A 57671-nucleotide genomic window follows, 5' to 3' on the forward strand; every position below is an offset into this window, starting at 1 on the left:
GACCAGACCGTTGCACAGACCCACGATGGCGCAGATGGCAATGACCAGAATGAACACCACAGGGGTGGGCAGAGTGGGCATGTTGGGGTAGAACTTACCGGCAGCGCCCTCGGTCTGCGCAAAGATGCAGGCCAGGCAGGCAGCAAAACCAGCCAGACGACCTGCGGACAGGTCGTTGCCGGTGGTGATCAGACAGCCGGAGATGCCCAGCGCGATGATGTAGCGGATGGACACATTCTTGAACAGGTTGATCAGGTTTGCAGGTGCAAAAAAGTTCGGATGGATGATGCCGACGAACAGAGAGACGAGCAGCATCAGAACGATAATGGCGTTGTTGCCCAGCCATTTCTTTACGGATTTACCCGTTAATTTCTTGGTAGCTTCCACAATAGACAGCCTCCTTGTTTACTGATTGGCCGCTGCCGTTTCGGGCGCGGTCTCAAACTGGGTAGCCAGCTCCATGATGTTCTCCTGGGTCGCGTCCTTGCCGTCGATGAAGCCGGTGACGCGGCCATCGCACATGACCATGACGCGGTTGGACATGCCAATGATCTCGCTCATTTCAGAGGAGATCATAATGATGCTCTTGCCCTGCTTGGCCAGATCGGCAATGATGCAGTAGATCTCGTACTTTGCACCAACGTCGATGCCGCGGGTGGGCTCGTCCAGGATCAGGACATCGGGGTTATTTGCCAGCCAGCGGGCGATCAGCACCTTCTGCTGGTTGCCGCCGGACAGGCTCTTGATCTGGGTCTTGGGGCTGGGCACCTTGATGGCCATCTTTTCCTTATTGGTCGCCACCAGATCCAAAATCTTCTTGTCATCCAGCATGATGGGGCCCTTGCGCAGAGCGTCCAGCGATGCAATGGAGATGTTGTCGGCCACGCTCAGCACACCCATAATGCCGGTTGCGCGGCGATCCTCGGTCAGCAGAGCCACGCTCTTCCGGATGGCATCGCGGGGCTGCTTGATGTTGACCTCTTCGCCCTTGATCCACACCCTGCCGGAGGTGTGTGCACGCAGACCAAAGATGCCTTCCATCAGTTCGGTGCGCTGTGCGCCCACCAGACCAGCCACGCCCAGGATCTCGCCCTTTTTCAGCTCAAAGCTGCAATGGCGGAAGGAGCGCGGATGGATGGAGGTGAAGTCCTCCACCTTCATCATCACTTCCTCGGAGGGGTGGTTCTCCAGCGGCGGGAACAGATTGGACAGCTCACGGCCGACCATCTTGGCGATGATCTGTTCCTTGGTCATGTTGGCAACGTCCCACTTGCCGATGTAATGGCCGTCACGCATGATGGTCACTTCGTCAGCAATGACCTTGATCTCATCCATCTTGTGGCTGATGTAAACCAATGCAACGCCCTGCTCCTTCAGCTCGCGCATGATGCGGAACAGCGATTCCACTTCGTTGGCGGTCAGGGAGGAGGTGGGCTCGTCCAGGATCAGCACCTTGCAGTTTGCGGAAACAGCCTTTGCAATTTCCACCATCTGCATCTGGGCAATGCTCAGGCTGCCCAGCTTTGCGTGGGAATTGATCTGCAGCTTCAGCTTCTTCAGCAGTGCATCGGTATCGGCATACATTTTGCTGTGGTCCACAATGGTGATGGGGCCAATCTTTTTGGTGGGGTAGCGGCCCAGCCAGATATTCTCAGCCACGGTACGGGCCGGGATGGGCTGCAGCTCCTGATGCACCATGGCAATGCCGCGGCCCAGTGCTTCCAACGGGTTCGCAATAACGACCTTTTCTCCCTCGTATTCGATCTCGCCCTCGTCCATCTTGTAAATGCCGAACATGCACTTCATCAGGGTGGACTTACCGGCACCGTTTTCGCCCATCAGGGCCATAACTTTACCGGGGCGGAGCTCCAACTGCGCGTGGTCCAGCGCTTTTACGCCGGGGAAGGTCTTGACCACGCCTTTCATTACCAGACGGTATTCTGACATTCCGCAGAGCCTCCTTATCTTGCAATTTGCAGGCCGCGCGGTGCGTCCTTTCTTTCCAAAAGAAGGCGCGTGCGCCCGAGAGAAATCTCGCACGCACGCGCTTTTAAGCTTTTACCAAGCCATAGGACTCACTGCGTACCTTGCAAACGTGAGTTTTGTGCTACAGGAATTAGAGGTACTGTGCTGCGTTCTCGGTAGTGACCTTGACGTAGTCGACCCAGTAGTACTCCTCAACGTCCTTGCCCTCAACAAACAGCTGAGTAGCCTCGGCAGCCTTGGTAGCCTGGCCCACGTCGTCGTTCAGAACGGTACCGGTCATCTTGCCGTCAACAACGTTCTGGACAGCCTCTTTCAGTGCGTCAACACCGACCAGGTAGATGTCCTTGCCAACGGTACGGCCAGCCTGCTCGATGGACTGCAGAGCGCCCAGAGCCATTGCGTCGTTGTTGCAGAACACAACTTCGATCTTCTCGCCGTACTGTGCCAGAGCGTTTGCAACGTCCTGCTGTGCGGTGGTCTGATCCCAGTTGTCCAGGTACTCGTACAGGCACTCCACTTCCTTGTCGGCATCGGTCAGAGCCTTGATGGAGTACTCGGTGCGGTACTGAGCATCGATGTTCTCGGGGTCGCCCTTGCACATGATGTAAGTGATCTTGCCGTCGCCGTTGATATCGCCCTGGGTCTCGGTCTCCAGGATCAGCTCGCCCTGGTAAGTACCGGACTGACGTGCGTCAGCGCCAACGTAGCAGCACTTGCCTGCGTAGGAGTCCAGAACAGCCTTCTCGGGCTCACGGTTGATGAAGACGATGGGAGTGCCGGAGGGAGAAATGGTATCCACGATGGTCTGTGCAGAGGTGGTCTGAACAGGGTTGATGATCAGAACGTCAACGCCCTGCTGCAGGAAGGTGTTGATCTGCTCGGTCTGGGTGTTCTGGTCGTTCTTGCCGTCAACGATGGTCACGGCGTAGCCCTTATCCTTCAGGTACTCTTCCAGGTCGGTGCGGTACAGGGTCATAAAGTTATCAGCAAACTGATAGATGCAGACACCGACGTTTGCGCTGCCGGTTGCAGCCTCAGAAGCAGCTGCAGAAGCAGCTGCAGAGGAAGCGGCGGTAGAGGAAGCAGCAGTGGAGCTGGAGGAGCCGCCGCAGGCGGTCAGAACGCCGGCAGCACCCACAACAGCAGAAGCCTTCATAAAGTCACGACGGGAAATCATTTTCATAATCTTGTTCTCCTTCATTCGCATATCACAGCATCTCATGGAATATACTTACATGTATGTTCCATGGTTTCTGTTTGTATTATAACCGTCTGGAAAATCATTCGCAATGGGACAAGTTCACAAGATTCCGGTCATTTCTTTGTGCACTCTTCACAGTTGATATTGTTGTGTACAACATTCTTTTTGCTATCAAGCACAAAATCAGTCAAAAATGCAACATACATCCAAATTCCATGCCAAAAATCCATAAATCCTTTCAAAACGGTTACAACATCGTTCTGTTCATGCAACAAATTTCTCTGTACAGAAAATGCCCGTTTTTTCCCGGGAGTTTTGCACAAAACGTACATTTCCGGGAAAAACCGGGCATTTTTTTCATTTTTCACTTTTCTTTGTGTTCGCGGCGGTAGCGGGTGGGGGTGACTCCCAGCGTCTTTTTGAAGATCTTTGTAAAATAATTCACATCCAGAATGCCCACTTCCTCGGCCACGGCGGCAATGGTGTGGTTGTTCTGCACCAGCAGCTGGGCCGCGCGGTTGACGCGCTGGGTGTTGATATAATCGATCAAGGTGCTGCCGGTCTCCTGCTTGAACAATGCCGACAGGTACGATGGGCTGATGAAGCACATGGCGGCCAGACTTTTCAGCGTCAGCGGCTCAGCCACGTTCAGGTTGACGTAGTTCATCACCTTCTGCACCGCGGGCGAATACTCCTTCAGCGAGTAGCGGCGGACATAGGCACAGTAATCCCGCGTCATCTGCCACATCATCTCGTTGGGCACCTCGTTGGCTTCCTCAATGATGCGGCTGTACTTGCTGGAAATGGCATCGATATAATAGGGATGCACCTTGCTGGGCTCAATGGCCTTGCGCAGCAGGGTGTTCAGCACGATCATCTTGTTCTTCTGCTGGTAGAGTGTCCCCTCGAACCGGCCGCCATAGGTAAAGCGGGAGTGCTGGTGCATGGCCTCGATGGCGGCTTCCTCATCGCCCCGGGCCACCGCGTCCAGAATGCGGTTCTCCGATTCATACCGCTGCTCCAGCATGGTGACCGGGATCTCCTTCTGGAACTCCGGCTCGTGGAAATAGCGGGTATCCGGGTGGAACTGGAATGGCAGGAATTCCTTCAGCTCCTGCACCGGGACAGTGCACCCGAACATCGTATCCACCACAACCCGCAAAGCTCCATAGAAATCACTGGCCTCCAGGATCTTCACGCCGTTGTAGTACTCCTGCACAGCGGCCTCTCCGGCTTCCCCCAGATAGCGCCTGACCCATTTGCGGGCGCTCGGGGTGCGGGGGCCCACCGTCCAGGGTCCAATGAGAAAGACCGTGTTTTTTTCATCGGGGATGCGGAACAGGGCAAAGTGCAGCTCAAAGGTGCCCTCCACCAGCAGCAGGGTATTCTCAGGGGTGCTGTCCAGCAGCAGCTGGCCGAACTCCTGCCAGTCGAACTGGGGGTCCAGCGATCGCCGCAGGCCGTAGTCAAACTCTTCCAACCCCTCAAAGGGCGGGGTGACCCGCCGGGTCGGGATATTCTGCACCGCTGCCAGCTTTGTAAGGATCTGCAAAGGATCCACCCGCATCGTACACCGCTCCTTTTTCCTGTTGTTCCGCTCGTGCCGTTGTATCATTCCTGATATATTAGTATACATCAATTTTGAAGCAGAAACAAGCCGCCCACAGGAATTTCCCGTGGGCGGCTTGATCCGTTTCCTTACTTATTATGACGCTGTGCCAGTGCGGCCACGTTCTCTTCCACCTTCTGTTTGGTCAGGGGGTAGATGAAGAACAGGCTCAGGGCCACGGCCACAAAGCCGATGGCGGGGGCAATACAGGAGATGTTGAAGATGCCCATGGTGACCTCCGGGTCAAAGGCAGTGGCAGCGCTGTAACCGATCATGGTCAGCAGGCCGCCGGTCAGGCCGGAAGAGAACGCCTGACCCAGCTTGCGGGCAAAGGAGTAGACCGCATAGATGGTGCCGTCCTCACGGATGCCGTTGCGGACCTCGGAATCATCGATGACATCGGTGATCATTGCCCAGATGATGGTGTTGAAGAAGCCCAGGCAGATGAAGGCGGCACAGTAGAAGCCGACATAGACCCAGACATTGGCGGGCTTGAGAACAAAGCAGATGACCTCCAGCACCGTGGCCACGATGCAGGATACAGTGGCCAGCTCTTTTTTACCGAACCGGTTGGCCAGCTTGGAGGCAAAGGGTGCGCAGACGAGCAGGATCAGCACGCTGCTCAGCAGAGAAGCGGTAGACTGAGCGGCGGCGCTGCCGTAGAAGTTGGGGAACACATAGCCTGCCATGCCCTGCATGGTCAGCATGGCCAGCAGCAGGAAGAGGGCGGCAGCAATGATGCCCAGCAGGGCACGATTGGTGAACACGCTCTTGAGCATCTTGCCAATGTCCATCTTGCTGTTGTTGGCGGGCACATCCACACGCTCACGCACCAGGTTGAAGCAGAGCAGGTAGCAGAGGATGGCGCAGACAGAGAAAACGCCTGCAATGATGGTCATGCGGCTGCCGGAGAGGACCGTCTGGCCATTGACGGTGACGTAAGCCACCATGGGGGTGCCAACGCCGATCACAAGGCTGGCCAGGGTGCTGCCGATGGTACGCCAGGTGGACAGCTCTGCGCGATCCTTGGGGTCAGCAGAGATGGCGGAGGCCATGGAGCCGTAAGGGATGTTGACGGAGGTGTAGAAGATGGAGCCCCACAGGATATAGGTCACAAAGAGCCATGCCACCTTGAAGCCGTAGGACATCCCGGCCAGACCGGACTGGAAGATGAGGAAGGATGCGATGGCCACAGGGCCGCACATCCGCTTGAGCCAGGGGCGGAACTTGCCGTCCCTGGTGGGATTGGAGCGGTCCACGATCTGGCCCATGGTCACATCGGTAAAGGCATCCACAAAGCGGGCGATCATCATGATCATGCCCACAACACCGGCGCTCACGCCCATCACGTCGGTATAGAACTTCATCAGGAAGCTGGACGACAGGATAAAAGTAAAATCGTTGGCGAAATCGCCGAACATATAGCCGACCTTGTCCCGCATCCCAAACGGGGTGGTCTTTTGCATTTCATTTGCCATTGTATTCTCCTTCGGTGGTCAATTCAAACGGTACAGCGTTTCTTCTGCTGTATCCAAGTTTGTACTCCAATATTATGACAAACTTTTATCAAAAAATGTTAGAATATTTTTTAGGTGAATTCGTACAATTTTAAGGTATTGTTTTTGTACATTTTCACAGTTCGTTCACATTCTGTTTTTTCCGCTTTTTCCCAGCATTCACTTTTTGTGGCACTCTTTACGGAAGTTTTTAAACCAAGCCGGAGATAATAGGTATTCTGCCCAGAGCAGCGCCTGTTTTCCTGAAAAAAGTCTGGATTTATTCAAAAATCTTTCTATCCCTTTTATAAAATTTCTGTCATACTGGGTACAAAGACAATAAACGCCCCTGTGGCACGCAAAATGCCGCCGGGCTGATGAATGTGAGGTCATCCTGATGAACCGCTCCCTGCTGTATCCCCGCGCTACCACCACCCGCCGTCTCATCGGCCTGGACGGGATGTGGCGTTTCAGCTTCGACCCCGAGAGCAAGGGTGTGGAGGCCGGATGGGCGCTGGACCTGCCCTCCTCTCTTTCCATGCCGGTGCCCGCCTCCTTCTGCGACCTGTTCACCGACAAGGCCTCCCGCGAATACTGCGGTGATTTCTGGTACGAGACCAGCTTTTTTGTCCCTGCGGAATGGAGCGGCTGGGACATCGTTCTCCGGTTTGGCTCGGTCACCCACCGGGCCCGGGTCTTCGTCAATGGCGTGGAGGTGGCCCAGCACGAGGGCGGCTTCCTGCCCTTTGATGCCACCGTGACCAACATCGTGCGGTACAATCAGTTCAACAAGCTCAGTGTTCTGGCGAACAACGAGCTCAGCGAGACGATGCTGCCCGCAGGCACCACACGCACCCTTGCGGATGGCAGAAAGATCGCCGCCCCCTACTTTGATTTTTACAACTACGCCGGCATCCACCGGCCCGTCTGGCTGATGGCCCTGCCCAAGGAGCGGGTGCTGGACTATTCCACACGATACCGCCTGACCGAGACCGGGGCCGAGATCGACTATACCGTGTCCACCAACGGCCCCCACCCCGTGACTGTGGAGCTTTACGACGGCACCACCCGGGTGGCCGAAAGCTCCGGCACCACCGGCACGCTGGTGGTCAAAAACGCCAAGCTGTGGAACGTCCACGCCGCCTATCTCTACGATCTGGTCATCCGCATCCACGAGGGCAGCGCGGTGGTGGACGAGTATCTGGACCGGATCGGCATCCGCACCTTTGAGATCCGGCACGGGCGTTTCCTGCTCAACGGCAGCCCGGTCTATCTGCGGGGCTTCGGCCGGCACGAGGATGCCGACATCCGGGGCCGTGGGCTCGACCTGCCCACCGTCAAGCGGGATTTCGAGCTGATGAAGTGGATCGGCGCAAACTGCTTCCGCACCAGCCACTACCCCTACGCTGAGGAGGTCTACCAGATGGCCGATGAGGAGGGCTTCCTCATCATTGACGAAGTCCCCGCCGTGGGCTTTATGCAGAGCACGGCCAACTTCCTGGCCGCCAATCAGGGCAACGGCAGGCAGCAGGGCTTTTTTGAGAAGGAGACCACGCCTGCGCTGCTCAAGAACCACAAGGCAGCCCTGACCGATATGATCGACCGGGACAAAAACCACCCCTCGGTCATCGCATGGAGCCTGCTCAACGAGCCTCAGTGCACCAGCGCGGGCACCGAGGAATACTTCAAGCCCCTGTTCGAGCTGGCCCGCCGCCTCGACCCCCAGAAGCGCCCCCGTACTTATACGGTCCTGATGACCAGCCTGCCCGACACCAGCAAGGGCCAGCGCTTTGCCGATTTCGTCAGCCTGAACCGCTACTACGGCTGGTATGTACTGGGCGGGGCCGGGCTGGCAGATGCCGAAGCCGCCTTCCGCCATGAAATGGACGGCTGGGCAAAAGTCCTGCATGGCCGCCCGCTCATCTTCACTGAGTACGGCACCGACAACCTGAGCGGTGCACACAAGCTCCCCAGTGTGATGTGGAGCGCCGAGTACCAGAATGAATATCTGGAGATGACCCACGCCGTGTTCGACCACTACGATTTCGTGCAGGGTGAGCTGGTGTGGAATTTTGCCGATTTCCAGACCACCGAGGGCATCCTGCGGGTGGACGGCAACAAAAAAGGCATCTTCACCCGCCAGCGTCAGCCCAAGGATGCGGCGTACCTCTTCCGGGAGCGGTGGACAACTCTGCCGGTCGATTTCAAGAAGCGAAAAAAATGATCCCAGAAAACAGCAGCGCCCTGCCGGTTTACCCCGGCAGGGCGCTGCTTGTTTGATATGCTTTTACTTGATGCAGCTCGAGCACGGGCTGTACCCTGCCGCAATGGCCTCCTCGTAGCTGGAGAAGAGGATCTGGTTCTTCTCCGCAGGGAGGTTGGCACAGCTGGGCAGGTGGAACTTTTTGCTGTTCACGTTGCCGATATACCCCTGCTGCGCGGTGGACGCTGCCGCCGGGTCGGTGGGGTTAAGCTCGGCATCGGTGGCCGTTTTCTCGGTGCGGATGGTATAGTTCTGTCCATCGGAACCGATCACGATGGCCCCCAGCAGGTCGGTGCGGTAAACATCCACGCCCGCATCCCGCAGGATGCTCAGGGTCTCCTCGTGGGGGTGGCCGTACTTGTTGTTCACACCACAGGAGATGATGCCCATCTCGGGCAGGACGGCGTTCAGGAAGATGTAGCTCGTACTGGTGCCGGAACCGTGGTGGCCCACCTGCAGAACATCTGCCTTCAGGTTGGCACCGCTGTTCACAAGGTCGCGCTCCGCATCCGATTCCATATCGCCGGTGAGCAGAAAGCTGGTGGAGCCGTAATCCACCCGCAGAACGATGGAGGTATCGTTGGTATTATCATACTGCGCCACAGGGCCCAGCATGGTCACAGTGGCACTGCCCAGCGGCCAGACTGTGCCCGCAGCGGGCACTTCCACCTGCAGGCCCTGCTGCTGGGTGTACTTGACGAAGTCCTGAAAGCACTTGGTGGAGGCTTCCGTCACGGGGCTGTACACATGGTCTGCCGGGAAATAGGCCAGCGCAGCGGACAGGCCGCCCACATGATCCTCGTGGGCGTGGGAGCAGAACACATACTGCAGCTCCTCCACACCGAGATTCTGCAGGTAGGAGACGACATAGCTGCCATCGTCCACGTTGCCGCCGTCGTAGAGCATATACTGGCCGTCACATTCCACCAGCACGCTCAGGGCCTGCCCCACATCCAGGAAGTGCATCTCAAAATTGGCGGTCTGGCCGTCTCCGGCAGGCTGGGCAGTGCTGACCGCAGGGGTGCTGCTGCCCGGCACCACCGCCGAGGCATCACAGGCGGCAAGGCCAAGGGCCAGCGCCGCCGCAAGAGCCAGAGCGGCAATGCGCCGCCAGAGGCTTACTTTTTCTTTTTTGAAGTTTTCCACACTGTATTCTCTTTCTGTTGATCGTTCTTCGGCTTACGGGGTGCCGTACCGTTGGGCGCAAAGCGTGCGCCGGGGCTGGGCTGGCGGCCGCCTGCGGTGCGGGCCGGGGCGGTTCCGCGGCTCTGATTCCTGCCTCCCCTGCCCTTGTTGGGGCGGACAGTATAGGTGCCGTCGTTGTGGATGGTCACCTCGGCAGGCTCGGCCCGGCGGGCAGAGCGCTGGACCGCGCGGCGGCCCTCGGCGGGCACCAGCAGCGGGATCAGGTCCTCCCTGTGGGTCATTTTCAGCGCCTTGATGACCTTTTCGGCATTGCGGGGCTCGTAATACTGGAGCAGGGCGCGCTGGAGCGCTTTTCCCTCCGCAGTCTTTTCCACGAACACAGGCTTGAGGGTGTAGGGGTCAAGGCCGGTGTAGAACATACAGGTGCTCACCGTGCCGGGGGTGGGATAGAAATCCTGCACCTGCTCGGGGCGCATGTGGTTTTTGTAGAGATACTCGGCCAGATAGACGGCATCGCTCAGGGTGCTGCCCGGATGGCTGGACATCAGGTAGGGCACGAGGTACTGCTTTTTGCCCGCCTTCCTGCTCAGCTCATAGAACTTATCCTTGAACTTGTTGAAGGTCTGGATGGGCGGCTTGCCCATGTAGGCCAGTGTATTGGGGGCGCAGTGCTCCGGGGCCACCTTCAGCTGGCCGGAAACGTGGTATTCCACCAGCTCCTTGAAGAAGGTGTCGTCCGGGTCAGCCATCAGGTAATCGAACCGGATGCCGCTGCGGATGAACACCTTTTTCACGCCGGGCAGTTCCCGGACACGGCGCAGGATCTTGAGGTAATCGCTGTGGTCCACGATCATGTGGGAGCAGGTGGTGGGGGCCAGGCAGTGCTTGCCGCCATTGCACATGCCCCGCAGCATCTGTTCCCGGCAGGACGGGAACCGGAAGTTGGCGGTGGGGCCGCCGATATCGTGGATGTAGCCCTTGAAATCAGGCTCGTGGGTCATCCGCTCGGCCTCGGCCACAATGCTGTCGGCACTGCGGCTGGTAACCCGGCGGCCCTGATGCAGCTGGATGGCGCAGAAGTTGCAGCCGCCGAAGCAGCCGCGGTTCTGGATGATGGAGAACTGCACCTCCCGGATGGCAGGCACGCCGCCCATGCTCTCATAGATGGGGTGGTAGCGGCGGGTGTAGGGCAGCGCATACACCTTGTCCAGCTCCCAGCGCACCAGCGGCTTTGCCGGGATGTTCTGCACAAGATACTTTTCACTCTGCTTCTGGACAATGATCTGGCCGCTGACCACATCCTGATTGTCCATCTGGATGCGGCAGGCTTTGGCGTAGGCCACCTTATCGGAGGCCACTTTCCGGAAACCGGCGCACTCCACATACTTTTCAGGCAGGTGGTCGAAGTCGGTCAGGTAGCAGGTGCCGTCCACATCGGTGATGGACTCCACCGGCTCCCCTGCCGCCAGCCGCCGGGCGATCTCCACGGTCTGGTGCTCGCCCATGCCAAAGCTGATGAGATCGGCTCCGGAGTCCTCCGCAATGCTGGGCAGAACGGTGTCCAGCCAGTAATCGTAGTGGGCAAACCGGCGCAGAGAAGCCTCCAGACCGCCCAGGATCACAGGCAGGTCGGGGTAGGCCTCCTTGGCCAGCCTGGTGTAAACGGTGGCGCTGCGGTCAGGCCGCGCGCCGCCGATGCCGCCGGGAGAGTATTCGTCCTCGGCACGCGGAATTTTTGCCACGGAGTAGTGGCTCACCATGCTGTCCACGTTGCCGCCGCCGATGAAAAAGCCGTACTTCGGCCTGCCGAACCGCTTGAAGTCCTCGCAGTCGGAATAACGGGGCTGGGCCAGCACGCCGACCTTATAGCCCTCGGCCTCCAGCAGGCGGCTGATGATGGCGGTGCCAAAGCTGGGGTGGTCAACGTAGGCATCGCCGCCCACCACCACAAAGTCCAGCTGATCCCAGCCCCGGGCTTCCATGTCCGCCCGGCTGATAGGAAGAAATTCGGTGTAGATTGGGGAAGAGTTGTCCATAGTGTTCCTCACTGGTTAAACCTCTCTGCCTGCTCCCCTGACAGGGAGCCAAGAGAAGTGTTGCTTGTGTTCTTATTCCTCCGGCTGATTCATCTGCATTTCCAGCCACTGCTGGCGGCTGATGAGAACAGCGCGGGGCTTGGCACCCTCATAGGGGCCGATGATGCCCTTCTGCTCCATCTCATCCATGATGCGGGCGGCGCGGGCATAACCCAGCTTACAGCGGCGCTGCAGCAGGCTGGTGGATGCCTGCCCGGCATCGATGACCACCTCAACGGCCTGCTTGAGCATCGGGTCGCTGCCGGTCTCCTCATCCGCATCTGCAGAGGATGCGCCCTTCTTGCCATCCTGAATGGCGTGCTTTTCCATGGCTTCGATCATGGCCTCGTCGTACTGGACGGTGGCGCTCTGCTTGATGAAGTCCAGCACGCGGCTGATCTCTTCATCCCGCACAAAGGTGCCCTGGATACGCACCGGCTTAGGCGCGCCCACAGGCATAAAGAGCATATCGCCCTGGCCCAGCAGCTTCTCGGCACCGGCACCATCCAGAATGGTGCGGCTGTCCACCTGGCTGGACACGGCAAAGGCAATGCGGCTGGGGATGTTGGCCTTGATCAGGCCAGTGATGACATCCACGCTGGGGCGCTGGGTGGCAACGATGAGGTGCATTCCGGCGGCGCGGGCCTTCTGGGCAATGCGGCAGATGGAATCCTCCACGTCCTTGCCCACGACCATCATCAGATCGGCCAGCTCGTCGATGATGATGGCGATATAGGGCATCTTTTCCAGCATGGGGTCGGTGGCCGCCAGCTTGTTGAAGGATTTGATGTCACGGACATTGTTTTCCGCAAACAGGTGGTAGCGGCGCTCCATCTCCTGCACCGCGCTGCTCAGAGCACCCGCTGCCTTTTTCGGCTCGGTGATGACAGGCATCAGCAGGTGGGGGATGCCATTGTATTCAGCCAGCTCCACCACCTTGGGGTCGATGAGCATGAGCTTCACGTCCTCAGGGCTGGAGCGGAACAGGATGCTGATGATGATGCTGTTCACACAGACAGATTTACCGCTGCCGGTGCTGCCCGCGATGAGCAGATGGGGCATCTTGCACAGGTCGGCCACCTGGGCCACACCGGCGATATCCTTGCCCAGCGCCACACCCAAGGGCGAAGTCATCCGCAGGAAGGCCTGGCTTTCAAAGACACTGCGGATAAAAACGGGGGTCTTTTTGTGGTTGGGCACCTCGATGCCCACGGCAGGCTTGCCGGGGATGGGTGCTTCCATGCGGACATCGGCCACAGCAAGGTTCAGGGCAATATCATCGGCCAGCGAGGTGATGCGGCTGATCTTCACGCCCGCCATGGGCTGGACCTCGTACCGGGTAACGGAGGGTCCCCGCGAGATATCCAGCACCCGGGTGCGCACGCCGAAGCTTTCCAGCGTGTCCACCAGCTTCTGAGCGTTGGCCTTCAGCTCGTCCTGGGCACCGGGGTCACCCTCCTCGGCAGACTTTTCAAACAGCTCGATGCTGGGGTACTGATACTGGAAGGTCTCCACCACCTCCGGCTCCTCGGCCGGGGCGGTGGCGGCAGCCTGCTCGCCTGCGGCGGGTTTTTCCATGGCGGCCGCCACCAGCGTGTTCAGGTCCTTTTCCTCTACCGGTTCGCTGGTAATGCTGATCCAGCCGTCCTCGTCCGGCTCACTGCGCATGGCCACCGCGTTTTCCGCGCTGACCCGCACCGGCACCACCGGTTCATCCGTGGTGGGCAGGGTGGGGGTCTGGAACACCGGCATCTCAGGCTGCACGGGCTCTGCCGGTGCAGCCGCAGGGGCTTCCGGGGCCGCAGGCGGCACGGTGGGGTTCACCACCGGGGCCGGAGCAGGCGATCCGGCGGGCACGAAGAAATCCTCGGCGGCAGTCTCCACGGCATCCGGCACCACCGGTTTGACGATGGCCCGGGGCGGGGCCTTTTGGAGCGGGTCCTGCCCAAAGGTGCCGCCCGGCCCGATGATGATGGGCTCAATGGGCTCACTTCCGCCCTCGGAAACAGAGGTATCCGGCCCAAGGTCGATATCAAACGCCGCACGAGGATGGTTGGAGGTCACCTTGACCGGCTCAAAGGCTGGGGCAGGCCGGGCGGGAGCCGGTTCCGGCTCCACCGGCGCAGGCGGCTCGTAGCCCAGAGAATCATCCACGGGGTCGGGTTCCGCTTCGCCTTCCATCTCCTTGGTCACCTTGTGGCCCCAGCTGAACACGCCGGACAGCCACCCGGGCACCGGAATGCCGCCGGGCACGTCTTCCTCATCAAAATTATCATCGTAATCGTCCGCAGGCTCCTCGGCGCGGTCATCCTCTTCCGCCTGCCGGGCTGCAAGGCGCTCAGCACGGCGGGCGGCGTTCTGTTCATAGACCGCCACGCCTTTTTCATGCACACCGCCGCCCACATTGCAGAGCCACTGCCAGCACTCGGCAGGGGTGATATCAAAAATATACAGGCTGGCGCACAGGGCCAGCACCGCCATGACCAGATTGGCCGCAGGCCGCCCGCAGAGCAGGAGCAGGTTGCCGCCCAGCAGGGTACCCAGCACGCCGCCGCCCAGCCAGGCGTTCGCGCCGTTCTGGTAGCAGGCAGCGATCATCTGGGCAGCGGTCAGATCGGCGGGGATATCCGAAAACACGATGACCGTGCCGCTGGCAAAGATCAGCCCCAGCAGCAGCTTGAACACCTGCATCAGCAGGTCCTGCCCCCGGGTGTAGAGGATGGCCAGATAGCACACCGCCGCGCCCAGCACAAAGCTGCCGCAGCCGAACAGCCCGAATAGGATCTGGTGGGCGCTCTTCCAGACGGAGTCCCCCTCCACGAACGCCAGCACGATGAGCAGCAGCCCCACAAACAGGGTGCCCAGCCCCGCCGGCATCCGCTCCTCGGCCCGGCTTTTTCTGCGTGCAGACGCGCGCTTTGCAGTTGTTTTTCGCTTTCGTTTTGCCATTTTCTGTTCTGACCCCTGTCCTTTGTTCCCATAGTATTCGATTCTTTCATTATACCACGGGTTGGGTCAAGTGGCAATTACAGAATGCAGACCGGTTTGAACCTTGAATGCCGCGTGCGGCATCCATTCCGCACAGATAAGGCAGCAAACAAAAATGCAGTACCTTCCATGCGAAAAAGCTGCACGCTGTTTTTATCTGCTATGAACTCTGCCAGAAATCTCGTCAGGCTGTTGCGGATATAGAAAATGCAATGAAGATCATCATAGCAGAACAGGCATCCTGCCCGATACCGCCAAGCGGTATCGCAGGATGCCTGTTCTGCTTTCTGTTTCCCGGAATTCCCGCGTATTGAACAGCGCTTTTTAATGCTGGATCTGTCCGCCTGCCCGGGTCGCTTTTTTCATCCGTAAATCTGTGAAGGGTGCCAATGCTTCGATCAGTGCGTGATCGTGATTCTGCACCAGACGGCTTTGGGGGCCGAAAAGCATGGTCTGTTCCACATCCTCCGTACTGGCAGCCCAGCCCGGCGCACCGGTACGGGCAAACTGCATCACAGCGCCAAAAATTTCCGCTTCCAGCTGCTTTGCTCCCTCAAAGGCACACACTGGCACAAGCTCTGTGTTGTGGAACACAAATGGGATATCCGCACAGTGCCACGGGGTACTTTTCCCCATCAGAGGGAAGTCCTGATCAAACAGATAACTATACACCTTTCCGCCCGCCTTGGCACGCTCCCGGACATATTTGATCGTGGGGGCGCGGAAGCTGGTATCTGCCAGCAGCAGGTCTTCCTCCGGGCGGTGCGGGTAGGCAGTGCGGAACTGCTCCCGCAGGGTCTCTGCGGCAGACAGGCCCACTGCTTCCTCCGGGCCGACTCCTTTCAGTCCATCAAAGAAACCGTAGAACTCCGAATAAACCGTACCAATCAGCACCGGAACGTCTGCAGTCTCGGGCCGAAACCCACTGCCGTTTTGGAGCGGATCTCCAAGATAGAAGCGGTTCGGGTGGGGACTTTGGCCCACGTTCGCGCCTTTTGCTTTCAGAGCCGGGCTGACGTTCCGGTAAGCCTGCGCCAGCTGGTGGTAGGGCACAGTTTCCAGCTGCTGTGCTGTCTGCACGCCAAGCTCCTGCATCAGCGCCTGCACACAGTCCCTGCCGCTGCCGACACTGTCGTTCAGCAAGCCTTCCAGCACACCACTCATTATCATCGCCCTGTGGTACAGGCCATCTGCTGCCGGGGTCTGCAGCAGCGTTGTCACTTTGGCACCGCCGCCGGACTGGCCGAATACCGTTACGCAGCCGGGATCGCCGCCAAACGCTGCAATATTGTCCCGCACCCACTGCAGTGCCAGGATGATATCATCCCCACCCGCATTGCCGGAGTTTGCGTACTCCTCCCCAAAATCGGAGAGATCCAAGTAGCCCAGGATGTTCAGCCGGTGGTTCAGTGACACCACCACGCAGTCCCCTTCCCGCGCCATGTTTCCGCCCTCGTAGGCCACCTGCTCAATGGACGAGCCGGCAAAAAATCCGCCGCCATGGAGCCAGACCATCACCGGCCGCTTTTGGGCATCGCAGGCCGGGGTCCAGATGTTCAGGTTCAGGCAGTCCTCATCCTGCACCCAGTAGCGGTGGGGCACACGCAGTTCGCCGCTGGGCTTGTCGATGCTCAGCAGCGGGCAGACGCAGCCGTAACTGGAAGCGTCCAGCGGCTCTGCCCAAGGCTGGGGCGGCTGGGGTGCATGGAAGCGCACCGCCCGCCCATACGGGATGCCTTTGAAGCTGCTGATCTCCCGGAAGCGATATCCCCGCACCGGACCGTAATTTGTCTGAACCACCGGAAAATCCGGCGCACAGCAAAATGCCTTTTCCATAAATGACCTCCTTCTTTCAAAAAGACAGACCCCCGGTACTGCAAACATGGCACCCGGAGGTCTGTTTTTGTTATCCTAAATCTTCGCCGTTGGTGGCAATGACCTTCTGATACCAGTAGAAGCTGTCCTTCTTTTCGCGGCTCAGATCACCCGTGCCGTCGTCAAACTTGTTGACGTAGATGAAGCCGTAGCGCTTTGCCATCTCACCGGTGGAGGCACTCACCAGATCGATGCAGCCCCAGGGGGTGTAACCCATCAGGTCTACGCCGTCCTTTACAGCCTCAGCCATCTGCTCGATGTGTGCACGCAGGTAGTCGATACGGTAGCTGTCGTGGATCTTTCCGTCGGCATCCTTCTTGTCGTAAGCGCCCAGGCCATTTTCCACCACCATCAGGGGAATGCGGTAGCGGTCGTAGATCTCGTTGAGGGTGTAGCGCAGACCAACGGGATCGATCTGCCAGCCCCAGTCGGAGGCTTTCAGGTAAGGATTTTTCTTACCAGCAATGATGTTGCCGCCCACATCATCGGCATCCTTGTGGGTGGTGATGCAGTTGGACATATAGTAGCTGAAGGTGTAGAAATCGACAGTACCGGCCTTCAGGATGGCAGCATCCTCCGGCTCCTGCCGGATGGTGATGTTATTCTCGGCAAAATAACGTTTCATGTAGGAAGGATACTCGCCGCGGACATGCATATCAGAGCAGAACCAGTTGCTGATCTGCATGGCCTTCTGGTTGGCGATCTCGTCGGCCGGGTCGCAGGTCAGTGCGTAGCTGGTGATAAAGCAAATCATGCAGCCCATCTTGAACTGAGGGTAGTGGTCGTGGGCATACCGGACAGCCTCTGCACTGGCCACAAACTGGTGATGCAGCGCCTGAAAGCGCTCCTGCTTGTTGTCCGGCACCTTGTCGGTAGGGCCTTCAAATCCCCGGATGGTGCCTGTTTCCAGGATCGCGCCCATGGGCATGGTGCCGCAGTTGATCTCATTGAAGGTCAGCCAGTACTTGACCTTATCCTTGTACCGCTCAAAAATGGCCTTGCAGTAGTTCATATAGAACTCGATGAGTTCCCGGCTGACCCAGCCGTTGTACTTTTCCACCAGCGCATAGGGCAGCTCGTAGTGGCTGATGGTGACCAACGGCTCGATGCCGTGCTTCTTGCAGCAGTCAAAGACCTTGTCATAGAATTCAAGGCCCTTCTCGTTTGGCTCGGTCTCCATGCCGGTGGGGAAAATGCGGGTCCAGTTGATGGAGGTGCGGAAGGTCTTGAAGCCCATCTCGGCGAAGAGAGCAATGTCCTCCTCGTAGTGGTGGTAGAAGTCGATGGCCTCATGGCTGGGATACAGCCGGTCGGAGCGGACAGCAGTTGTCACCCATTTCGGACTGGTGTGAGAGCCATTGGTGCACAGGTCAGGGACACTGGGGCCTTTGCCATCCACGTCCCATGCGCCCTCGAACTGGTTGGCTGCACAGGCACCGCCCCACAGGAAATCATCACGGAAAACGCTCATGGTCTTTCTCCTCTCTGTTTCTTACTGGTTTATTTCAGGCGGGGTTCTGTTCAAAGAACAGCTTCAGGGCACCGATCATGTTGGCATCGTTGCCATAGCGGCAGCGCACCAGCTCCGGCTTGACCGCCGGCATGACTGTGCAGCGCTCAAACAGCCAATCCAACTCGGCCTGAATCGCAGGCAGCAGAGCCTCCGCTGCGCTGATACCGCCGCCGATGTCACCGAGCTGGCAGACCGGCTGCACATTCCGGTTGTGAACACCATGATGGCCAAGGGCATCATCCCCATGGACGACAAATACAGCCTGTGGACCATCGGCATCCCCCAGAAAGACTATGTGAACCAGCTGTTCGACCGGGCCGACCTGGTCATTGCCATCGGCTACGACATCGTGGAATGTGCCCCCGCCAAGTGGGGCGCACGGCCGGATATGACCATCCTGCACATCGACAATGCCCCGGCAGATGTCAACAAGCGGTATCAGCCCGCTGTGGAAGTGGTGGGCGATATCTCAGAGAGCATCTACGAGATCCTGCGCTGCGCCCACCGGGACAGCGAACCGGAATTCGCACTCCGGCTGCGCGAGACCATGGTGGCCGAGCACGCCGCCATGGCAGACGATGACAGCTGCCCCATGAAGCCTGCCCGCATCCTTGCCGATGTGCGCAAGGTCATGGGCCGGGAAGATATCCTTGTGAGCGATGTGGGTGCCCACAAAATGTGGATTGCACGCCACTACGACTGCTACACCCCCAACACCTGTCTGATCTCCAACGGCTTTGCCAGCATGGGCTTTTCCATTCCGGGTGCCTTTGCGGCCAAGCTGCTGAACCCGGACAAAAAAGTGCTGGCCGTCTGCGGTGACGGCGGTTTTATGATGAACAGTCAGGAGCTGGAGACCGCCGTGCGCGAGAAGGTGCCCTTCGTCACCCTGATCTGGGAGGACTCCAGCTACGGCCTCATCAAATGGAAGGAGCAGGAGCAGTTCGGCGGCGAGCACTGCTACGTAGACTTCACGAACCCCGACTTCAAGCTGTTGGCCGAGGCCATGCACTGCAAGGGCTACCGGGTGGAAAAGGCAGCCGATCTCATCCCCACCCTCGAGGAAGCCTTCCGGCAGACGGTACCCAGCGTCATTGTGGTGCCGGTGGATTACAGCGAAAACATGAAGCTTTCCGCCCATCTGAAAGAGGTGTATCAGCAGAGCGGTGATTGCGTATTCATCTTGAAATTCCCATGAGCCGCCCAAACGTGATACCGACTTTCCGTCAACGCCGCTGCGCAAACGCAAATTTACCTATCGTCGGCAGAACAGGCTCATCATACAGTTGAAGTCAAAAGGGGCTGTTGCACAAGGGTAGAAACCAGTGCAGCATCCTCTTTGGTCTTTATAAATTATCCATTCTGCTTTTGGATGGAGAACGAGAACGTCATGCCCTTCTCCACCGCAAAGCAGGCATCCGCATGGGGCTTTGCGCCCCAGCTGTTGTCGCCGCCCACGCCGCGCTGGAAGGCAGCGCAGCGCACGATGGTCTTATTGTCATCGCGGGGCAGTTCGTAGAGATGGCGGGCATTTTCCAGCTCATGGGGCGTGTAGGGCAGGGCCGAGAAGGTCATTCCGTTCCCTGCAAAGCAGATGCCCGGGATGCTGCCGGTGACAGTTGCACTGTACACGCCGGTGCGGCTGCCGCAATCCTGCGGGTAGACTGGGCTGTTCTGGGCAAAGTCCTGCCGGACGTTGTAGTTCCAAGCGCCCATTTTGCCGCCTGCAGTGCGGTCGGCGGTGGTCTCCCGGGGGCCAAGACCCTGATAGGAGACCTCGGTCAGCTCCCGGCGCAGCGGGAAGAGCAACCCGAACTCCGGTACTTCTGCCCTTTCGCCCTGCCATGTCATCGTAATGTCGCAGCGGCCTGCGCCGTCGATGGCAAAATCAATGGGCAGCGTCTGCCCATCCGGCAGGGTGTAGTTTGCGCGGACGGTGACGAAGCCACCCTTTGTTTCAGCAGTCAGATTATCGCAGCGGGCATACAGTCCGGCGGTTTTCCAGAAAGCAAATGCAAAAGGTTCTGCGCAGCCCTCGTCGTTGTTGGTGGGGGCCCGCCAGAAGTTGGGGCGCACGGTATCGTCCAGCAGCTGCACGCCGTTATAGCGGATGGACACAAGCCCCTTGCCGCGGCCGAAAATATACTCGAAGCCTTTGCCCTTTACGCCGATGTTGCAGTCCATTTCCACCAATTCCGGCGCGGCAGCGGTGAGCCGTGCTTCGGCGTATTTGTACCATATCTGCCCAAAAGCAGCTTCATAGCCCGCCGGGATGCCGGGCAGCGCAGCCCGCTGCACAGCGGCAACAGTCATGCAGGAAAGCCCTGCTTCCGGCAGAGCGAACGGGAACGCGATGTGCACCGTCTCACCCGGCTTGCAGTCTGCCCGCAGCACCGCACGGCGTTCCGGTTTGCCGTTGACCGAGGACGCAAACACAAGATCGTAGGCGTTCAGGTCGGTAAAGAGGTTCCGGTTTTCCACCACGGCTTCGGTATCGGTGAGGGTAATTTTCAGGGGCGCGTAGGCCGCCTTGACTGCGTCCATTTTGGGGGTGTTGCGGCGGTCGGGCAGTACCAGACCGTCCACGCAGAATTCCCGGTCGGTGGGACGGTCGCCAAAGTCGCCGCCGTAGGCAAAGCCGGGCTTGCCATCCGGGTCAGTCACCGCGATGCCGTGGTCCATGTACTCCCAGATAAACCCGCCCTGATACAGCGGCTCTTCGTAGGCATACTCGGTATAATCGGTGATGCCGCCGCAGCTGTTGCCCATGGCGTGGCTGTACTCACACATGATAAAGGGCTTTTCCGGGTGCTCTGCCAGAAACTTTTTGATGTCTGCCACCGGGGTATACATCTGGCTTTCCATATCAGAGGTGGCGGGGTATTCCCGGTTCCAGAAAATGCCCTCGTAGTGCACAAGGCGGCTGGGGTCGGTGTGGCGGAAGTATTCGCTCATCTCCCACAGGGTCTTGCCGCCGTAGCTTTCGTTGCCGCAAGACCAGATCAGGATAGCAGGGTGATTTTTGTCCCGCTCCAGCATGGCTTCGGCGCGGGCAAGCACATTCTCCCGCCACTCCGGGCGGGCACCGGGCAGGGTCCACTCGTCCGAGCCGTCTGCCCCCAGTTTCTGCCATGTACCATGCGTTTCAAGGTTCGTTTCCCCGATGACATACAGGCCGTATTCATCGCAGAGCTGCAGAAAATACGGGTCGTCCGGGTAGTGGCTGGTGCGCACGGCGTTCACGTTGTGGGCTTTCAGGTTCTTTACGTCCCACAGCATCTCTTCCCGGCTAACGGTGCGGCCGGTGCGGCAACTCCATTCGTGGCGGTTGACGCCCTTGAACACGATACGCTGACCGTTCAAAAGCATCTGGCGGTCTTTCAGTTCAAACTTACGCAGACCGACTTTCAGGCCGGTACGCTCCACGAGAGTACCCTCATCCAGCAGGGCAATTTCCGCCTCGTACAGGTTCGGCTGCTCGGCGCTCCACAGAGCGGGATGCTCCACCGTAAAGGTGAAGGAGACATCCTGCACGTCCTCTTCCACGTCCGGGTCAGCCTCGCCCTTGCCGAACACCACGCCGCTGTCGTACTCGGCAGGCTCGCCCACCTCAGCAGACTGCTGCTGCCCGTCAAACACCACCGAGATGGTGCCCGCGCCGCTGACCCTGCAATCAAAGGTGACAGTAGCGCTGGAAAAGTCCGGGGCAAACTCCTGCTTCACAAAGGCATCTTCCAGATGCAGTTCAGGCTTCGTAAACAGCTCCACCGAGCGGAATAAGCCGCTCATGCGCCAGAAATCCTGATCTTCCAGCCAGCTGCCGGAGGAAAAGCGGTACACCTGCACGGTCAGGGTATTTTCGCCGGGATGGACAGCGGCGGTCATATCAAATTCCGCCGGGGTAAAGGTATCCTCGGTGTAGCCGATGTAAACGCCGTTGCACCAGACGGCGGCGGCACTGTCGGCACCGTTCAGGCGCAGGTAGCAGCTTGCCCAGTTTTCCGGCAGGGTAAAATTGCGCTGATACTCCCCGATGGGGTTATAGTCCTGCGGAATCTCGCCGGGGTGCAGCTTTTCGTGGCCGTCCCACGGGTACTGGGTGTTGACATAATGGGGCGTGCCATAGGGATGGCCGGGCTTTTGCAGGCTCTGCATCTGGATGAAGCCGGGCACAGTCAGGGTATCCCAATCCGTAAAGGGTGCAGTCAGGTTCTCCGCATAGCGGAAAGCCCATTTGCCGTCCAAGCTGACAGTCAAGGGCATTTCCGGGCTTGTCTGGTCCGCAAAATGGGCATGGAAAGGCAGGCGGTTCTGCTGAAAAATTTCTGGGTCGGCCAGAAGGGCCGGGGTAATGGGATCGTTCAAAGGCATAAATGTCACCTCGCAGCATTTTCTGCTCTCATTATAGCACAGGATATCATAATCCCGCGTGAAAACGCGGGGTTTGCAGAACGGCCCCATAGGGGCCATAATACCAGCCGCGCCTAAAGGCGCACAATGAGCGACGTCAACCGCACACTGACGTCGCTTTTACTTTCTCATACTATCTGTAGGCACTTCTGGCGAATCGTCGTCATCGAAGTCAGCTACATTCTTGAATGGATCTTCGTATTCCTTGAAGCTCAACTGGTCGCACATCTGATCGTTGAACTCTTGTTCCTGAATGTATTTGCGGATCTTGGTTTCATTTCCACCTACTGTATTTACGTAATATCCTTTCGCCCAGAACACTCTCCTTCCGTATTTGTATTTTAGGTTTGCAATTCCAGCTCGTATGTGATAAACTTTTCTCGTCCATATGGATGAACCTCCTTTTGCTTTAGTATGCGGTTGGCGTTACCCGCTTCTAATTATAGCAAAAGGAGGTTCTTTTTCTACCGTTTCAACGCTACGGCTCTATTCTTCCACAAGCATAGCTTGTGGTTTTCTATATGAAGAAAACAGCCTAAAATCTTACGATTCTAAGCTACTTTTCAATGCCGGTGGTGGGGGTCGAACCCACACGTGTTATTAGCACAAGGGATTTTGAGTTTTTATCCGCATCTTCCATCTGGTGTCATCCAGTGATATCTAGTGATATCTGGTTCCCACTGTGCAAAGGCAAAATTCACGCCTCAACGAATAATAATTTGAAATATCCACGATTTTTCGATGCGTTTTTCCTCTACTCTGTTTTTTCGGTTTGGACCGCCCAAATGGAAATTGGAGGGATGTTCAGGAGGGATGCAGGGCAAAACGCTCCTCTGCTTAGGCACAAAACGAAAGGAAAGTCAAGGATAATGAATCAAAATCAAGCAAAAGAGTATTATGAAAAATTATTTGTGAACTATCCTGATGTGCTGTCTGTCGAAGAAGCAACAACTTTACTCGGTTTCAAAAGCCAGACTGCCATCATCAGAAGAATCCATCAACATAGAATTCGCTGCCTGAAAGTCGGACGATCTTTCATGATTCCGAAAGAATATCTCATCGACTATCTTTTGGATAGCTAAATTATACAGCCATTATATTACATAGCGCACCACTTTTCAATAAGAAAAGAGTGCGCTTTTTATTTTCAAACGAAAGGCGGTCGATTTTTTGAACACAAGCTGGAGCAAAACGTTGAAAAAGCCACATGACCCTTGACTACTTTTACGGACAAGCCGGAGAGCCGTTCTCCTTCTACCGCATTCCAAAGGCTCTTTTTCAGGAGCCACGGTTCCAGAGCCTGTCAACCGATGCCAAGACCCTGTACGGTATCCTGCTGGACCGCATGAGCCTGTCCGTGAAAAACGGCTGGCTGGACGAGCAGAACCGGGTGTTCATTATCTTCACGATAGAGGATGTCAAGAGGGCGTTGTGTTGCGCAGACAACAAAGCGACCAAGCTGCTCCGGGAACTCGAAAAGTTTGGTCTGATTGAACGAAAACGCAGAGGTCTGGGAAAGCCAAGTTTGGTGTATGTGAAGAACTTTTCAGCAGAATCGTCAAAATCAATATTCCAGAATCGTGATTTTCACGATTCTGGAGGCTTCAAAAACGCAAGTCAAGACCCTTCAAAATCACGATGTAATAAGACTAAAGAGAATGATACTGAAATGAGTGAGACTGATTCATTCTATTCTGAAGAAGCGGATGGGATGAGCAAACGCACCCAACTGGAAGAATATTTTTCTCAGTCTTTGGAGATAGACCTTCTGCTCCGGCTCTGCCCGGACGATGAGGACACCATCTACCAAATCGTAGATTTGCTGGTGGACACCTGCGCCACCAACCGCAAGCTGCTGCGCATTGCCGGGGACGATAAGCCCGCCGAGGTGGTACGCAGTCGCTTTATGAAGCTGAACGCTGACCATATCCGCTTTGTGCTGAAGTGCCTTGCAGAAAACAGCAGCCCGATCCGAAACATGAAACAATACCTGCTCGCTTCTCTGTATAACGCACCCACCACGATGCAGCTTTCCTACCAGAACCAAACCAACCACGACTTAGCGATGCGGAGGTGATGAGAATTTCAAAGAAAGCAGCCACGATTGCCATCGTCAACCAGAAAGGCGGCACCGGCAAGACCACCACCTGTGAAAATTTGGGCGTTGGACTTGCAGCCGAAGGCAAAAAAGTTCTGCTGGTAGATGCTGACCCACAGGGCAGCTTGACCATCAGCATGGGCTGGCAGCAGCCCGATGAACTGCCCACTACCCTTTCCACCCTGATGGCAAAAGCCATGAATGACCAGAGCATTCCGCCCGGTGAAGGCATCCTGCACCATGCAGAGGGCGTTGACCTGATTCCAGCAAACATCGAACTTGCAGGGCTGGAAGTTTCCCTTGTCAACTGCATGAACCGGGAAAAGATGCTCAAACAGGTGTTGGAGGGTGCAAAGCACGACTACGATTTCATTCTGCTGGATTGCACCCCTTCCCTTGGGATGCTGACCGTCAATGCACTGGCAGCAGCAGACACCACCTTGATTCCCGTGCAGGCGCAGTATCTGTCTGCAAAGGGTCTGGAACAGCTTTTGCAGACTGTGCAGAAAGTCCGGCGGCAGATCAACCCCAAGCTGAAAATCGAGGGCATCCTGCTGACCATGACCGACAGCCGCACCAACTATGGACAGCAGATCGACAATCTGATCCGGGGTGCTTACGGCAGCAAGATCAAAGTGTTCGACCAGACCATTCCCCGGTCTGTCCGCGCTGCGGAGATCAGTGCCGTGGGTAAGAGCATTTTCCAGCACGATCCCAGAGGCAAGGTGGCAGAAGCCTATAAATCTCTGACAAGGGAGGTGATGGCGAATGCCGAAAAACAGCTTAAACGTGTCGCTGAAAGGGGCAGATGACATTTTCTCCACGGAAGAATCCCGACAGGAGCAACAACGGGAACAGGTTCAGCAGATTCCCATCGGAGAGCTGTTCCCTTTCAAGAATCATCCCTTTAAGGTTTTGGATGATGAGTCCATGCAGCGCACAGTGGAAAGTGTAGAACAGTACGGTGTACTATCTCCTCTGATCGCCCGCCCACGCCCGGAAGGTGGCTATGAGATCATCTCTGGGCACCGCCGTCAGCACGCTGCACAGCTTGCCGGACTGGATGCGCTGCCGGTCATTGTCCGCAACATGGATGATGATGCCGCCGTTTTGCTCATGGTGGACAGCAATCTCCAACGTGAAAACATCTTGCCCAGTGAAAGAGCTTTCGCCTACAAAATGAAGCTGGAAGCGATAAAAAATCAAGGTGCTAGGTCGGATTTATCTTCTGGACAAATTGTCCAGAAGTCGAAGCTGTCCATTGAACGAGTTGCGGAAGATGCTGGCGAGGGATATAAAACCGTCCAACGGTTTATCCGCCTGACCAACCTCGTCCCCGAACTGCTGGACATGGTGGATGAAAAGAAAATTGCCTTCAATCCCGCTGTGGAGTTGTCCTATTTGGACGAAGCCCAACAGCGGGATTTTTTAGAAGCCATGAACGACACCCAGAATGCTCCATCCCTTTCCCAAGCACAGCGGCTCAAAAAGCTGGCGCAGGAAGGTCACTTCTCGTATGACGTTGCCTTTGCGGTCATGGGAGAAGAGAAAAAGGACGAGCTGGACAAAGTGGTCATCAAAAACGACACCCTGCGGAAATATTTTCCTCGCAGCTATACACCCAAACAGATGGAGGACACCATCATCAAGCTGCTGGATCAGTGGCAACGCAAACAGCAGCGGCAGAACGAACGCTGACTTATACCGTAACGAAAGACCCGATGAGGTCTTTTTCTTTTGCAATCAAAAGGAGAAAAGCCTATGAAAAACAACGCTACCCGTACCATCCGCTCCGAAGAGATCACCATTGATGTGCGTATCTGCGCTGCGCTGGCGACAAATCGGGGCGGTGAGGTCTACCTCGCAGCCATTGCCCCGGATATGGAGCTGACCGTCATCACGCTGGACGAGGCTCCCGACATCCTGCCCTGCTTTGAGGAGGACGATGCCTGCCTGAACCTTCCCAACACTTCGCTGCTGCTCTGCTACAACCCGGCGCAGGTGCTGAAGATGGGCGGCAAGCACTACCTGACCGGCCCGGTGATTCTGGTCCGCACCAACATGGACGGCGAGGTCATCTCGCTGACCATTGATGAGGTCTACCTGTTCCAGAAGTATCTGGCAAGCCACAGCATCACCCTGATGGCAGATGACCAGAAGCTGCCCTGCATCTGCATCGACTGAGGTGTGTCATGCTGAACTTTTTTATCGGATTCGCATTTTTCGAAGCGGGTGCTATTTTCGGATTCTTCGTGGCGGCTCTGATGCAGGCGGCACGGAGCGGTGAGATCGGACTGAACGGAAAGGAGGATTCGCATGGCTGAAAACACCCTGTCGGTGCTGAAAATTGCACCGGGACAGTATCCGCAGCAGGTCGAGATTGACAACAACCTGAAAGCCTTGCAGCAGGCGGTGGGCGGTTCCATCGGCGCAAGCTACCCTTTTGAAGATCCAGTTGCCATCGTTTACAACGATGACGGCAAGCTCATGGGACTGCCCTTGAACCGTGCCCTTCGGGATGAAAACGGAGAAATGTATGATGCCGTTGCCGGGACTTTTCTCGTGGTGGGGCTGGGTGAGGAGGATTTTGCTTCCCTGACCCCGGAGATGGCGCGGAAGTACGAGCAGCTTTTCCATCAGCCGGAAGCCTTTCTGAAACTGGGCAACCGTCTGCTGGTGCTGCCGGTGCCTGATGAACCTCCGGCAGAAAAGCCCCGCACCAAGCCTCCGGCAGAGCATGACCGCTAAAAGCATCCTACTGCACGGGAGGTGATGGCAGTGCAGGAAGAAATCGAACAGAAGTCATTCAACATTATGATCTCCACCACAAAGCTGTCTGCCCGGACCGTCCTGCGGGCAGTAAAGGCGGCGTTTCGGCTGTACCAGTCCAAGGCATCTCAAGGCAAACAAAGTGTCCGCACCCTGTTGCGGCAAAACCATGGTGTGTCCAGCGTGGAGATTAGCAAGACCGGCATCCGCGGGCTGGAACGTTATGCTAAAAAGTACGGCATCGACTACGCCATCCGCAAGGACACCTCCGAGGTGCCGCCCCGGTATCTGGTCTTTTTCAAAGCCCCGGACGCAGAAGCCTTCCATTCGGCTTTCAAGGAATATTCGGCATCCCTGCTCAACAAGGACAAACGCCCCTCTGTGCTGGCAAAACTGCATGAGCTGGTGCAGGCAGTGGCAGAACTCCCCGGCAAAGTCCGGCACAAGGAACAGGAGCGTGGACTGTGACCACGAAAAAGCTGACAAAGCTGCTGGCGCTGTATCTGCCCTATATTTTGCTGGGACTGGCGACAACGAACTTCGGCGAAGCGTGGCGGCTTGCGGAGGGCAAAGAACTGGGCGATAAGATCATGTCCATGATGGGCACTATCCCGCTGGCATTTGCGAACCCGCTGCCCAGCTTGCATCCGCTGGATCTGCTGGTGGGCTTGTGCTGCGGCGCAGGGCTGCGGCTGGCGGTCTATCTGCGTGGTAAAAACGCCAAGAAGTACCGCCACGGCATGGAGTATGGCTCTGCCCGGTGGGGCACCCCCAAGGACATTGAGCCGTTCATGGCTCCGAAGTTTGAGGACAATATCATTCTGACCAAAACAGAGCGCCTGATGATGTCCAACCGTCCGCCTGACCCCAAGAATGCCCGGAACAAAAATGTGCTGGTGGTGGGCGGCTCCGGCAGCGGCAAGACCCGGTTTTGGCTGAAACCGAACCTGCTTCAATGCCACAGTTCCTATGTAGTCACCGATCCCAAAAGTACGATCTTGCTAGAATGTGGAAACGTAATGTTGAAGAACGGCTACAAGGTCAAGATCCTGAACACCATAAACTTCAAAAAGTCGATGCACTACAACCCCTTTGCCTATGTCCACAGCGAGAAGGACATTCTGAAACTGGTCACGACCCTGATGACCAACACCAAGGGAGAAGGTAGCGGCGGGGACCCTTTCTGGGAAAAAAGTGAACGTCTTTTGCTGACTGCGCTTATCGCCTATCTGCATTATGAAGCCCCGGTGGAGGAGCAAAACTTCGCAACCTTGCTGGAAATGCTGAACACCATGCAGGTGCTGGAGGACGATGAGGAATACCAAAATCCGGTGGATCTGCTGTTTGAGGAACTGGCAAAAAAGAAGCCCAACAGCTTTGCCGGGCGGCAGTACAAACTTTACAAACTGGCTGCCGGAAAGACCGCAAAATCCATCCTCATTTCCTGCGGTGCCAGATTAGCCCCCTTCGACATCCAAGAACTGCGTGATCTCACCATGTACGATGAGCTGCAACTGGACACGCTGGGCGATAAGAAGACGGCGTTGTTCCTCATCATGTCGGACACGGATTCAACCTTTAACTTCCTCATCAGCATGGTTTACACCCAGCTTTTCAATTTACTGTGCGATAAAGCAGATGATGTGTACGGCGGCAAGCTGCCCATCCATGTGCGGTGCCTTATCGACGAGTGCGCCAACATCGGGCAGATTCCCAATCTGGAAAAGCTGGTGGCGACCATTCGCAGCCGTGAAATCTCTGCCTGCCTTGTTTTACAGGCAAGAAGCCAGTTGAAAGCCATCTACAAGGACAATGCGGACACCATCGTGGGCAACATGGATTCTCAAATTTTTCTGGGCGGCTCCGAACCTACCACCCTGAAAGACCTGTCCGAAATGCTGGGCAAAGAAACGATTGATGCCTTCAACACCTCGGACACCCGTGGCAACAGCCCCAGTTACGGCACTACGTTCCAGAAGATGGGGCATGAATTATTGAGCCGGGACGAGCTGGCGGTGCTGGACGGCGGCAAGTGCATTTTGCAGTTGCGTGGTGTGCGCCCTTTTCTCTCGGACAAATACGACCTGACCCAGCACCCCAACTACAAGCTGACCTCGGACTACGACCCCAAAAACACCTTTGATATTGAAAAATATCTGAACCGAAAAGAAAAAATCAATCCCAATGATGAATTTGTTGTGATTGACGCTGATTCGCTCCCGTCTGCCTGACCCGGTAGGCGGTTTTATTTTACTCGGACCAGAGAGGTACACCAGCAAATCCACTTCTGCCGCAGTTCGTGGCTCAAAAATGTACGATTTCAGGTGTGTACGGACGGTCTACAATTTTTTCAAAATAAAGGAGAAACGACTATGGAATTCTTTAACTCTGCTATCGAAGTCCTCCAGACTCTGGTTGTCGCTCTGGGTGCCGGTCTCGGCGTTTGGGGTGCCATCAACCTGCTGGAAGGTTACGGTAACGACAACCCCGGCTCCAAGTCTCAGGGCATGAAGCAGCTCATGGCTGGTGGCGGTGTCGCTCTGGTGGGCATTACCCTCATTCCTCTGCTGTCTGGTCTGTTCGGCTAAGAGCCGCAGGCGGGTTTTCCCGCCTGTACATAATCAATCTGCCAATTTATATGCCCAGTAGCGACCATTTCGTACTTTGACGAGCTTTCCTTCTTTTGTCAAGGTGTTCAGAACTCGACTTGCAGTGGCAGGAGAAACATCGAGAAGATTCTGTACATCGACGTTCTGGATAATATGATTCATGCGGAGAAAAGCTGCAATTTTCGCCCAACGCACTTCTTCCTTACTCTGTGCTACAGGCTGTTCGTTGATTGCTTCGGTCAAAGCCTCTTTGATGATTCCCAGCATGAACTCGATAAAAACAGTTCCTTCACCTTGTGTATTAGACTGATTGATTGCTGCGTAATACTCGGCCTGATGGTCGTGAATGATGGATTCGATTGGAAGCCATGCAAACAAGGGGTTCCACTTTGACAGCAGAAGTGTGTGCCAGAGCCGCCCAATACGACCGTTGCCATCCGCAAATGGATGGATCACCTCAAATTCATAATGGAAAACGCAGCTCTTGATTAGAAGAGGAAATGGACTGTTTTCTGTCCACTGAATCAGTTCCTCCATCAAAGAGGGAACGTACTGCGGCAATGTTCCAAAATGCAGGACATTGCCCTTGTTGTCCACAACGCCAACCGGTCCGGAGCGAAACTCTCCCGCTTCACGCACAAGTCCCTGCATCATCGTCCGGTGTGCAAGCAGGAGGTCATCCATCGAATATGGATTCAATTCTGCGAGATGGTCGTAGATTTCGTAGGCATTTTTTACTTCTGCAATGTCTTTTGGAGGGGCAAGCACACGTTTTCCAGACAGAACAGCCGTCACCTGCTCCAAAGAGAGTGTGTTCTGCTCGATAGCCAGAGAAGAATAAATCGTTCGGATGCGATTCTGGCGGCGCAGAATCGGACTTGTGGAAAGATTCTGGGTGGAACTGATTTTGCCTACCAGTTCGCTGATTTCCATAACCTCTGAAAGAGCTGCTTCTGTGATTTCAAATGGCGGTTTCTTGTTTCGCACGGTGTATACCTCCCATATCATTTCTTTTATCATATCATTTCATCTATCATTCATCAATCAAAATTTTGAAAAAATGATAGATGAAATGAGACCATTGTTCCATACGGCGGCTTGAGCAGCAGCGGAAAGCCCTCTGCGGTTTGCAGTTTTATTGAATGTCCGTGCCCCAAGCCGTGTTTTTATCCACCCATCAATGAAAGGCGGTGCTTTATGCAGTTTTTGACCCACATTATTTTTCTCCTGAATCTTCTCAAGACTCTTATCAACCACTTCAGCTAAGGACGGTGACTGAATGGAAACCGTTCTCAAAGCCATTGCCGACTGGATCAAAGGCATCCTGACGGCAGGCATTATGTCAAACCTTTCTGGTCTGTTCGACGATGTGAACACGCAGGTGGGCAATATCGCCCAGCAGGTGGGCACCAAGCCCTCCAGTTTTGAGCCGCGCGTTTTCGCAATGATTGAGGCGTTGTCCCGGAACGTAGTGTTACCCATCGCAGGCATCATTCTGACCTTCATCGCCTGTTATGAGTTGATCGAAATGATCACCCAGCACAACAACATGGCGCAGTTTGAGCCTGCACTCATCATGCGCTGGATCTTCAAAACAGCGGTGTCCGTCTGGTTCATCTCCAATACCTTCGATATTGTGATGGCAGTGTTCGACATCACCCAGAAGGTGGTGTCCGATTCCAGCGGCATCATTGCCGGAAATACCCGTGTCAACGACATTGGCTTGTCGATGTTGGAAGCCAGCCTGATGCAGATGGATGTAGGACCCCTGTTCGGGCTTTTCCTGCAAAGTTTCTTCATCGGCATCACCATGCGGATCTTGAGCATCATCATTTTTGTGATCGTGTACGGGCGCATGATTGAGATCTACTGCATGGTGAGCCTTGCACCCATCCCCATGGCGACTTTCGGCAACCACGAGCAGAGCCACATGGGGCAGAACTATCTGAAATGCCTGTTTGCGCTGGGTTTTCAGGGCTTCTTGATTTTGATTTGTGTTGCCATTTACGCAGTGCTGATCCAGTCGGTAGCGATTTCCGGGGATGCAATCAATTCCATCTGGAGCATTGTCGGCTACACCGTTCTGCTCTGTTTCAGCCTGTTCAAGACTAGCTCAGTCACGAAAAGTGTACTGGGCGCACATTAAAAAGGAGGTGTGAATTTTGGCTGCGTATATCTCTGTGCCCCGTGATTTGACCAAGGTCAAATCCAAAGTGGCGTTCAACCTGACCAAACGGCAACTGCTTTGTTTTGGCACAGCGGCTCTCATTGGAGTGCCGCTGTTTTTTGTTCTCCGGGATTCCGGCGGAAACACTGCCGCCACCCTCGGCATGATGGCGGTGATGCTGCCGGCGTTCTTCCTTGGAATGTACGAGAAAAACGGTCAGCCCATGGAAAAGCTGCTGTCGTACTATGTGCAGTCCCGGTTTCTCCGCCCGAAGATTCGCCCCTACAAGACCAACAACTACTATGCACTGCTTATGAAGGGAGGCGTGACCCATGATCCCGTTTTGGAAAAAGACCGATAAGGGCGGCAAGAAAAAGCCGCAGAAACCCGCCGTGCCCCGGACCGCCCAGCAGTCCATTCCCATGCAACGGATGTTTGAGGATGGCACTTGCCGGGTGAAGCCCAACTATTACACCCGCACCATCCAGTATCAGGACATCAATTACCAGCTCGCTCAGCAGGAGGATAAGACGGCGATTTTTGAGGAATGGTGCAGTTTTCTGAACTTCTTCGACAGCTCCATCAAATTTGAGCTGTCCTTCGTGAACATGGCAACCGACAGCACTGAGTTTGAGAAAAGCATCCGCATCCCGTACCAGCGAGATGGTTTCGATGATGTTCGTGCGGAGTATTCCCAGATGCTGCGCCAGCAGCTTGCCAAGGGCAATAATGGTCTGACCAAGACCAAATTCATCACCTTTGGTGTGGAGGGCGAAAGCATGGCACAGGTCAAGCCCCGGCTTGACCACATCCAGAATGACCTGCTGAACAACTTCCACCGGCTGGGGGTGCAGGCAAAGCCCTTGAACGGTGCCCAGCGGCTGAAGCTCATGCACGATATGTTCAACATGGACGGCGCATCCAAATTTCACTTTGACTGGAAAGACCTTGTGAAAAGCGGCCTTTCGGTAAAGGATGCCATTGCGCCTACCGCCTTTGCCTTCAAGAACAGCCGCACCTTCCAGATGGGCGGCATCTTTTGCGCTGCCAGCTTTCTGAGCATCACGGCATCCGACATCAGCGACCAGCTTTTGAAGGATTTTCTGGACATGGATTCCTCGCAGATCGTTACCATGCACATCCAGAGTGTCGATCAGAATCGTGCCATTAAGACCGTCAAGCGCACCATCACCGAACTCGATAGATCGAAGATCGAGGAGCAGAAAAAGGCAATCCGCGCCGGGTATGATATTGACATCATTCCGTCGGATTTGGCAACCTATGGCAGAGATGCCAAAGCCCTGCTGAAGGAATTGCAGAGCCAGAACGAGCGGATGTTCCTTGTCACATTTCTGGTGCTGAACACCGGGCGCACGGAACAGGAACTGGAAAACAACGTTTTTCAGGCATCCAGCATTGCACAGAAGCACAACTGCAACCTGTGTCGCCTTGACTTCCAGCAGGAACAGGGGCTGATGTCCTCGCTTCCGCTGGCAGACTGCCAGATCGAGATTCAGCGCGGTCTGACCACCAGCAGCACGGCAATTTTTATTCCGTTTACCACTCAGGAACTTTACCAGTCTGGCAAAGAAAGCCTGTATTACGGCCTGAACGCCCTGTCCAACAACCTTATCATGGTGGACCGGAAGAAGCTGAAGAACCCCAATGGCCTGATTTTGGGTACTCCCGGCTCCGGCAAAAGTTTCTCGGCAAAACGTGAGATCACCAACGCTTTTCTGGTGACGGATGATGATATTATCATCTGCGACCCGGAAGCAGAATACGCTCCGCTGGTGGAGCGTCTGCATGGACAGGTTATCCACATCGGCCCCGCCAGCACTCAGTATATCAACCCCATGGACATCAACAGCAATTACAGCGAGGAGGACAATCCGCTGGCTCTGAAAGCGGACTTTATTCTTTCGCTGTGTGAACTGGTGGTAGGCGGAAAAGAGGGTTTGCAACCTGTGGAAAAGACGGTCATTGACCGCTGTGTTCATGTGGTCTACCGCAAGTATTTCGAGAATCCCACCCCGGAAAACATGCCCCTGCTGGAAGATCTGTACAACGCTCTGCTGACGCAGGACGAACCGGAAGCCCGCCATGTGGCGGCGGCATTGGAGATTTACGTCAAGGGTTCTTTGAACATCTTCAACCACCACACCAACGTGGACATCCACAACCGCATCGTCTGCTTCGACATCAAGCAGCTGGGCAAGCAGCTGAAAAAGCTGGGAATGCTCATCGTGCAGGATGCCGTGTGGGGGCGCGTTACCGCCAACCGCAGTGCCGGAAAATCCACCCGGTACTATGCAGACGAGTTCCACCTTTTGCTGAAAGAGGAACAGACTGCGGCATACAGCGTTGAAATTTGGAAGCGTTTTCGTAAGTGGGGCGGCATCCCGACAGCCCTAACGCAGAACGTCAAAGATCTGCTGGCAAGTCCCGAAGTATCGAACATTTTCGAGAACTCGGACTTTGTGTATATGCTCAATCAGGCCAACGGAGACCGGCAGATTTTGGCGAAGCAGCTGAACATTTCGCCCCATCAGCTTTCCTATGTGACCCATTCCGGCGAGGGCGAAGGACTGCTGTTTTTCGGTAACGTGATCCTGCCCTTTGTCGATCATTTCCCGAAAGACCTTGAACTCTACCGTATCCTCACGACTAAACTCAACGAGATCTCGGAGGGCACACAGAAATGAGTAATCCGAAGCTGAACATCAAAGAGGAATCGTCCGCAAAAAAGACCCGTTCTCCCCCGAAAAAAGCCAAGGTAGAGCAGACGGTGCCCAAAAAGAAAAAGCTGAAAACGGATGTAGACAAGGCGGCAGAGAAAGCCCAGCATCTGCGATTTGGCAAGGCCGAACTGACCCCGGACGAGTTGAGCCGGTTGAGCAAGGCGCAGAAGCGGGAGATGTACGCTGCCCATGCCGCCCGGTCTGCGGTGCATCACGAAGTTGACCAGTACGAGGATGAAAACGTCGGTGTGCAGGCGTTGAGCGAGGGCGAAAAAGCGGCAGGAAATGTCCGTGATATTTCCAAAAGCCGCTATGCCCGGAAACTCAAGAAGAAAGCCAAGATGCAGGGCAAGAAAGGCTCCAAAACCGCTAAATTTTCCGCATCGGAGCCGACTGCGGCACAAGATGCAGGCGCATCCGGCACCGGCGAGGGAGGCTCCAACTGGCTTTCACGCTGGAAACAGCGGCAAGAAATTCACAAAAGCTATTATACCGCCGCCCGGTCGGGCACGGCGGCGCAGACCGCAGGCGGCAAGGCGGCATCCAACGGTGCATCTGCTGCCCGGTCCGGCGTGGAACAAGCCGTAGAAAAAGGTAAAACCGCCGTCAGCACTGCCGTAAAGGGGCTGATGAATGCCGCCAAGGGCAACGCACACGTTCTGGTGATCGTGGGCGTTTTTCTTTTGCTCATCCTCATGGTGATGTCCGGCTTTTCCTCCTGCGGCATCCTCTTTTCCGGCGGTACACAGGTATCCGGGCAGACCATGTACTCTGCCGAGGACAGGGACATCCGGGGCGCAGAACAGGACTACAAGAAGCTGGAAAAGGAACTGGACAAAAAGATCAAGCGCACTCCTACCGACCACCCCGGCTACAACGAGTACCAGTACCATCTCGACCCCATCGAGCATGACCCATGGCAGCTGACTTCGTTCCTGACCACCTTGTATGACGATTACACCCGGTCGGAGGTGCAGGGCAAGTTGAAGGAGACCTTCAAAAAGCAGTATAAGCTGACCACATGGGTAGAGGTGCAGACCCGGTATATGACTGTGTGGGTCATGACTCCCGCAGGAATCCCAGTCCCCACGCAGGTGCCCTACGAGTACCGCATCTTCCACACCAAGCTGGTGAACCGTGGCTTGGAAGTGGTTATTCGGGAAGAACTGAATAACGACCAATGGAAACGTTACGAGATTTTCCAAGATACCTTGGGCGGTAGACCTTATCTTTTTAATGGAGGCTTGCCGCCCGGTGGCTCGGATGGCTCCGGCACACCGGGCATCGACTATCAGATTCCGGCAGAAGCCCTGACGGATGAGGAGTTCGCCGCCATCTACAAGGAAGCCCAAAAGTATGTGGGTACGCCCTATGTGTGGGGCGGCTCTACCCCGGAAACCGGGTTCGATTGCAGCGGCTACGTCTGCTGGGTGTACAACCAGAACGGCTACGATGTGGGCAGAACGACCGCCAACGGTTTGTGGAACAAGAGTCAGCACATCAGCGAGGCCGAAGCAAAGCCCGGTGATCTGGTCTTTTTCAAAGGAACCTACGACACCCCCGGCATGAGCCATACCGGAATCTATCTGGGCAACGGCATGATGGTTAGTGCCGGAGACCCTATCAAGTACGCAAACATTCACTCGTCCTACTGGGAGAAGCATCTCGCCGGGTTCGGACGGCTTTCAAAATGATTGGAGGAATTACTATGAGCGAAAAATCGGATAAGCTGCGGGCGATGCTGGAAAAAGAGAAGGAACGCCGCATCAAGCTGAACAACCGCATCGAGATTCTGGAACGGCGCATTCAGGAGGAGGATTCCGCCGAGGTCAACGAGATGGTGCGGACTGCAAAGGTCACGCCGGAACAGCTCGCCGCCCTGCTGCGGCAGTCGGCCGCCACTACCCCGAACCCGGCTGCGCTGTCCGCTGTGGGTGCAACTTTTGGGAAGGAGGTCGGTGCAGATGAAGATTAAGAAACTGGGCGCGTTGCTGGTATCGGCGGCACTGTGCGCTGGCATGGCGGCTCCCGCCTTTGCCTTTGAGGGCGAAGCCGCCCCGGTGGAGCAGCCTGCTCTGCCGGAAGTGGTGGAGGAAGATGTTGTCACCGTCACGGACGAAACCTCTGGTGCCCTGACCCCGGAGGGCAATCTGACGCTGGTAGACGACTACCACACCGACTATTCCGACGGCAGCGGTCAGCAGTTTATTACGCTGGTCAGCAAGTCGGGCAATACGTTCTACTTGGTCATCGACCGCAACGCCAAAGGACAGCAGACCGTCCACTTTATGAACCTTGTGGACGAAGCTGATCTTCTGGCTTTGATGGAGGAAGAAGATGCGGATGCCTATACCGCTGAAAAGGAAGCAACGGCGCAGGCAGAACAGGATAAGCTGAAAGCCGAGGAAGAAGCCAAGAAAGCCGCAGAAGAAGCGGCGGCATCCGGCGAAGAACAGCCCAAGGAAAACAAGGTCACAAAGATCGCATCCGGCTTTCTGGGTGTGGTGGTGCTGATTGCGCTGGCGGCAGGCGGCATTTTCTACGCTTTCGCAAAGCAGAAGCAGAAAAAGCAGGCCGAAAAAGAAGCCCTTGACCCCGATGCAAACTACACTGAGGACAAGGGCGACTTTGAGATTCCGACCGATATGCCGGATGAGGGCGAAGCCCCGGACGAGCAGGACACCGAACCTATCTGATTTTAAGGCGGCGTTTTGCCGCCGTACATATTGCAATCCGAAACAGATTGGAGGGATTCTTATCGCAAAATTGATCGTGGCAGAAAAACCGTCGGTTGCCATGTCCTACGCCAAAGTCCTCGGTGCAACCAACCGGCAGGACGGCTACCTTGAGGGCAACGGCTATCTCGTCAGCTGGTGCGTTGGTCATCTGGTGGAACTGGCACCGCCCAATGTTTATGATGCCAAATACGTCAAGTGGAGCATTGCAGACTTGCCCATCCTACCGCAGAAGTGGCAGTATCTGGTGTCTGCCAGCACCAAAAAGCAGTTTGGCATCCTGCAAAAGCTCATGCACCGCCCGGATGTTGACAGCGTGATCTGTGCTACGGATGCAGGACGCGAGGGAGAACTGATCTTCCGTTTGGTGTACCAGCAAGCAGGCTGCAAAAAGCCCTTTTCTCGCCTGTGGCTGTCCAGCATGGAGGAAAACGCCATCCGGGAAGGTTTCGCCCATCTCAAACCGTCAACTGAATACGATGCCTTGTATGAGGCGGCTTTATGCCGGGAACGCGCCGACTGGATGGTCGGCATTAACGCTTCCCGGCTTTTTTCGTGCCTGTACGGTCAACCGCTGGCGGTAGGTCGTGTTATGACCCCGGTGCTTGCCATGACGGTGGTTCGGGAAGCTGCCATTGCCGCCTTTGTGCCGGAGAAGTTCTACGCGGTGGATCTGGAACTGACCAGTGGCTGCACAGCATCCAGCCGCCGCATTCCCGAAAAATCCGTTGCCGAAAACCTGCTGGAAGCCTGCCGAAAGGAGATGGTAGCAACGATCCAGCGCATCACCCGCAAGGAAAAATCTGAAAATCCGCCGCCGCTGTACGATCTGACCACCCTTCAGCGAGATGCCAACCGCCTGTTGGGATACAGCGCACAGCAGACGCTGGACTATGTGCAGAGCCTGTATGAGAAGAAACTTACCACTTATCCCAGAACTGATAGCTGCTATATCACCGACGATGACGAGGAAATGCTGGAGGAACTGACCGAGGAGTTGGAAGGTTTTCTCGACATTGCCCCGGAAGATGTGGACGAGGCTGTGACCCGGACACGGCGCACCGTCAACAGGGAAAAAGTCACCGACCACCACGCCATTCTGCCCACCCGCAGTATGCTGCAAGCCGATCTGGACGCACTGCCCAAGGGCGAGCAGAACGTTCTGAAACTCATCATCGCCCGGACGCTGATGGCGGTGAGCAAGCCCTTCCGGTATCTGGAAACCCTGCTGACCACCGAATGTGCTGGAGAGAAGTTTACTGCCAAAGGTAAGGAGATTCTGGAGGAAGGCTGGAAAGCGGTGGAACGCAAGGTGCTGGCAGATATCCTGAACCGGAAACAGGAACTCACCGCCCTGCCCAACGCAGCGGAAAACGAGTGCGGCATCCTCAATGCTGAACTGAAAGAAGGTCAAACGACCCCGCCAAAGCATTTTACCGAGGACCTTCTACTTCATGCGATGGAAACCGCCAGTGCAGACAGTATGCCGGAGGGCGTGGAACGTCAGGGCATCGGCACCCCGGCTACCAGAGCCGCCACCATCGAAAAACTGGTACAGAAGGGCTTTCTGGAACGCAAAGGCACAAAGAAAACCAAGGTTCTGCTGCCCACGGATAAGGGAAAAGCCCTCATCACTGTGATGCCCGAAGAAATCCAATCCCCGGAAATGACCGCCGATTGGGAAACAAAGCTGCTGCAAATCGAACGTGGCGAAATGGAGCCGAGCGAATTTATGACCGAGATCAATACGATGATTACCGAACTGGTAAAGAACACGGAAATGAAAAAAGGAGCGAATGCGCTTATGAAAAACAAGATTATTGGTATCTGCCCGAACTGCGGTGCAAATGTTGTGGAGCGTGAAAAGGGCTGGTTCTGCGAGAACCGAGAGTGCTGTTTCGTGCTGTGGAAGGACAATGCGTTCTTTAAGCGTTTGGGCAAGCGTCTGGACGCCCATGTGGCAGACAAGCTGCTGCGGGATGGTCGGGTCCGGCTGAAGGACTGCAAGAGTGCCAAGGGCAAGACCTACAATGCCACCGTGCTGCTGTCCTGTGAAGCTGATGGCCGCAGCAAGTTTTCGCTGGAATTTGAAGGTGGGTGCTGATGGAGCAGATAAAAGAAGCGGTCTACCTTATCAACGATGAACGCTATCTGCATCTCCGGGAAAACGGTGCAGGGGTCGGCTTTGCCACTTATAACAAGGTAACTGGTGAGCCGCTGGAAAGCGGGCAGATCTCGGAAAAGAACCTGCCACCCGATGGCAGGAACGCCATTTCTGCCGCCCGGAACTGGTATCTGTTTGAACTTTCGGACTATGACCGCAAGGTCATCCAACAGGAAAGCGTAAAGATCCTCGAAAACATTCCGCAGGCAGGCATCGGCAGACGGCGCATCTGGGAGCCGGAAACGCTGCCGAAAGACATTCGGCTCATCAATAGCCACTATGATGACCTCTATCGCATTCCAGATGGCGGCGTGATTCAGGTGGATTACCCGGATGGGCGCAGTTTTACGGCACGGGTGGAACATCTGGATGATTATCACTTTGACATGGGCGGTCTGGGCAATGTGTTCCACATCTGCCAGTTTGCCGAAGTCATGGAACGAAACCATGCAGACTTCTACCCGGAGATTCAGACACAGGACGAGCAGGCGGCGTGGGAACTGGGCGGCAAAGGCTACCTTGCCATCCAGTCCTGTGAGGATGGATGGGACTACACCCTCTACCACAGCGATTATTCTGTGATGGACGGTGGGCAGCTGGATGCCCCGGAGCTGACTATTCAGGAAGCCCGTGAGCAGATTCTGGAAACTCACCACATGGAAAAGGGGCGACGGCTGTTGCAGGACTACGATGCCGTCATGGACAAAGTTGCGGAAACCGAGGAACTGAGTGCAGACCACCGCCCTTCCACATTGGAAAAGCTGGCAGAACTGGCAAGCGATACGTCTGCGCCAAAATCCTCTGCACGTTCTGCGCCAGAACTGTGAGGTGGACGATGCAGCAAAAATGGAACCAGAATTTTGACGGTGAACCCATGACGGACATCCCGCAGAAGTTTCTGAACGCAGGATGCGATGTTTATATGGTGATGCAGCTGCGGCATGACGAGAAAATCTTCGATGAAAGATTTGCTTCTATGCGGGAGTTGAATCGTCGAGGCAAAACGCCCGACCCGGAGCATTACGAGATCACCTACTATGCTGATCTGCCCGCCATGTGGCAGGATGTGCCGAACAACGAGATTTTGGAAGAACTATTTCAGATGTTCAACCTCTCCCGTCCGCAGGATTTTGAGGGGCACAGCCTGTCGGTCAGCGATGTGATCGCACTCAAACGCAATGGCGAGGTGTCTGTGCATTATGTGGACAGCATCGGCTTCAAAGATTTACAGGGGTTTCTGGACAAGCAGCCGGAACGCCCTTCGGTGCTGATGAATCTCAAGGAAAAGTGCGATGCCCCGGAGTGCAATCCCACGGTATGCCGGAAAGTGAGGGCTGAACATGAACTTTAACCATGAAGAACTCATGCTGATGATGCTTTACAACACCGGCACCCGGCTGGGGCTTATTCACGAGTTGCGGCTTATGCAGTGCTACCTGATGCCCGATGAAACCGCCCTGCGGGAGTTGTCGGAAGGTGTTATCGAAAAGCTGAAACTGTTGACCGATGCGGAGTTTGGCGAGTTGGAATTTCCCCCGGACTGACTTTCGCCGCCTGCGGGCGGCATACATAGGCTCTTTTACAATGGGATTCGGTGTGGTATACTGAACTCGACAAATCGGGATTTATCTGTATGATAATTCTGCAAAATAAAAAAACACATAGAATAGGTAAAATCTGAGTAAAGAATGTCTATAATGGTTCCGTAAAATCACGAAAATCATATTTTACGTACAGACATAAGCCGTGTCAAAATTTATACTAGATAGATGTAAGCTCATGTCCATATAAAACATCGCCTCAATCAAGGCCAGAACACGAAGCCATAGAAAGGATGATTCTATGAAATTATTAAAGCATGCCAATGTTTACACACCAGCTCCTCTCGGTAAAAGGGATGTGCTGATCGAGGGGGAGAGGATCCTCCGAATCGCGGAAGAAATCACAGGTTATGATGAACTTCCGGATGTCGATGTCTATGATCTCTCGGGAAAGACCCTCGTGCCGGCCTACATCGATCTGCATGTGCATATCACCGGTGGCGGCGGAGAGCAGGGTCCGGCTTCCCGTGTGCCGGAGTCTTCACTCAGCACCTTTTTTAAGAATGGTATCACGACCGTCGTCGGGCTTCTGGGCACGGACGGCATCACGAGAAGCCTCGAGAACCTGGTGGCGAAGGCCCGTGCACTGACAGAAGAAGGCATGACGGTGTATACATTGACCTCGTCCTATGGCTACCCGCCGACGACACTCACCGGCAGCGTCGAGCGGGACATCGTTCTGATCCCACCGATGATCGGTGTGAAGGTCGCGGTATCTGATCATCGAAGCTCGAATCCGGGTGGAGCGGAGCTGATCGCACTGGCAACAGCTGCACGCCGCGCCGGTCTGCTAAGCGGCACACCGGGGCTCGTGACGATGCACATGGGCAGCGGGAAGGCGAAGCTGGATCCGATTTTCTACGTACTGGATCACTCGGATGTACCGGCGAAGAACCTGCTCCCGACGCATATGCTGCGCTCACCAGAGCTCATCGACGCTGGCGTAGAGCTCGTGAAGCGAGGCGGCTACATCGACTGTACCGCCGGCTCGGATGAGGTGGCGGTGAAAGAGGATGCCCGAAAGCTCTTTGATTTACTGCACCGCGAGGGCGTAAATCCGGATCATGTGAGCCTGTCAAGTGACGCCTACGGAAGCCAGCCGCGTTTTAACGACGCAGGCGAGTGCGTGGGACTGACCTATGCGTCGCCGAAGTACCTGCATAAAACCATCCGGGCGCTGGTGCGCATGGGCATGCCGCTCGAGCAGGCACTGAAGCTTCTGACGACCACACCGGCGACTCTGCTCGCGCAGGATGGCCGAAAGGGATGCATCGCCGCAGGCGCCGACGCAGATCTCCTCGTACTGGATGAAGAGCTCGAGATCGACAGCCTCTTCGCGCGAGGACAGCTCGCGCTGTGGCAGAAGGAACTGCGCATGAAGGGAAGATTCGAAGAGTAAAGCGGATTTTATATCCTCTAGTTAAGATCATTGCTTATGCTGGCAGTTCAGCAGAAGGATACCCGAAAGAAATAAAAATATTTTTCTTTCTGTTTTTGATTGACAAATCGGGATTTATGGAGGAGGGAATATATGAACTGGATAAATTTTTATGGACTTGCATTTATGCTTGTTATAATGATTCCAAATATAATTTTTGCATCCATAAATAAGGACGGATTTCAGAATCTTTGGAAAAATAAGTTCGTGGAAGTCTTGGAGCAGATAGGTAGAATGGGTTGTTTTGGCTTTATGGTATTTATAATCCCGAGATGTGGATTTGGCTTTTCGCCAGATGAGAGTTTTTCCTTATATTTAATAGTTAATGTTGTGTTATTAGCAGCATACTGTTTAATCTGGATTATTTGCTTTAAGAGGAACAGCATTTTCAGAGCACTGGCATTATCAATTATTCCGTCAGTGATTTTTTTGGCGAGCGGAATATTGAGTCGTTATATCCCTCTAATAGTGGCTGCTGTTATCTTTGCTCCGTGCCATATCGCAATTAGTTATAAAAATGTAGAGCTGGAAACAAAGCGATAACTTCCAGTTTGTGGGGAAGGAACACCTATATGTCAAAACCCAAAATCGCCTTTATCTGTGTCCATAATTCCTGCCGCAGTCAGATTGCCGAAGCCTTTGGCAAGGTACTGGCCGCAGATGTGTTTGAAAGCTACTCGGCTGGAACCGAAACCAAACCGCAGATCAATCAGGATGCTGTGCGCCTGATGAAAGAACTATATGGCATCGACATGGAAAAGACACAGTATTCCAAGCTGATTTCTGCAATTCCAAAGCCGGATATCGCTATTTCCATGGGCTGCAATGTCAGCTGCCCGTTTATTGGCAGACCTTTTGATGAGAATTGGGGTCTGGATGACCCTACCGGAAAAAGCGATGATGAATTCAAAGCAGTCATAGAGCAGATTCGTCAGAACGTTCTTGCTTTGAAATCGAAACTTTGCGGTTCCAGTTTTTGAAACCCTCAAAAGTGAGGTCTTGATAGAACGCTTCGATTCATGCTATACTAAAACCAGTTTTAATTCCATAAGCGAGTGACCTGAAAAGGCCGCTCGCTTTTTTGTTTACAACGAGATTGAAGGGAGGAACGCTATGCCAAGCAAAACCGAAGAATATCTCGCCCTTGCCCAGCGCACGGCGAACGGCTTGACCCGGTATTGGGAAAGCTGGACGGACTACCTGACAACCGCATCCCGGCTGTACAAGTACCCTTTTGCGGACCAGTTGATGATCTATGCTCAGCGCCCGGATGCCACTGCCTGCGCCGACTTTGACATCTGGAACAACAGGATGAACCGTTATGTGCGCCGGGGTGCCAAGGGCATCGCTCTGCTGGACGAATCCAGCGGATTTCCCCGACTGCACTACGTTTTCGATGTGTCGGACACCGGGGTGCGCCGCAATTCCCGTGATCCGGAGGTGTGGCAGTACAACGATGACCTGAAACAGCCGGTTTCGGAAATGCTCGCCGCCACCTATGGCATCAGCGGAGAGCGTATCAGCCAGCAGCTTGCGGACGTTGCAGGGAAACTGGTGGCAGATTACTGGGACAACAACGGCGGGGACGTCCGCGCCATCGTTGACGGCTCGCTGCTGATGGATTATGATGATGCCGGGGTGGAGATGCAGTTCAAGTCCGCCGCCGCCATCAGCGTCACCTACACGCTGCTGGAACGCTGCGGCTTTGAGCCGACAGGGTGGTTCGACAAGGACGATTTTCAGGCAATCTACAATTTTTCAACCCCGGATGCCGTCTTTGCCCTCGGCGCAGCGGTCAGCGACATGAGCCGGGAGGTGCTGCGGAATATCGAGCGCACCGTAAAAACAACAATCCGCCGCCGCAATGTAGAAAGGAGCCAGTATGAATATGAACAGCAGGAACGTGACCTACTCGACCGTCGGGGACTACCAGCTCCCGAACCTGACCCTGAACCAGCCCCGGAAACCGCTGGGCAAGTACGGCAGGATGCGCCTGAACTTTCTGAAGCAGCAGCATCCGGTACTGTACAACACGATGCTCCTGTCGGGGAGCCTGTACCCGCACCTGATGGAGGTGGAGCAGACGGCAGAGAGCCAGATGCAGCAGACCATGCAGGGACTGCTGAAGCAGAACCCGGCTCCGAACAAGGAGCAGCATCAGATGGGGTGGGTGCAGCACATGAACAGTCTGAAAGCACAGGCCGAGGAACTGGTGCTGAACGAACTGATTTACAGTTAAGTTTCTTCGATGCCCACATTCCCACCGAAGCCAAACAAATTGAATCCATCGACCAAGCGGAGAGCGAAAAATCGCCCTCCGCTTTTGTTTTGTCGCAGGCGGAGATTGAAAACGCGCTGCGGAGAGGTTCCAATGTTGAAGGCAGCAAACTTCGGATATGGAAAATTTATCAGTTGCAGCCTGACCGAAAACTCCGGGCAAAAGCTCTTGCCAAAGAATATGCACCGTATGGCCCCGGCGGTTCTTCACACACTTATCTGGACGGAAGCAGTGGTTGGCTTGACCATGACAGCAAGGGTCTAACGTTTGAGCATTATCCCGACCATCAGAAAGTGCTTCTCCGCTGGGATCGGGTCGAAAAATATATTGACCTGATGATTCAGTCTGACCGCTACCTGTCGGACAAAGAAAGAAGAGCCATCGACTTTCCCCTTGAACTGAACGCCGCCAGTGCAGCCGAATACACTGCATTAAAGGCGCAGCACCCGGATACTCTGGTTGGATTTGAAGCTGGCGGCAATTTTATGTTCTATGGAGAAGATGCTGCCAAGGTCGCAAAAGTTCTCAACAGTGCTTTGTTTACGAGAGAAACAGCACTGGGCGAAGTTCAGGTCACAGGCTTTCCACCTAGCTTATGGGCAAGAAAGTCAAAAGAATTGTGGTCTGCGGGCAATAATGTTTACCTTGCCGGATTGAACGAAGATGGGACTCATCACCAGACTAAACATCTGCACAAAGAGGACTATCTGCCCATCGGCTCCATCATCAATATGGATGGCCGGAAATTTCGGATTGACGGAGTGGATTTTGATAAGGGCAAGGTTTCCTTGCAGGATATGGCACTGGCCGACCTGCGGATGCCAATTTTTCGGGAAGAACCGCTATCTGTTGTCCGGGAATTGTACGAACAGCAGGACGAGGCCCTTGACGCTGCTCCCGAAAAGGTCGTTGATTATAAGGTCGGGGACGATGTTATCGTTGACCTTCCTACCCGAACCATCGAAGGCAAAATCGGCTATGTAGGCGAAACGGATGTTCGCATTGACACCAGCGCACAGGGACAGTCGTGGGATAACGAAGTAATCAATAAGCAACAATTCGAGGACGGTCTGCGGCAGGTCATGCCGGAGCTGACGGACGAAGAACTGGATGCGCTGCCCATTTCTGCCGTGATGGACGGAAAGGTGCAGACCTTCCCAGATGCCGCTGCCTTGGATGAAGCCCTGAATGCTGAACCTGCGCCGGAGCCTGCCGGGAACTTCCACATCACGGATGATGATTTGGGTATCGGAGGTCCTAAGCAGAAGTACGCGCGGAACATTGAAGCCATCCGCACTCTGTTTCAGTTGGAACAGGAGCATCGGGGTGCCACCGCCGAGGAACAGCAGGTGCTTTCCCAGTATGTAGGCTGGGGCGGTTTGGCAGATGCCTTTGACCCCGGCAAAGATAGTTGGGCAAAAGAGTACGCCGAACTGAAAGGGCTGCTCTCCGAGGACGAGTATGCCGCCGCCCGTTCCAGCACTCTGAATGCTCACTACACCTCTCCGGTGGTGATTCGCTCTATTTATGATGCAGTCGAAAAGATTGGCTTCCGGTCTGGCAACATCTTGGAGCCGTCTATGGGCGTGGGCAACTTCGTTGGAATGCTGCCGGACACCATGCAGGACAGCCGCTTGTACGGCGTGGAACTGGACAGCATCACCGGGCGTATTGCGAAAAAACTGTATCCGCAGGCTGACATTACCGTGGCTGGCTTTGAGACCACTGACCGCCGTGATTTCTACGATTTGGCGGTGGGCAACGTGCCTTTCGGTCAGTACAAGGTCAACGATAAAGCGTACAACAAGCTGGGATTTAGCATCCACAATTATTTCTTTGCGAAAGCCATCGACCAAGTGCGTCCGGGCGGCATTGTGGCGTTTGTGACTTCTCGTTATACCATGGACAGCAAGGATAGCACCGCCCGCAAACACATGGCAGAGCGTGCTGACCTGTTGGGGGCTATCCGTCTGCCCAACAATGCGTTTAAGGCAAATGCAGGCACGGATGTTGTCAGCGATATTATCTTTTTGCAGAAGCGTGACCGCCCTGCGGACATCGAACCTGCATGGGTGCAGTTGGGCAAGACCGAGGATGGCTTTGCCATCAACCAGTATTTCGTAGACCACCCGGAGATGGTGCTGGGCGAACTGACCACCGAAAGCACCCAATACGGACGAGAGAAACTGACGGTTGCGCCCCTTGAGGGCGCAAACCTTGCCGATCAACTTGCCGAAGCGGTGCAGCACATCGAGGGGCAGTATACCGCCGCCGAGATAGACGCTCCCGACATTGCTGAGGAAGAAACCACCCGGCGCACCCTGCCTGCCGACCCGGAAGTGAAGAATTTCTCCTACACCGTGGTGAACGGCGAGGTTTTCTACCGGGAAAATTCCGTGATGACGCAGGTGGAGCTGTCCGACACCGCCAAGGGGCGTGTCACCGGCATGGTGGAACTGCGGCAGATCGTCAACGAGCTGATTGAACAGCAGTTGAACGATTACCCGGACGAGGACATCAAGGCAACACAGGAGCGTTTGAACGCCGCCTACGATGCCTTTACCGCCAAATACGGCTTGCTGAACGACCGCAAAAACGGGCGGCTGTTTGAGCAGGATTCCTCCTACTATCTGCTGTGTTCGCTGGAAAATCTGGACGAGCAGGGACAGCTTAAATCCAAGGCGGCGATGTTTACGAAACGCACCATCCGCCCGGAGCGCACCGTCACCAGTGTGGATACCCCCAGCGAAGCACTGGCAGTATCTATTGGTGAGCATGGTAAGGTCGATTTGCCTTATATGGCAGAACTGCTAGGCACACCCGGCGAGTACGGGCGCATTACCACCGAATTGTCCGGCGTGATCTTCAAAGACCCTGCCGCCGACCCCACCGACCCGGAAGCAGGCTGGCAGATGGCAGACGAGTACCTGTCCGGCGATGTCCGGGCAAAGCTGCGGATGGCGCAGTTTGCCGCCGAAACGAACCCGGAGTTTGCTGTCAACGTGGATGCGCTGACCAAGGCGCAGCCCAGAGAGTTGGAAGCCTCCGAAATTGATGTGCGGCTGGGTGCAACATGGCTGGACCCGGACGTTATCCAGAAGTTTATGACCGAGACTTTCCAGATCCCCTACTATCTGCGCCACGCGGTCAAAGTGCGTTATTCTCCTTATACCGCAGAATGGCGTGTGGAGGGCAAAACGGCTACGGGGCGGGGCGACATTATCTCCTCCGAGACCTACGGCACATCCCGTGCCAACGCCTACAAGATTCTGGAGGAGACCCTGAACCTGAAAGACGTCCGCATCTACGACACCATCGAGGATGCCGAGGGCAAACCCAAACGTGTGCTGAACAAGCGGGAGACTATGCTGGCACAGCAGAAACAGCAGGTCATCAAGGATGCTTTCGCCAACTGGGTCTGGCAGGACCCTCAGCGGCGCATTGCGCTGGTAAAACAGTACAATGAGTTGTTCAACAGCACCAGACCCCGTGAATACGATGGCTCCCACATCAAATTCGTGGGCATGAACCCGGAAATCACCCTCCGGGAACACCAGCGCAACGCCATTGCCCATGTGCTTTATGGCGGTAATACGTTGCTTGCACACGAAGTTGGTGCGGGCAAGACCTATGAAATGGCTGCGTCTGCTATGGAAGCCAAACGGCTGGGACTGTGCCAGAAAAGTCTTTTTGTGGTGCCCAACCATTTGACGGAACAGTGGGCAAGCGAGTTTCTGAACCTCTACCCCAACGCCAAATTGCTGGTGGCACGGCGCAAGGACTTTGAGGCCGCCAACCGCAAAAAATTCTGCGCCCGCATCGCCACCGGCGACTACGATGCGGTCATCATCGGCCATTCGCAGTTTGAGCGCATTCCGCTGTCCTTTGAGCGGCAGGAGCGTATCATTCAGGAGCAAATTTATGAAACGCTTGCCGCCATCAATGAGCTGAAAGTCCACGCAGGCGAGAATTTCTCCATCAAGCAGATGGAAAAGACCCGGAAAACGCTGGAAGCCAAGCTGGAAAAACTGCGTTCCGATGAGCGTAAGGACGATGTAGTTACCTTCGAGCAGTTGGGTGTTGACCGCCTGTTTGTGGACGAGTCACACGCGTTCAAAAATTTGTTCCTCACGACAAAAATGCGAAATGTCGCGGGATTATCCACCAGCGAAGCGCAAAAATCCAGCGATATGTTTGGCAAGTGCCGCTATCTGGACGAGATCACCGGCGGGCGTGGCGTGGTATTTGCCACGGGAACGCCCGTGAGCAACTCCATGACCGAGCTGTACACGGTCATGCGCTACCTGCAGTACAGCACCCTCCAGCAGAAAAAGCTGACCCACTTCGACTGCTGGGCATCCACCTTTGGCGAGACCACCACCGCCATCGAATTAGCCCCCGAAGGTACGGGCTACCGTGCTCGTACCCGGTTCGCCAAGTTCTTCAACCTCCCGGAACTGATGTCCATGTTCAAGGAGGTTGCGGACATTAAAACATCCGACCAGCTTCATCTGCCTGTGCCCGAAGCAAAGTTTGAAACCGTGGTGGCAAAACCCTCGGAGATTCAAAAGGAAATGGTGCAGGAACTGAGCAAACGTGCTGCAGAAATCCACTCCGGTGCAGTAGATGCCTCCGTGGACAATATGCTCTGCGTCACCAATGACGGCAGAAAGATCGGCTTGGACGTTCGCCTGATGAACCCCATGCTGCCCGATGACCCCAACAGCAAGCTGAACGTCTGTGTGCAGAACGTGCTGAAGATCTGGGAGGAAGGCAAAGACCAGAAGTTGACCCAGCTTTTGTTCTGCGACCTCTCGACGCCGAAAAACGACGGCAACTTTAACGTGTACGATGACATTCGCAAGAAGCTGGTTGCCGCCGGTGTGCCGGAAAACGAGATCGAGTTTATCCACAACGCCGACACCGAGGCGAAAAAAGCGGCATTGTTCTCCAAAGTGCGCTCTGGCGATGTGCGAGTTTTGCTCGGAAGTACGGCAAAAATGGGAGCGGGCACCAACGTCCAGTCCCGACTTGTGGCGGTGCATCATCTGGATGTTGGCTGGAAGCCCAGCGACATGACCCAGCGCAATGGTCGCATCATCCGTCAGGGCAATATGAATAAGGAAGTCAAGGTGTTCAATTACGTCACGGAAGGGACATTTGACAGCTACCTCTATCAGACCCTTGAGAATAAACAGCGATTTATCTCACAGATTATGACCAGTAAATCCCCGGTGCGCTCCTGCGAAGATGTAGACGAACAGGCACTTTCCTATGCGGAAATCAAGGCACTGTGCGCTGGAAATCCGCTCATCAAGGAGAAGATGGACTTGGACGTGCAGGTCGCAAAGCTGAAGGTGCTGAAAGCCGACCACCAGAGCCAGAAATTTCGTCTACAAGACAAGCTGCTGACCAAGTTCCCGGCAGACATTCAGGAAACGAATGCCCACATTGCCGGGCTGAAAGCCGATGCACAGCTTGCCGCTGCCCACCCGCAGGGCAAGGAGGAGTTCTGTGGCATGACCATCAGGGGCGTGACCTACGATGAGAAAAAGACCGCCGGTGAGCGTCTGGTGCTCGCCTGTTCGGAGTTGCCCAACGCCGAGGAAAAAGTCATCGGCAGTTACCGGGGCTTTGAACTGTCCCTGCGGTTCGATGCTTTCCGAACAGAGTATCAGGCACTTTTGAAAGGGCAGCGGAAGTACACGGTGCCCTTGGGCACCGACCCTCTGGGCAACATTATCCGTCTGGATAACTCCCTGAACAACTTCCCGGAGCGCATTAACTCTGCTGAGAATGAGCTAGCCACTCTGCATCAGCAGCAGGCGGCGGCGCAGATTGAGGTGGAAAAGCCCTTCCCACAGGAGGAAGAACTGACAGAGAAGTCCGCACGGCTTGCGGAACTGAACGCTCAGTTAGATGTGGACGAAAAGAGCCATGAGCCGGAACAGGACGAGGAAGAACAGGAGAATGTCTCTCGCCGCCCCTCGGTGCTGGCAGCGCTGGAGGAAAAGTCGGACAAGCCGGAGCCGGTGAAGCCCTTCCGCAGTTATTACGACAAGGACGGTGATGCCCGGTGAGGGAAAAGCGGGACGAGATCATCATCTTAAGAACCACAAAAGCGGAGAAGAACCGCATTTATGAAAAAATGCTGGGCATGGGCATCCGCAGCCTGAGTGCCTATATCCGAAAGATGGCACTGGACGGCTACTGCCTGAACCTTGATCTGCCGCAACTGCGGCGCATGGCGTATCTTTTGCAGATGTGCAGCAACAACCTGAACCAGTACGCCAAAGCCGCCAATGAAAATGGTCGGGTCTACGCCGCCGACATGGAGGACCTGCGGCAACGGCTGGATGAGTTAATTGAGATTGGTCGGCAGATTCTCTCCCGGCTGGCAGAACTCTAAAATTTTCCCCGCAGTTGGAGGACTGCGGGGGCTACATAACAGTTGACATCCTTGCAACGCAATCGTTGATACCTTTATAATCGGGGTGAAAGAAAGGTAGGTGCTAGATATGAGGTTCGTTTTTAAGATGATCGTTTTCCCGTTTTGGCTGCTTACGGCTTTCCTTGCGCTGATGCTGAAATGGACGCTGAACCTGTCGGCGTTCGTACTGGCGCTGCCCATGCTGTATATTTTCGGCTGCGGTCTTTATACGCTGTACTGCCGGGAGTGGCTGCAGTTTTTGATCTTACTGGTGGCAGAGTTTGCTTGTTTTGTGTTGATTTTTATGGGCGCTTTGATCGCAGATGCAGCAGAGCGTTTTAGTGGCTGGGTTGCCGGATTGTGAGGGATGCTATGGAAAACCAGAAGATAGAGGATTATTATTCTGAGCACAGCAGCACGATCTTTTCTGAAATGCTGGGTGAGGACGAAAACTATCAGCGGCTGAAAAAAGCCAAACTAGCAGCCGAGAAAGCATTGCAGAACGTCATCAGCAAAGAAGCATGGAAGCAATATCTTGCCTTAGATGAGATCGGCAACGAGCTGGAATGCGCCCGATACAAAGCAATGTATCTTGCAGGGGCAGCAAACTGCAAAAAACTAGAAGAATGATTCAGATGCCGCCTCCGGGCGGCATTTTTCTTTGCAATAGGGGGGGTGATGACGCTGGCAGCAACACGGCTGATTGCGCTGCACAAAAACAAGGGCATGACCGTTGCGGCCTGCCTGAAAAATCGCACGGACTATATTGAAAACCCGGACAAGACCGAGCAGGGGCAGTTTGTCAGCAGCTATGCTTGCAGCGCCCTGACAGCAGATGAAGAATTTATGCTTACCAAGCGGCAGTACGATCTCGTAAACGGACGCAGGCAGAAGAGTGATGTAATCGCTTATCAGATACGGCAGTCCTTCCGTCCGGGGGAAATCACCGCAGAGGAGGCTAACAAAGTAGGCTACGAACTCGCCATGCGCTTTACCAAGGGCAAGCACGCCTTTGTGGTGGCAACGCACACAGACCGGCAGCACATCCACAACCATGTGATCTTCAACTCAACAGTGTTGGATGGCACCAGAAAGTTTCGGGATTTTTTCTTTTCGGCGTTGGCAGTGCAGCGGTTGAGTGACCTGATTTGTTTAGAGCACCAGTTGTCCATCATTGAGAAGAAACCCTACCGGGAACGGCAGAAGCGTGTTCTCTATCCTCCCAAGGAGAGTAATCGTGACCGCTTGTGCGGAATCATCGACACCATCCTTGCAGAACAGCCGAAGGATTTTGAAGTCTTTCTGCAAAAACTGGAGCAGCAGGGCTATGAGGCGAAGCGTGGCAAGTACACGTCGGTGAAGGGAAAAGGGCAGAAGCGCTTTATCCGGTTCCGCACTCTGGGCACCGGCTATGGTGAGGACGAGATCAAGGCGGTGCTGGAGGGCAAGGCGAAACACCAACCGTACCAGAAGCAGCCGCCCAAAGAACAGCCCTTCCAGTTGCTGGTGGACATTCAGGGAAGAATGGCAGAGGGCAAAAGTGTCGGCTATAAAAAGTGGGCAACCAAGTTCAACCTGAAGGAGATGTCCAAAACTCTGCTGTTCTTGCAAGAGCAGAAAATCAGCAGTGCCGAGGAGCTGCGGGAACGTGCAACGGCAGCAACAGAACGCTATCATGCTATGGGGGATTCCATCAAGGCAGCGGAAGCAAGGCTGACAGAAATTGCTATCCTGAAAACCCACATTATCAACTATGCCAAGACCCGTGAAGTGTACGCCGCCTATCGGAAAGCCGGGTACAGCAAAGCCTTTTTGGAAGCCCACCGAGAGGAGATCACTCTGCACAAGGCGGCGAAAACTGCCTTTGACGAGGCCGGACTGCAAAAATTGCCTAAGGTCAAGGAGTTGGATGCGGAGTTTGCAGAGCTGCTGACCAAAAAGAAAGCAGCCTACCCGGACTACCGCAAGGCACGGAACGAGATGCAGGAACTGGTTCGGGCACAGAAAAATGCAGAACGATTTTTTGCGGAGGAAAAGGGCACCACCGAGAAAACTCAGACCCGATATGAATATTCTGTTTGTCGTCACGCACGATTATGAATTTCTGAACCGGGCGTGTAACTGCTATGTCCGGATAGATAAGATAAATTGATCGGGAAAATAAAAAAACAGCGACTTTGAACGGTCGAATTTGCTTTCAGACCTTCAATAGCAACAGCACCCCCACACAGATTGACATGCTACCCCCAGAGTATTTAGAGTTTTGTTTTTTACTCTGTCTACTCTGGGGGTAGCATATCACAGGACGGTGCCGGGGGCGAATTCTCCCGGTTTTTGGACTTCCTCAGCAGGCTTGCCGACATTCAGACCGGGAAGACCATTGCTGCGGATGTTTCGTTTTGCAAAAGACGGTGCACCGACTGATTTATGGAAGCGCCAGCACATCGGTAAGGGAGGTGCGGATCAGTTCTATCAGCTCGTCGGTCACCGGGGGCAGGGTGCGTCCTACATGGTGTGCCAGCAGCAGATACAAAGGCTGGGGCGGGTCCAACGCAGCGCACCGGGAATGGTGGCGGCGCTCCATAAGGTTCAGAGGCAGCAGGGAATCGGCAACGCCAATATTTGCTAGCTGCCGCAGGATGGAGGTATCCGCCTCACAAGCAGCGGGGGGCAGCTGCCCGAACATCTGGGGCAGCAGGGCGTCTTGCAGGGTCCGGAGGGTTGAGCCTGCCGATGCCATTAGCTGGGGGCGGGGGTCCAGCCCCCCGGGGAACAGATCCCCGGGCTGCCATCCCTCCGGGCAGCGGCAGGGGGCAAAGCAGTAGACCATCTCCGTAAGGGTCAGTACCTGACAGTGCAGCAGGTCCTGCCGGGGCTGGGAGGAAAGAAAGATGCCCAGATCTGTGGAGGAGTTCATCAGGGATTCCAGGGTCTGCTCCCGGTTCTCCTCACGGATGGTCAGCTGGATATCCGGGTGCCGGGCGCAGAATGCAGGCAGGGCGTGGTCCCGCAGCGCCTTGGCAAACAGGGGGTCACAGCTGATATACAGTTTACCGCCGCGTCCCTGCCGGTAGGACTTGGTGTGGGCAAACATCTCGTTTTCGATGTGGAGGATGTTCCGGGCGTTGTTTACAAAGATGGTTCCGGCACTGGTGGGACGCAGCCGGTTGTGCTCCCGGGTGAACAGGGGAGTGCGCACCATCTCCTCCACGGCACGCAGGTGGCGGGAAAGGGCGGACTGCGCCAAAAAATGCCGCTCTGCCGCCCGGGAAAGACTCTGCTCCTCCACGATAGAAATCAAATACTCCATCACCCGGCTGTCAAGGTTCACCTCCTGCATGGTCTGCAGGGCGGTGCCCACTGCCTCCCGGGGCAGGCTGCCGGTGTCTGCCAGCTGAGAGGGTGAGAGCACTTCTTGCAGCAGCTGGTCCACCAGCGGGTCGTCGGTGGGCTTGTACCGGGGATCGCGGAGGCGTTCGGTGATCAGCAGACCTGCCAGATACCGCTCCGGCTCCGTAAGGGTGTGCCCCAGCGGGAAACGCAGGTGCAGGGTCTGGTGCACAGGAGGATTCAGCGGACGGTAGGCAAGTTCGCTGCAGGGAAATACGTGAGCGTTGCTTACCAGCCCCACTCCCACTGCCTGATGCATCATGGAGTCCAGCAGGATAACGTCGTTGGACTCAAAGGCGACTACGGGCTGGAACCCCGCCTGCTGGAAAAGCTGCTCTGCAATGAGCCGGATGCTGTGGCGGGGACCCTGCAATACAAAGGGAGTGTCCCGCAGGTCTGCCAGATGGATGGTCTCCTGCTTTGCCAGTGGGTGGGAGGCAGGCAGGGACACCAGCAGTTCTTCGTGGGCAATGGGGATGTCGGTGATCTCGCTGCTGGTGGCACCGGCGCCCAGTGCCAGGTCCACCAGTCCCCGGGCGATGGCTCCCGGCTGCTCGGCGGCATACAGCTCGGTGAGGCTCAGGGAGATGTCCGGGTACCGGCGGGAGAACTGGTTGTAGATCCTGCTGAAGATGATGGCACCCCGGTTGGGGGCGGTGGCAAGACGGATCGCCTTGCGGTTGCCGCCGGTGACCTCTTTCATGGTCAGCAGCATACGGTTCTGCTCGTCAAGGATCTTCTGGGCGCATTCTACCACATACCGTCCCACGGCGGTTGGGTACAGGCGGCGGTTGTACCGCAGGAACAAAGCAAAGCCAAAGGTGCGCTCGCACTCTGCCAGAAACTTGCTCAGCGCCGAGGGGGAGACGTGGAGCGCCTGCGCCGCATGGCTCAGATTGCCATAATTTGCAATGGTGGAAAGGTAATAATACTGACGGGTGTTCATAGCAGTTCCCTTTTGTTACAAAATGGTAAAAAGTCGGATTTTAGCCAGAAATCTGCAAAGTGCTGGGGAATATGGAAAAGTTTTTCCATAATAAGTATAAAGGACCACAAAAGGAATTGCAAGCTGCTGTGAACAAATCGTTATGAAAAAGCGGAATTCTTGTGTATCGTAAAGTGAAGCGGCAGGTTGTACAATAAAAGCACAGAGAGGGTAACACCTCAACCAACGCAGAATGATCACCGGAAAAGAAGGAGACTAACAATGAAGAAGATCACCAGAAGATCCATGCTCAAGGGCAGCGCCGTTGCTGCTGCAGCCCTTGCCCTGTCCGCCTGCGGCGGCTCCAGCTCCAGCTCCAGCTCCGCTTCCTCCGCCAGCGCTGCTGCATCCGCAGCCGCTGACGGCATCGGCTTCCCAAAGAATGAGACCATCACGCTGGCGGTTCCCGGCAAGGCAGGCGGCGGCTCTGACTTGGCCATCCGTTACTACAGCGAGGGTCTGAACCGTATCTACGGCCTGAAGACCACCGTCACCAACTACGACTCAAACACCGTCGGCCACCAGACCGTCGCCAACGCAAAGCCGGACGGCACCACCCTGACGCTGGCTACCTCTTCACTGAACATCCAGTACATCACCGGCAACGCTACCGTAAACCCCATGACCGACTTCACCTTGATCGCCTGCCTGCAGGACAACGGCTTCTCTACACTGGCTGTTCCTGCAAACGCACCTTACGATGACTTTCAGGGCTTCGTCGATTACGCAAAGTCTCATCCCAATGAGCTGAACGCCGGTATGCCGGCTGCAGGTGCAAACACCTTCCTGTTCGGCAAGCTGTGCAGTGTTCTGGGCATCGAGCTGAACAAGGTTGAATGTGCTTCCGAGTCTGACCGTCTGACCAATCTGGCCGGTGGATTCATCGACATCGGTGTCGTGGGTCTGGGCAACGCTCAGGAGTATTCCAAGGCCGGCAAGCTGAAGGTCATCGGCACCGTGGCGGGCGACGGCATCACCATCGACCAGTACCCCGCTGAGCTGCCTGAAAACTACAAGACTCTGCAGGAGCAGGGTTTCAAGGACTGCTACATGCTGGTCTACCACTACCTGATGGGACCTGCCGGCATGGACGAGACCATGGTCAAGCAGATGAACGCAGCCATGGAAGAGGTTGTCAACGACCCCACTGTCCATGATGGCATCGCAGGCATCGGCCACATCCCCGGCTGGCACGACCTTGAGGAGTCCGAGGAGCTGCATCAGAAAGAGTACGATGAACTCGTCAACATCGCAAAGAACCTCGGTATGTACGTTCAGGGCTAACCCAAAATTCTGCCATCGACTGCACTTTTTATCTGCACAGAAGTCTTTCTCTGAAAAGTGTAGATCCTCCTAAATAGACAGCCCGGAGCTTCTCCTCTCCGGGCTGTTTTTGAGAAAAGCGAGAGGTACTTCCATGAAAATGAGACACGATATGGTAACAGGCATCGTTGGCTTGCTTACCTGTATTTTCTTCTTCATCATGACCCAGCAGGTCCGCCAGCCGGCCAATCTGCTGGAGCCGGGTCCCCGGCTGCTGCCGTATGTGGCTATCTTCCTGATCGGCATCAGCTCCATTGCCCTCATCGTCAAGGGCTACAAGGAGCGCGAGATTGCCGAAAAGCCCTATTTCCCCAAGGGCGGCGTGATCAAGGTCACCAAGAGCTTTTTGATGCTGGTGATCTACGCCGTGGCTATGACCTA

General features: G+C 55.4%; 47 protein-coding genes and 1 pseudogene (2 of these 48 running past the window's edge). 32 read left to right on the forward strand and 16 right to left on the reverse strand.

What is annotated here, in order from left to right; genetic code table 11:
- The 5 genes from MTP40_RS10970 to MTP40_RS10990 form a co-directional block, all read right to left on the reverse strand.
- Positions 1 to 387: the beginning of an ABC transporter permease subunit gene (locus tag MTP40_RS10970; RefSeq protein ID WP_005931572.1), read on the reverse strand. 612 nt of this gene lie to the left of the window's left edge; the window shows 387 of its 999 coding nt (coding positions 1-387); the start codon lies at positions 385 to 387; its stop codon lies beyond the left edge, outside the window.
- A gap of 18 nt (positions 388 to 405) precedes the next feature.
- Complete coding sequence (locus tag MTP40_RS10975; protein WP_005931574.1) at positions 406 to 1947, reverse strand: sugar ABC transporter ATP-binding protein; 1542 nt, start codon at positions 1945 to 1947, stop codon at positions 406 to 408.
- A gap of 169 nt (positions 1948 to 2116) precedes the next feature.
- Positions 2117 to 3169, reverse strand: a complete 1053-nt coding sequence (locus MTP40_RS10980; RefSeq protein ID WP_242699369.1) for a substrate-binding domain-containing protein — start codon at positions 3167 to 3169, stop codon at positions 2117 to 2119.
- A 382-nt stretch (positions 3170 to 3551) separates the two neighbouring features.
- Entirely contained in the window at positions 3552 to 4754 is a 1203-nt protein-coding gene (locus MTP40_RS10985) for an AraC family transcriptional regulator (RefSeq protein WP_156058488.1), read from the reverse strand.
- 131 nt (positions 4755 to 4885) lie between these two features.
- On the reverse strand, positions 4886 to 6274 hold the full coding sequence (locus MTP40_RS10990; protein WP_249259373.1) for an MFS transporter: 1389 nt from the start codon (positions 6272 to 6274) through the stop codon (positions 4886 to 4888).
- A gap of 415 nt (positions 6275 to 6689) precedes the next feature.
- Here MTP40_RS10990 and uidA point away from each other — a divergent pair, with 415 nt between their 5' ends.
- Positions 6690 to 8516 carry a beta-glucuronidase gene (gene uidA, locus MTP40_RS10995; protein WP_249259374.1) on the forward strand — a complete coding sequence of 609 codons (1827 nt, stop codon included), beginning with the start codon at positions 6690 to 6692 and terminating at the stop codon, positions 8514 to 8516.
- Positions 8517 to 8579: 63 nt separating this feature from the next.
- Here uidA and MTP40_RS11000 read toward each other — a convergent pair whose 3' ends face one another.
- The 6 genes from MTP40_RS11000 to MTP40_RS11025 all read right to left on the reverse strand — a co-directional run bounded on the left by MTP40_RS11000 (position 8580) and on the right by MTP40_RS11025 (position 18354).
- Positions 8580 to 9701 carry an MBL fold metallo-hydrolase gene (locus tag MTP40_RS11000; protein WP_249259375.1) on the reverse strand — a complete coding sequence of 374 codons (1122 nt, stop codon included), beginning with the start codon at positions 9699 to 9701 and terminating at the stop codon, positions 8580 to 8582.
- Complete coding sequence (locus MTP40_RS11005; RefSeq protein WP_249259376.1) at positions 9674 to 11737, reverse strand: YgiQ family radical SAM protein; 2064 nt, start codon at positions 11735 to 11737, stop codon at positions 9674 to 9676. Before MTP40_RS11005 ends, MTP40_RS11000 begins: the two co-directional genes overlap by 28 nt.
- Before the next feature lie 72 nt (positions 11738 to 11809).
- Entirely contained in the window at positions 11810 to 14725 is a 2916-nt protein-coding gene (locus MTP40_RS11010; RefSeq protein WP_249259377.1) for a DNA translocase FtsK, read from the reverse strand.
- A gap of 363 nt (positions 14726 to 15088) precedes the next feature.
- Positions 15089 to 16600 carry a carboxylesterase/lipase family protein gene (locus MTP40_RS11015; RefSeq protein ID WP_249259378.1) on the reverse strand — a complete coding sequence of 504 codons (1512 nt, stop codon included), beginning with the start codon at positions 16598 to 16600 and terminating at the stop codon, positions 15089 to 15091.
- Between the two features lie 70 nt (positions 16601 to 16670).
- A complete protein-coding gene (locus MTP40_RS11020) occupies positions 16671 to 18110 on the reverse strand; it encodes a glycoside hydrolase family 1 protein (protein WP_249259379.1) in 1440 nt (479 codons plus the stop codon).
- Between the two features lie 34 nt (positions 18111 to 18144).
- Positions 18145 to 18354, reverse strand: a complete 210-nt coding sequence (locus tag MTP40_RS11025) for a hypothetical protein (protein ID WP_249260105.1) — start codon at positions 18352 to 18354, stop codon at positions 18145 to 18147.
- Between MTP40_RS11025 and MTP40_RS11030 the strand changes: the two are divergent.
- Positions 18319 to 19350, forward strand: a pseudogene (locus MTP40_RS11030) (thiamine pyrophosphate-dependent enzyme); the annotation flags it as partial. The gene MTP40_RS11025 and the pseudogene MTP40_RS11030 overlap by 36 nt on opposite strands.
- Before the next feature lie 155 nt (positions 19351 to 19505).
- On the opposite strand, the gene MTP40_RS11035 reads toward MTP40_RS11030, so the two are convergent.
- Together MTP40_RS11035 and MTP40_RS11040 are read right to left on the reverse strand one after the other, a co-directional pair.
- On the reverse strand, positions 19506 to 22523 hold the full coding sequence (locus MTP40_RS11035) for a glycoside hydrolase family 2 TIM barrel-domain containing protein (protein WP_249259380.1): 3018 nt from the start codon (positions 22521 to 22523) through the stop codon (positions 19506 to 19508).
- A gap of 159 nt (positions 22524 to 22682) precedes the next feature.
- Positions 22683 to 22952, reverse strand: coding sequence for a transposase (locus tag MTP40_RS11040; RefSeq protein ID WP_256469199.1), 270 nt, complete (start codon positions 22950 to 22952; stop codon positions 22683 to 22685).
- A 263-nt stretch (positions 22953 to 23215) separates the two neighbouring features.
- Here MTP40_RS11040 and MTP40_RS11045 point away from each other — a divergent pair, with 263 nt between their 5' ends.
- The 10 genes from MTP40_RS11045 (at position 23216) to MTP40_RS11085 (ending at position 30017) form a co-directional block, all read left to right on the forward strand.
- Positions 23216 to 23644, forward strand: coding sequence for a helix-turn-helix domain-containing protein (locus MTP40_RS11045; RefSeq protein WP_207697597.1), 429 nt, complete (start codon positions 23216 to 23218; stop codon positions 23642 to 23644).
- Positions 23645 to 23769: 125 nt separating this feature from the next.
- The gene (locus MTP40_RS11050) at positions 23770 to 24639 is read left to right on the forward strand and encodes a DUF6017 domain-containing protein (protein ID WP_249259381.1); all 870 of its coding nucleotides are present in this window, start codon (positions 23770 to 23772) and stop codon (positions 24637 to 24639) included.
- The gene (locus MTP40_RS11055) at positions 24639 to 25472 is read left to right on the forward strand and encodes a ParA family protein (RefSeq protein WP_249259382.1); all 834 of its coding nucleotides are present in this window, start codon (positions 24639 to 24641) and stop codon (positions 25470 to 25472) included. The genes MTP40_RS11050 and MTP40_RS11055 overlap by 1 nt, the downstream gene beginning before the upstream one ends.
- Positions 25429 to 26358: a ParB/RepB/Spo0J family partition protein gene (locus tag MTP40_RS11060; protein WP_097784779.1), complete on the forward strand. Its 930-nt coding sequence runs from the start codon at positions 25429 to 25431 to the stop codon at positions 26356 to 26358. Before MTP40_RS11055 ends, MTP40_RS11060 begins: the two co-directional genes overlap by 44 nt.
- A 63-nt stretch (positions 26359 to 26421) precedes the next feature.
- On the forward strand, positions 26422 to 26844 hold the full coding sequence (locus MTP40_RS11065; RefSeq protein WP_097776413.1) for a hypothetical protein: 423 nt from the start codon (positions 26422 to 26424) through the stop codon (positions 26842 to 26844).
- Between the two features lie 8 nt (positions 26845 to 26852).
- Entirely contained in the window at positions 26853 to 26984 is a 132-nt protein-coding gene (locus MTP40_RS14440; protein ID WP_256469140.1) for a hypothetical protein, read from the forward strand.
- Positions 26971 to 27408 carry a DUF3846 domain-containing protein gene (locus tag MTP40_RS11070; protein ID WP_097776414.1) on the forward strand — a complete coding sequence of 146 codons (438 nt, stop codon included), beginning with the start codon at positions 26971 to 26973 and terminating at the stop codon, positions 27406 to 27408. The genes MTP40_RS14440 and MTP40_RS11070 overlap by 14 nt, the downstream gene beginning before the upstream one ends.
- Before the next feature lie 24 nt (positions 27409 to 27432).
- Complete coding sequence (locus MTP40_RS11075) at positions 27433 to 27897, forward strand: PcfB family protein (RefSeq protein WP_097776415.1); 465 nt, start codon at positions 27433 to 27435, stop codon at positions 27895 to 27897.
- Positions 27894 to 29660 carry a VirD4-like conjugal transfer protein, CD1115 family gene (locus MTP40_RS11080; RefSeq protein ID WP_117528260.1) on the forward strand — a complete coding sequence of 589 codons (1767 nt, stop codon included), beginning with the start codon at positions 27894 to 27896 and terminating at the stop codon, positions 29658 to 29660. Before MTP40_RS11075 ends, MTP40_RS11080 begins: the two co-directional genes overlap by 4 nt.
- A gap of 141 nt (positions 29661 to 29801) precedes the next feature.
- Positions 29802 to 30017, forward strand: coding sequence for a Maff2 family mobile element protein (locus tag MTP40_RS11085; RefSeq protein ID WP_055186938.1), 216 nt, complete (start codon positions 29802 to 29804; stop codon positions 30015 to 30017).
- Between the two features lie 33 nt (positions 30018 to 30050).
- On the opposite strand, the gene MTP40_RS11090 is transcribed toward MTP40_RS11085, so the two are convergent.
- Entirely contained in the window at positions 30051 to 31025 is a 975-nt protein-coding gene (locus MTP40_RS11090) for a Fic family protein (RefSeq protein WP_242959245.1), read from the reverse strand.
- Positions 31026 to 31082: 57 nt separating this feature from the next.
- Entirely contained in the window at positions 31083 to 31253 is a 171-nt protein-coding gene (locus MTP40_RS11095) for a hypothetical protein (RefSeq protein WP_179860563.1), read from the reverse strand.
- Positions 31254 to 31317: 64 nt separating this feature from the next.
- Between MTP40_RS11095 and MTP40_RS11100 the strand changes: the two genes are divergently transcribed.
- The 18 genes from MTP40_RS11100 to MTP40_RS11190 all read left to right on the forward strand — a co-directional run bounded on the left by MTP40_RS11100 (position 31318) and on the right by MTP40_RS11190 (position 53692).
- On the forward strand, positions 31318 to 32184 hold the full coding sequence (locus MTP40_RS11100; protein ID WP_097777511.1) for a VirB6/TrbL-like conjugal transfer protein, CD1112 family: 867 nt from the start codon (positions 31318 to 31320) through the stop codon (positions 32182 to 32184).
- Between the two features lie 16 nt (positions 32185 to 32200).
- Positions 32201 to 32566 (forward strand): PrgI family protein, encoded by a 366-nt coding sequence (locus MTP40_RS11105; protein WP_097777510.1) that lies wholly within the window; start codon positions 32201 to 32203, stop codon positions 32564 to 32566.
- Positions 32538 to 34910, forward strand: coding sequence for a VirB4-like conjugal transfer ATPase, CD1110 family (locus MTP40_RS11110; RefSeq protein ID WP_249259383.1), 2373 nt, complete (start codon positions 32538 to 32540; stop codon positions 34908 to 34910). The genes MTP40_RS11105 and MTP40_RS11110 overlap by 29 nt, the downstream gene beginning before the upstream one ends.
- Positions 34907 to 36640 (forward strand): C40 family peptidase, encoded by a 1734-nt coding sequence (locus MTP40_RS11115; protein ID WP_249259384.1) that lies wholly within the window; start codon positions 34907 to 34909, stop codon positions 36638 to 36640. Before MTP40_RS11110 ends, MTP40_RS11115 begins: the two co-directional genes overlap by 4 nt.
- A 14-nt stretch (positions 36641 to 36654) precedes the next feature.
- Positions 36655 to 36921 (forward strand): DUF4315 family protein, encoded by a 267-nt coding sequence (locus MTP40_RS11120; protein WP_249259385.1) that lies wholly within the window; start codon positions 36655 to 36657, stop codon positions 36919 to 36921.
- On the forward strand, positions 36911 to 37642 hold the full coding sequence (locus MTP40_RS11125) for a DUF4366 domain-containing protein (RefSeq protein ID WP_249259386.1): 732 nt from the start codon (positions 36911 to 36913) through the stop codon (positions 37640 to 37642). The genes MTP40_RS11120 and MTP40_RS11125 overlap by 11 nt, the downstream gene beginning before the upstream one ends.
- Positions 37643 to 37742: 100 nt before the next feature.
- On the forward strand, positions 37743 to 39785 hold the full coding sequence (locus MTP40_RS11130) for a DNA topoisomerase 3 (protein ID WP_249260098.1): 2043 nt from the start codon (positions 37743 to 37745) through the stop codon (positions 39783 to 39785).
- Positions 39785 to 40672, forward strand: coding sequence for an LPD16 domain-containing protein (locus MTP40_RS11135; protein ID WP_249259387.1), 888 nt, complete (start codon positions 39785 to 39787; stop codon positions 40670 to 40672). The genes MTP40_RS11130 and MTP40_RS11135 overlap by 1 nt, the downstream gene beginning before the upstream one ends.
- An 8-nt stretch (positions 40673 to 40680) precedes the next feature.
- A complete protein-coding gene (locus tag MTP40_RS11140; protein WP_249259388.1) occupies positions 40681 to 41196 on the forward strand; it encodes a YodL domain-containing protein in 516 nt (171 codons plus the stop codon).
- Positions 41186 to 41389 carry a transposon-transfer assisting family protein gene (locus MTP40_RS11145; RefSeq protein WP_217285584.1) on the forward strand — a complete coding sequence of 68 codons (204 nt, stop codon included), beginning with the start codon at positions 41186 to 41188 and terminating at the stop codon, positions 41387 to 41389. Before MTP40_RS11140 ends, MTP40_RS11145 begins: the two co-directional genes overlap by 11 nt.
- A gap of 298 nt (positions 41390 to 41687) precedes the next feature.
- Positions 41688 to 42845: a beta-aspartyl-peptidase gene (iadA, locus tag MTP40_RS11150; RefSeq protein WP_097777507.1), complete on the forward strand. Its 1158-nt coding sequence runs from the start codon at positions 41688 to 41690 to the stop codon at positions 42843 to 42845.
- 132 nt (positions 42846 to 42977) lie between these two features.
- Positions 42978 to 43427, forward strand: coding sequence for a hypothetical protein (locus MTP40_RS11155; protein WP_097777506.1), 450 nt, complete (start codon positions 42978 to 42980; stop codon positions 43425 to 43427).
- Between the two features lie 29 nt (positions 43428 to 43456).
- Complete coding sequence (locus MTP40_RS11160; RefSeq protein ID WP_097777505.1) at positions 43457 to 43864, forward strand: arsenate reductase ArsC; 408 nt, start codon at positions 43457 to 43459, stop codon at positions 43862 to 43864.
- A 133-nt stretch (positions 43865 to 43997) separates the two neighbouring features.
- Positions 43998 to 51242: a DEAD/DEAH box helicase family protein gene (locus tag MTP40_RS11170; protein WP_442900428.1), complete on the forward strand. Its 7245-nt coding sequence runs from the start codon at positions 43998 to 44000 to the stop codon at positions 51240 to 51242.
- Positions 51239 to 51571: a plasmid mobilization protein gene (locus MTP40_RS11175; RefSeq protein WP_097777504.1), complete on the forward strand. Its 333-nt coding sequence runs from the start codon at positions 51239 to 51241 to the stop codon at positions 51569 to 51571. Before MTP40_RS11170 ends, MTP40_RS11175 begins: the two co-directional genes overlap by 4 nt.
- Before the next feature lie 109 nt (positions 51572 to 51680).
- Positions 51681 to 51956, forward strand: a complete 276-nt coding sequence (locus tag MTP40_RS11180; RefSeq protein ID WP_097777503.1) for a hypothetical protein — start codon at positions 51681 to 51683, stop codon at positions 51954 to 51956.
- A gap of 8 nt (positions 51957 to 51964) precedes the next feature.
- Positions 51965 to 52222, forward strand: a complete 258-nt coding sequence (locus tag MTP40_RS11185; RefSeq protein ID WP_097777502.1) for a hypothetical protein — start codon at positions 51965 to 51967, stop codon at positions 52220 to 52222.
- A 48-nt stretch (positions 52223 to 52270) separates the two neighbouring features.
- Entirely contained in the window at positions 52271 to 53692 is a 1422-nt protein-coding gene (locus MTP40_RS11190) for a relaxase/mobilization nuclease domain-containing protein (protein WP_442900429.1), read from the forward strand.
- Positions 53693 to 54017: 325 nt separating this feature from the next.
- On the opposite strand, the gene MTP40_RS11195 is transcribed toward MTP40_RS11190, so the two are convergent.
- On the reverse strand, positions 54018 to 55928 hold the full coding sequence (locus MTP40_RS11195) for a LysR substrate-binding domain-containing protein (protein WP_249259389.1): 1911 nt from the start codon (positions 55926 to 55928) through the stop codon (positions 54018 to 54020).
- A 261-nt stretch (positions 55929 to 56189) separates the two neighbouring features.
- Between MTP40_RS11195 and MTP40_RS11200 the strand changes: the two genes are divergently transcribed.
- Together MTP40_RS11200 and MTP40_RS11205 are read left to right on the forward strand one after the other, a co-directional pair.
- The gene (locus MTP40_RS11200) at positions 56190 to 57251 is read left to right on the forward strand and encodes a tripartite tricarboxylate transporter substrate binding protein (RefSeq protein WP_207686598.1); all 1062 of its coding nucleotides are present in this window, start codon (positions 56190 to 56192) and stop codon (positions 57249 to 57251) included.
- Positions 57252 to 57384: 133 nt separating this feature from the next.
- Positions 57385 to 57671, forward strand: partial view of a tripartite tricarboxylate transporter TctB family protein gene (locus MTP40_RS11205; RefSeq protein WP_097777499.1) — the 5' portion only. The gene runs 184 nt beyond the window's last position; only the first 287 of its 471 coding nucleotides appear in the window; it begins with the start codon at positions 57385 to 57387; its stop codon lies beyond the right edge, outside the window.

The sequence above is a fragment of the Faecalibacterium sp. IP-3-29 genome (genome assembly GCF_023347335.1).
In the GTDB taxonomy this organism is placed as follows: Bacteria; Bacillota; Clostridia; order Oscillospirales; family Ruminococcaceae; genus Faecalibacterium; species Faecalibacterium duncaniae.

Coding starts and splice junctions, on each gene's coding strand:
- MTP40_RS10975 (WP_005931574.1), bottom strand. CDS start 1,947: ATGTCAGAATACCGTCTGGTAATGAAAGGCGTGGTCAAGACCTTCCCC.
- MTP40_RS10980 (WP_242699369.1), bottom strand. CDS start 3,169: ATGAAAATGATTTCCCGTCGTGACTTTATGAAGGCTTCTGCTGTTGTG.
- MTP40_RS10985 (WP_156058488.1), bottom strand. CDS start 4,754: ATGCGGGTGGATCCTTTGCAGATCCTTACAAAGCTGGCAGCGGTGCAG.
- MTP40_RS10990 (WP_249259373.1), bottom strand. CDS start 6,274: ATGGCAAATGAAATGCAAAAGACCACCCCGTTTGGGATGCGGGACAAG.
- uidA (WP_249259374.1), top strand. CDS start 6,690: ATGAACCGCTCCCTGCTGTATCCCCGCGCTACCACCACCCGCCGTCTC.
- MTP40_RS11005 (WP_249259376.1), bottom strand. CDS start 11,737: ATGGACAACTCTTCCCCAATCTACACCGAATTTCTTCCTATCAGCCGG.
- MTP40_RS11010 (WP_249259377.1), bottom strand. CDS start 14,725: ATGGCAAAACGAAAGCGAAAAACAACTGCAAAGCGCGCGTCTGCACGC.
- MTP40_RS11015 (WP_249259378.1), bottom strand. CDS start 16,600: ATGGAAAAGGCATTTTGCTGTGCGCCGGATTTTCCGGTGGTTCAGACA.
- MTP40_RS11020 (WP_249259379.1), bottom strand. CDS start 18,110: ATGAGCGTTTTCCGTGATGATTTCCTGTGGGGCGGTGCCTGTGCAGCC.
- MTP40_RS11035 (WP_249259380.1), bottom strand. CDS start 22,523: ATGCCTTTGAACGATCCCATTACCCCGGCCCTTCTGGCCGACCCAGAA.
- MTP40_RS11050 (WP_249259381.1), top strand. CDS start 23,770: ATGACCCTTGACTACTTTTACGGACAAGCCGGAGAGCCGTTCTCCTTC.
- MTP40_RS11055 (WP_249259382.1), top strand. CDS start 24,639: ATGAGAATTTCAAAGAAAGCAGCCACGATTGCCATCGTCAACCAGAAA.
- MTP40_RS11060 (WP_097784779.1), top strand. CDS start 25,429: ATGCCGAAAAACAGCTTAAACGTGTCGCTGAAAGGGGCAGATGACATT.
- MTP40_RS11065 (WP_097776413.1), top strand. CDS start 26,422: ATGAAAAACAACGCTACCCGTACCATCCGCTCCGAAGAGATCACCATT.
- MTP40_RS14440 (WP_256469140.1), top strand. CDS start 26,853: ATGCTGAACTTTTTTATCGGATTCGCATTTTTCGAAGCGGGTGCTATT.
- MTP40_RS11075 (WP_097776415.1), top strand. CDS start 27,433: ATGGCAGTGCAGGAAGAAATCGAACAGAAGTCATTCAACATTATGATC.
- MTP40_RS11085 (WP_055186938.1), top strand. CDS start 29,802: ATGGAATTCTTTAACTCTGCTATCGAAGTCCTCCAGACTCTGGTTGTC.
- MTP40_RS11100 (WP_097777511.1), top strand. CDS start 31,318: ATGGAAACCGTTCTCAAAGCCATTGCCGACTGGATCAAAGGCATCCTG.
- MTP40_RS11110 (WP_249259383.1), top strand. CDS start 32,538: ATGATCCCGTTTTGGAAAAAGACCGATAAGGGCGGCAAGAAAAAGCCG.
- MTP40_RS11115 (WP_249259384.1), top strand. CDS start 34,907: ATGAGTAATCCGAAGCTGAACATCAAAGAGGAATCGTCCGCAAAAAAG.
- MTP40_RS11120 (WP_249259385.1), top strand. CDS start 36,655: ATGAGCGAAAAATCGGATAAGCTGCGGGCGATGCTGGAAAAAGAGAAG.
- MTP40_RS11125 (WP_249259386.1), top strand. CDS start 36,911: ATGAAGATTAAGAAACTGGGCGCGTTGCTGGTATCGGCGGCACTGTGC.
- MTP40_RS11130 (WP_249260098.1), top strand. CDS start 37,743: ATGTCCTACGCCAAAGTCCTCGGTGCAACCAACCGGCAGGACGGCTAC.
- MTP40_RS11135 (WP_249259387.1), top strand. CDS start 39,785: ATGGAGCAGATAAAAGAAGCGGTCTACCTTATCAACGATGAACGCTAT.
- MTP40_RS11140 (WP_249259388.1), top strand. CDS start 40,681: ATGCAGCAAAAATGGAACCAGAATTTTGACGGTGAACCCATGACGGAC.
- MTP40_RS11145 (WP_217285584.1), top strand. CDS start 41,186: ATGAACTTTAACCATGAAGAACTCATGCTGATGATGCTTTACAACACC.
- iadA (WP_097777507.1), top strand. CDS start 41,688: ATGAAATTATTAAAGCATGCCAATGTTTACACACCAGCTCCTCTCGGT.
- MTP40_RS11155 (WP_097777506.1), top strand. CDS start 42,978: ATGAACTGGATAAATTTTTATGGACTTGCATTTATGCTTGTTATAATG.
- MTP40_RS11160 (WP_097777505.1), top strand. CDS start 43,457: ATGTCAAAACCCAAAATCGCCTTTATCTGTGTCCATAATTCCTGCCGC.
- MTP40_RS11170 (WP_442900428.1), top strand. CDS start 43,998: ATGCCAAGCAAAACCGAAGAATATCTCGCCCTTGCCCAGCGCACGGCG.
- MTP40_RS11180 (WP_097777503.1), top strand. CDS start 51,681: ATGAGGTTCGTTTTTAAGATGATCGTTTTCCCGTTTTGGCTGCTTACG.
- MTP40_RS11185 (WP_097777502.1), top strand. CDS start 51,965: ATGGAAAACCAGAAGATAGAGGATTATTATTCTGAGCACAGCAGCACG.
- MTP40_RS11190 (WP_442900429.1), top strand. CDS start 52,271: ATGACGCTGGCAGCAACACGGCTGATTGCGCTGCACAAAAACAAGGGC.
- MTP40_RS11195 (WP_249259389.1), bottom strand. CDS start 55,928: ATGAACACCCGTCAGTATTATTACCTTTCCACCATTGCAAATTATGGC.
- MTP40_RS11200 (WP_207686598.1), top strand. CDS start 56,190: ATGAAGAAGATCACCAGAAGATCCATGCTCAAGGGCAGCGCCGTTGCT.